Below are 57,481 nucleotides of genomic sequence, written 5' to 3' on the forward strand. Positions count from 1 at the left end.
ATTATCTGTATATACTAAATATATACAGATAATAACACAAGGTGGTGACCATGTGAATATTATTGTGACCAGCGCCTCCCCCACCCCCCTTTATGAGCAGATCGAGCAGCAGATCAAAAACATGATCCTAAGCGGGGAGCTCACACAGGGGGCGGCAATGCCCTCCATCCGGCTGCTGGCCAAGGAGCTGCGGGTCAGCATCATTACCGTCAAACGGGCCTATGACGATCTGGAGGCAGACGGCTTTCTGGAGACTGCCCCTTCCAAGGGCACCTATGTGGCCGTCCAAAATATGGATCTCATCCGCAATATCGCGGTGGCCCAGATTGAGGAAAAAATCTCTGAAGCTGTTTCCTCCTCCCTGGCCATCCATATGACGCTGGAGGAACTGACGGAAATTGTCACCCTTCTCTATCGGGAGATGGAACATGATGCGGATAAAGGGCCCCCTGGCGAAAAGGAACCAGCCCATTCTGAATCCACTTGATTTTTGCCCCATGGGGCGGAACGGAGTCTATGTTATGGAAAATCGCATTGAAATTGCAGGTCTGACCAAACGGCTGGGAAGGTTTGAGCTTTCCATCGACAAATTACAGGTTCCCACCGGTTTCATCACCGGCTTTATCGGTGAAAACGGTGCCGGGAAAACCACCACCATCAAGCTGATTCTGGATATGATCCGGCCGGATGGTGGAACGATTTCCATTTTGGGCCATGACGCCCAGAAGGCGGGCCATCTGGCCAAGGCGGATCTTGGCTACGTGGGAGACGACGCCGGCTACTGGCCCGGTATGAAACTGCGCGCCATTGCCAAGATGACCGCTCCCTTTTTCCCCCACTGGGATTGGCCCTTCTTTGACAGGCTGCTGGACCGTTTCCATCTGGATGCCGGCGCCAAATACGCTTCCCTCTCCAAGGGGATGAAAAAGCAGTTTGAGCTTGCCATGGCCCTATGCCATCATCCCAAACTGATCATCCTGGATGAGCCCACCGCCAACCTGGATCCCTTGGTGCGCCGGGATATCCTGGATCTTCTCCTGGAGATGATGGAAAAGGAGGAATGCACCGTATTTTTCTCCACCCACATCACCTCCGATCTGGATCATGCCGCCGACTATATCGCCTTTCTTCACAGGGGCCGCATGCTGCTGTTTGGGGATAAAGAAACGCTGACCGAAAACCACTGTATTGTCAAAGGGCCTGTCTCCCTCCTCGACGGCAGTGCCGAGAAAAAATTCATCAGCTTCCAGAAAAACAGCTTCGGTTTTGAGGCCCTTTGTGACGATCCGGCCTGGGCTAAAGATACCTTTGGCACAGAAGCCGTCTATGAAACGCCGGATATTGAGCAGATCTTCATCGGTTATACCAGAAAGGATGAGCAGTAATGGTACAGAATCTCTTTCATTTGATTGGCTGCGACGCTGCTAAGCTTTTCAGCGCCTCTCCCATCTATAAATTGCTCCCCATTGCGGCCGTAGCCGTGGCCTTTTTCGCCCCTCAGGTCATCTCCTTTATTCTGCTGCTGGTAGTCTATCTGCTGGGCTATGGGCTTATCACCTATGACGAAGCCTACCACACCCAGAATTACTACGCCTTTCTTCCAATCCGGCGCAGCGAATATATCATTGGCAAATACGCCTTTACCTTCGTTATGACCATGATCGGCATCCTTCTCTGTTTTGTCTCTTCCAGTCTAGGCGGGTTTATTTTGACCGATCCTGGGCGTCCCGGTTTTGGAGAGCTTAGCGACTACTACGCTCTGGCCTTTATTATCGCCATGGTTTATCTGGCCATCCAGTATCCCTTCTCCATCTTCCTAGGCGGCGTCAAGGGGCGGATTGTCGCTATGGTCTTTTACTTCATCCTCTTTTTCTGTGCCTTTAGCACCGATATCATGAGCCGCATCCTTTCCTTTATGCAAAGTTCCTCCCTGTTTCTCCTCATGGTCATCAGCCTTCTTATCTACTGCATCTCCTGTACCATTGTTTTGTCCCTCTATGATAAGAAGGATCTCATTGGCTGACGATTCGTATCTCTGGACCATTTCTCCCCGCTTCCCAAGGGAGCCAGAATTTCTTGCGGAAGCTTCCCCTCGTTTGGGCAATAAAGACAAATAAAGGTTGACTTGTGGCGCAAATTATGCTATTATAATTTGCGTCACATTGCTATGGAGAGGTGTCCGAGGGGTTTAAGGAGCTGGTCTTGAAAACCAGTGACTCGCAAGAGCCGTGGGTTCGAATCCCACCCTCTCCGCCATCGAACACCATCATCAATCAAATAGATTTATATTTGTTACCATGGAGAAGTACTCAAGTTGGTGACGAGGCGCCCCTGCTAAGGGCGTAGGCCGGGTAACTGGCGCGAGGGTTCGAGTCCCTCCTTCTCCGCCAAAAGCATGGCTCTGTAGGAATACCCTACAGAGCCTGTTTTTATGCGAAAATCCGCATGTCTCTGCGGAAAAATCAAGTTTTTTTATCTATTTTCTTAGTGCCATAGAATGACACAGAATAATACAATTTTACGCATCGTAATACACAGAAAATACACAGTAAAAAAGCCCTGCTCCCACCTCGAATGAGGGAAGGAACCGGGCTCTTTTCATTACCGTATGAAGAAAGTGACGCAGGCTACCAGGATGGCGCTGGCGATACCCCATAGGGCTTTGGTCAGCGCCGACATGGACTTGGTCAGATGGGTCACGTCAGACTCCGTCTTGGTGATCCTCTGCCCGTATTCGTCATGTTTCCTCTCCGCCTCACTTTTCCACTCTTCCAAGGCGTCCAGCCGGTGGGTGTTGCTACGGGCCCGGGCGTCTATCTCTTTCAGCTTCTCCCGCGCCCAGATAGAAGCCGATCACTGCATTGATCCCAACGCCAAATCCAATTCCGGCAGCATGGATAAAATTTTGAACCGGGTAAACCAACGATAATGCCGTCATCGCTTCCTCGCTGATCTGCGCGACGAAAAAACTGTCCACAATGTTGTAGAGGGAATTGACCAGCATGGATAACACCATAGGCAGGGACATGGATAAAATCAGCGGTAATACCGGCTTTTCTTTCATGAAAGTATCGTTCATCATTTTTCTTCCCTGGAACACGTTATGAGATATTTTTGCGGCGATGCCATGCCATTATCACAAGAGCAACGAGCAAAGTGGCAGTTTCAGCAACCGGAAATGCAAGCCAGATCCCGTTCAGATGGAACAATTTGTCCAGACACCATAGGGATGGAACAAGGAAAAACATCTGTCTGCATAATTGGATTGCCATGCTGGAGCCAACTTTTTCTGTGGCCTGAAAATAGGTGGAAATCATGGTAGAGAGGCCGCAGAACAGATAGCTTGCCGCCATAATCCGCATAGCGGAGATTCCAAAGGAGCGCATGGCTTCCGACGCCGTGAACAATCCCAAAATCTGCGCCGGAAAGAGGATGACAGCCAACGTTCCCAGTATCATCATGCCAGTGACCAAAGCGGTTCCGTACCGGAAAGCGGAATGCAGCCTTTCGCGGTTCCCCGCACCGTAGTTAAACCGCATAACTGGTAAACAACCCTGGATCAAGCCGTTTACCGTCATAACGATCAGCTGCTGCACCTTAAAATATGCACCGAAGAAAGCGATCGCCGTATCGGAATACGCCACCAGAAACAGATTGACGAAGGTCACCATAAACGAACTGAGGGCGTTCATAATAAAAGATGGCAGGCCAAAGGCAAAAATACGGCGGATCATCTGCTTTTGCAAATGAAAGCCTTTGATTTTTACCTGCACCTTCTGCTTTTTGCCCAGCAGTAAAGCAAATGCCAAAATCATGGACAGCAGATAGCCCGCAACGGTAGCTACCGCAGCGCCGCGGATTCCCATAGCCGGGAAAATGCCAATACCAAAAATCAGGATTGGGTCGAACACAAAATTAACGGCCACGCCCGCGATCTGGAACCACATGGGAGCAACCATGTTCCCGGTGGCTTGTATCATCTTCTGGATGGCGATATGCACCATATTGGGAATTTGCATGAACGAACATACGCCCATATAGGCGATGCTCAGCTGATAAATTTCTTCATTATTGGTAAACGTCCGAAAATAGGGTTTCATAATCAGCAAGGACAGAAGGTTGAGCAAAGCACCTATTCCAAAGGCCAGTAACAATCCGTGTGTGACGGTGGTATTTGCTTCATCCTGCTTTTTCTGTCCAAGATACCCCGCAATCAACACATTCACGCCGACACCAATCCAGATAGACGCCGCATTCATCAGTGTTGTAATCGGGAATGACAGAGAAACAGCCGTCAGCGCATTCTCACTCAGCCGCGCTACAAAAGCACTATCTATCAGGTTATAGGAATATTGCAGAAACATGGAGATCAGCGGCGGTATCGACATTTGCCAAATGAGCTTTCCAACGGGCGCAACTGCCATTTTATTACTGGTCTGCATACTTTCCCTCCTCTCCACAAAGTGTCCGGCGCAAAAAATTGCGCCGGACAGCAGGTTATTAAATCCGAACAATATAGTTTTGTTTGCGTGCTGCGGGCTGACCGGCTTCCTTAGCTGGATAACCCAATGCAATCGCTCCGACGCCTCGCAAGGTTTCCGGCAGTTTCCACTCCCGCAGGAGAGCCTTCCCTTTTTCGCTGTCGAAAATCTCACGTTCCCGATGCACCCATACGGTTCCAAGGCCAAGGGCATGGGCGGCCAGCATCATATTTTCAAGGACGCAGCTTCCATCCTCCACAAAGGTGCTTGCACTGCCATCTGCCAAAACCAAAACCACGGCAGGCGCACCATAGTAGGGGTCTGTGCTGCTCCCCATCACTTCTGCGTTTAGCTTTGCGATTTCCTGTCTATATTTGGGGTCTGTAATTGCAATAATGGTGGGGGATTGACGTCCGCCGCCGGTAGGCGCGTAAGTCCCCGCTTCCAGTACAGCGTCCAGAGCCTCAGCGGGTACAGGTTCTGCTTGATAGGTCCTTACGCTGCGGCGCGTTTTGATAAGAGACAAAAAATCATTTTCCATACAAGTACCATCCTCCGTTCTGCCAGATTTTCCAGGATGCAGACAACAAAAAAGCCACACGGCTATCACAAGATAGCTGTGTGGCAAAAAGATGACCGAATCCGGAAAAGTCCACTCAAATTTTACGCCCATTATTATAGCGTTCTTTCAGGAGACTGTCAAGCGTCAATCTTCTTGAGTTTTCGCTGCCTTATCCACGAAACTCTAAATCTGTTGTGTTGAATATACACAACTTTCATATCTATTTTTTATTGCAGTTTACGGAAACTCAAGTCAATCATCGCGTAAGGAAAGATAGAAAATATAGAATTACGTTATGTTGCTCTTTGATTTTGACTTTTATTGAATTCATCACTTGACATTGTGGCAAAGAACTGCTCACCCCCGACGAGGTACGAATGCTGGATAACCGGAAAGCCATTCTTTTTGTAAGGGGGGAACGTCCCATGCTGGATGATAAATACGACCTGATGCGCCACCCCAATATCCGGCTCACCGAAGATGGCGGCGCTGCGCCCTGCGACTACACACAGGCAAAGGACGCCGCAGACGATCTCGATTATTCTCCGGAGCAGTACGAGGATTTCGAACTGCTGGAGCCGAAGGATTTTCTCAAACCATAAAAATATACATGAAACTGGAGGAATGCTTCTGAAGAAATCTTTGCGTAAATTTGTTTCCCTGAAAAAGCATAAAAAAGACAGCAAACCCACAAACGCCCTGCCTCTCGGCAGGAAAGGACGGTATGGGTTTTCTATCTATGTGGCAGCAGTGCTGTGCGCCTGCTGTTTTTCTGTTCCGGCCTTTGCCGCCAGCGGCGATCCGCTGGGGGTGGTGAACAATCTTTCCGACTTTATCTTTTCCCTCATCCGTGCAGTCGGTATGATTTTGCTGGGTTGGGGCGTTGTACAGGTTGGTCTCTCGTTCCAGAGCCATGACCCCTCCCAACGTTCTCAGGGTTTTCTTACCCTGGCCGGTGGGCTCGTGATTACCTTTGCCAAAGAAATCCTCGATCTCATCACCGCCTAAGTTCCTGCTTTCCAGCAAAGGGAGCGCCTACATCGGGCGCTCCCTTACTTTTTCAGATAGGAGGTGACCAGCCGGAAACTGGATCATAGATAACTTAAATTCGGCGTTGGGTACATGGAACGACAAGCTGGCTGAAATATGGGCTTTGCTCACCCAAGATCCCGCCACCTTTAAGGGCGGCGGGATCTGGCAGGTAATGCTGGATATCAACGGGGCGCTGAAAGCCATCGGATATGGATTGCTGGTGCTCTTCTTCGCAATAGGCGTCGTCAAGACCTGTTCGAGCTTTACCGACCTGAAGCGCCCGGAAGCAGCATTTAAAATGTTCATTCGTTTTGTATTAGCCAAGGCAGCGGTGGGATACGGCCTCGACCTCATGCTGGCCATTTTCCAAATCATTCAAGGGATGGTTTCCACCATCATCACGAGGTCCGGCTTGTCGGGGAGCAGCGGTACGACACTGCCCCAAGAGATCATCGACAAGATCAACAACGTAGGCTTTTGGGATAGCATCCCCCTGTGGGCGGTGACCCTGCTGGGCGGCCTGTTTATCACGGTTTTGTCGTTCATCATGATCCTGACGGTGTATAGCCGGATGTTCAAATTATATATGTACACGGCTATCGCGCCCATTCCCATGTCCACCTTTGCTGGGGAAACCACCAGCAACGTGGGCAAAAACTTCCTGCGCTCCTATGCCGGGGTATGTCTGGAAGGAGCAATTATTGCACTGGCCTGCATTATCTTCTCGGTTATGGCAGCCTCCCCGCCTGCGGTGGATCCCAACGTCTCGGCGGTGACCGCTGTGTGGAGCTATGTAGGCGAGCTAATCTTTAACTTGCTTGTCTTGGTTGGTGCTGTGCGGATGAGCGACCGGATCGTCAAGGAATTATTGGGGCTGTAAGGCCCCTCGTAAAAAGCAAACAGGCCCTGCGGCAGCCCGCAGAACCTGTTTGGTTACTCGTGATCTAAAATCCATTGCAGAAGCCCTTTCCGGTCTGTTTCGCCGGAAGCCACAGAAAGAATGACGTCAATCAATTCCTGCTGTTCATAGCTGAGCTCTATCCCGTTGACAGCCAGAAAAACCAGCATGGCGTGAGCGCCGATTCGCTTGTTGCCATCCACAAAAGGGTGGTTGCAGACAAGCCCGAATCCCAGCTGCGCCGCTTTCGCCTGCAGAGATGGATAGACTGGTTCCCCACCGAAGGTTTGAAACGGAGCCGCCAATGCGGATTCCAAAAGCCCTTGGTCCCGGATCCCGTCGCTGCCGCCGAACTCCTTGATCAATGCAGAATGCAGGGCGAGAATCTGTTTTTGCGATAAGGTTTTCATTTCGCCAGTTCCTCGTAAGCATGACGGTTTTTGGCAATCAGCCGTTTAGATACAGCCAGAATGTCCTCATCCTCTGCCAGCTGTTCCTGCTCCGCCTGACTGAACTCCACCAGCACATAACGGGGGACGTTGTTCTTTAAAATAACGGCTGCCCCATTTTCATCTACCAGACGGGCAACACGGGAAAAGTTCTGATTGGCTTCTGTGATGGAAACCAGATTTTTTGTGTTCACAGTCATACACAACACCTCCTATTTCTATTATACTCAAAAATAGGAGAAATACAACCTATTTTTTCAAAAAAGAAAGGAGTCGCTATGGAAGTAAAAGTACCAAAGGAAATCCGGGATTACCAGGAATCTATCTTTTTCGGCCTCTCTACTCGACAGTTTATCTGTTCCCTGTTGGCCGTGGGCGTGGCAGTTGGGTTGTATTTTGGTTTGCGCCCGCTGGTTGGCAACGAGGAAGTGGGCTGGATGTGCATCCTTGGAGCCGTACCCTTTGCAGCTTGCGGATTTTTCAAATACCATGGCATGACTGCAGAACAGGTTGCATGGGCATGGTTTAAGTCGGAATTTTTGTATCCGAAAAAGCTGGTGTTCAAATCCGACAGCCTTTACTACGAAGCCATACAGGACGCTATTGCAGAGGGAGAAAAACCACCCCGAAAAAGGAAAAAGCGCAAGCCCCAGCCACCGGCTGGGAAAGAACAGGGGGAATAAGACATGGAGCTGAACATCCACCCTATCCTCCCGGAGGAAAGGATCTGCATGGGCGGGCACAGCAACCGGGAACTCAATGAAAAAACCGGCTGCATTGGCTATCTGACAGCCAACCTCAATGCCAGCGCCCCGGAATTTGAAAGTTCGTGGCGCGACCGAACCCCAAAGCTGAATACCCCGGAATTTACCGACGATTTTAATGACATGATCGATACCCTGCGTCAAGGAATGCTAAAAAATCCGCAGGAATTGCGGACATATTGTGAGACCCACCTCACTCAGATAGTAAAAGCTATTCGAAGGGCTCTTAAAATTAAGGACAAGGCATATCCACAAATCAACTTAAAAAAATAACATAGATAAATAATCTTTAACCGTCATTGAAGTTCAGATGTTATCTGCATCCTATATCTAAATCTTCACTTTTATTTACGGATATCTATTTTGTAACAGTCAGACAACAGCATGGCTCTGTAGGAATACCCTACAGAGCCTGTTTTTATGCGAAAAAACAGCTTTTAAAACTCCCACTAGCTGTGTCCCGCCTTCCCATTGTCACAAGGGTATAGAATGGATAGGTTTGCGGTAATATTTTTTCATAGTATGGGGATGTCTTGTTTACCAGCTGAAAATCAATTGATAAGTTTGAAGCTATTGTTAGTCTGGACAGATTGATTTTTTTCGCACAACATGATATGCTATTAAAAATGTATTCTATTTATTTTCATAAAATATATAAAAATACAAGGGGTAAATGATGAAAGGAATAGCTCAGAAGGAATCTGCATCAATATTACGCTACTTTGAAAAAATATGCTCTATCCCGCACGGCTCAGGCAATATGAAAGCCCTGCGTGACCACTGTGTTCAGTTCGCAAAAGAAAATGGCTTACAGGTGGTCAGCGACGAAGCAGAAAATGTCGTGATTTACAAGCCGGGCACCAAAGGGTATGAAAATGCTGAACCGATTATTCTTCAGGGACATCTTGATATGGTGTGCCAAAAAGAAGAAACCTCATCGATTGACTTTACGAAAGACGGGATCGAGGCATATATAGACGGTGATTTTATAAAGGCAAAGGGTACAACCCTGGGTGCGGATAACGGCATTGCCGTATCAATGATCATGGCCATTTTGGCGAGCCGTGATTTACCGCATCCTCCAATTGAGGCTGTTTTTACAACCGATGAGGAAATCGGGATGATTGGCGCCCAAAAATTGGACGTTTCTATTTTAAAAAGCAAAAAGATGATCAATCTGGATGCGGAGGAAGCGGACATTTTAACCGTATCCTGCGCGGGAGGAAGCGACTTCCGGCTTCTCTTTCCGATTGATAAAACTGTTGTACACGGCACAAAAATATCGTTGGAGATCCTTGGCTTAAAGGGCGGACATTCCGGCGTTGATATCGATAAGGGCCGCATAAACGCCAATATCCTGGCAGGAAGAATTCTGCATTATGCGAAGAAAACGGCGGCGTTCCATATCGTGAACATCAATGGCGGAACAAAAGGAAACGCCATCCCCTTTTGCTGCAAGGCAGAACTTGTGGCGGAAGATGCGGAAAGCTTGATACATACCATAGAAGACTATTTTTCTATTGTAAAAAAGGAAATCGGAGCGAGAGAAGACAATTGCTCCATTCGCTTAACGGTGCAAGAGACCGGCGATTTTGAGGCTTTGACTCCTGCTATGCAGGACAAACTGTTATACATGCTGCTGACCACGCCCAATGGCGTTGTGGACATGAGCGTCGAAATAGACGACCTGGTCGAAACTTCATTAAACTTGGGAATTTTAATGACAGAGGCGGACAAGATTGTTTTGCAATATGCCCTAAGGAGCAATAAAGAATCCGCCCTGGCTTTCCTGGAGGACAAGCTCTCTGCTTTTGCCTCCTATAACGGTTGCCGTTTCGAAATATCCGGTCAATATGCGCCTTGGGAATTTAAAAAGGATTCACCGCTCCAGGAATTATATGCAGACGCCTTCTGCGAAAAGTTTGGACGCAAACCTCAAATCGCGGCCATTCATGCTGGACTTGAATGTGCGGTGTTTGCCAAAAAAATCAAGAATTTGGATTGTATTGCGGTAGGTCCGGATATGTTTGACGTGCATACGGTACATGAAAAATTGAGCATCTCCTCCACTATGGAAATTTTTGAGCTGCTCTGTACTGTACTGGAAAGATGCAGATAAACTGTTCTGAAACACTGCGGCAGTATTCAATTTATAAAACGTGCAGAGAGGAAATAGGGGACTATGGAAAACAAAGATTTTAAGCCGTATATTCCAGCGGAAAAAATTACGCCTGAGCTTACGGTAACTTCTATCGTTATGGGCGCGCTGCTGGCCGTCATCTTTGGCGCGGCAAACGCTTATTTAGGATTGCGGGTGGGAATGACCGTTTCAGCGTCTATCCCTGCGGCGGTCATTGCTATGGGCGTTATCCGTGTCATTATGCGCAAAAACTCCATTCTAGAAAGCAATATCGTCCAGACTATTGGTTCAGCCGGCGAGTCTTTGGCGGCTGGTGCTATCTTTACCCTGCCAGCTCTGTTTTTGTGGGCGGCAGAGGGCAAAATGGATAAGCCCGGATTATGGGAAATCACGATAATCGCTCTGATTGGCGGACTGCTCGGCGTATTTTTTATGGTCCCGCTTCGCAATGCCCTTATCGTGAAGGAACACGGCGTGCTTCCATATCCGGAGGGAACCGCCTGTGCAGAGGTGCTTCTGGCAGGAGAAGAGGGTGGTGCAAAAGCTTCCACCGTTTTCGCCGGAATGGGCTTTGCGGCACTATTTAAGTTTATTATCGACGGATTAAAACTGGTGGCCGGAGAAATCTCGGTCAGCGTTAAGGGATTTGCGGGCCAGATCGGTACGCAGATCTATCCGGCGGTCATGAGCGTAGGCTATATTTGCGGTCCAAGAATTTCATCGTATATGTTTGCCGGCGGTCTTTTAAGTTGGCTTGTCCTTATCCCGCTTATTGTGCTTTTCGGCGCGAATATAACCCTTTATCCCGGAACGGAGCCGATTAGCGCGATCTTTGCGGAGGGCGGAGCAGGTGCCATCTGGGAAACCTATATCCGATATATTGGCGCAGGCGCGTTGGCTGCGGGCGGCATTATCAGCTTGATAAAATCTTTGCCGCTTATCATAAGAACTTTTAAAGGCGCGGTAAAAGGCATGTCGGGTTCCAAAGAGAATACGGAGCGGCGCACAGAGAAAGACATCTCTATAAAAGTTGTGCTTCTGTCCATTGCCGTCTTGACCCTGCTTGTATGGCTCATCCCCGCTATTCCAGTTAGTTTTATCGGTGCGGTTATTATCGTTGTATTTGGTTTCTTCTTCGCCACCGTATCCTCTCGGATGGTGGGATTGGTAGGCAGCAGCAACAACCCTGTTTCCGGCATGGCGATTGCTACCCTCTTGATTGCCACCCTCGTTTTAAAGCTTACAGGGGCAACCGGTATTACTGGCATGTGCAGCGCCATTGCCATCGGTTCGGTTATTTGTATTGTTGCCGCAATTGCCGGCGATACGTCACAAGACCTGAAAACCGGATTCCTTTTGGGTGCCACCCCTAAGAAACAGCAGATTGGTGAAATTATCGGCGTTATTGTGGCGGCTCTGGCGATCGGCGGAACGCTTTATCTTCTGGATAGTGCGTGGGGCTTTGGTACAAACGAACTGGGAGCTCCTCAAGCAACTCTGATGAAGCTGATTACAGAAGGCGTTATGGATGGAAATCTTCCGTGGGCGTTGGTGTTTATCGGTGCTTTTATTGCTGTGTTGGTTGAAGTTGTGGGCATACCGGTACTGCCCTTTGCCATTGGTGTTTATCTTCCTGTTCAGCTGAACGCCTGCATTATGGTTGGCGGCCTTGTTCGTCTGGCTTTGGATAAGCTGAAACGCAGCAAGGAAGAAAAAGACGCAATTGTAAATGACGGTGTTCTTTTCTGCTCGGGTATGATCGCCGGTGAAGGCCTAATGGGAATTGTGCTGGCACTTTTGGCGGTATTCGGCTTGAATTCTGTGATCGACCTGTCCGGAAAATTGGCGATACCGGCCATCGTTTCTAATCTTGGCGGATTGGCGTTATTTGCTATCATCATTCTGACACTGCTGAAATTCTCCCTGTGGAAGAAGAGAAAATAAGTATGAAAAAGAAGCAAAGCGAAAATTATCTGGACAAGAAACCGTTGCGAAATGAGAAATTTTCGTGGTCGGTCGATGATGGAAAGGTAACGCTGGAAGTTGAAAATAAAGGTGTATGGAATACGCTTTTTCAAAAGATTTTGAAAAAGCCGCGGATCAGCTATATACATCTGGATGAAATGGGAAGTTTTATCTGGCCTCTTTTAGATGGTGAAAAAAGTATTCTAGAGATAGGAAAAGCTGTGGAAAATCAGTTTGGAGATAAAGCCAATCCGCTATATGAAAGATTGGCTAAATATTTTCAGATTTTAGAAAGCTATCACTTTATATACTTTAGTGAATGAAGATAGAAACACCGTGAAGGTTTTGGCGATCAACGGCAGCGCGAGAAAAAACGGAAACACGGATCTTCTGATTGGCCGTATATTTGAAAAGCTACATGCCGCCGGAATCCAAACAGAGGCAATGCAATTTGCGGGAAATACTATCCAGCCCTGCAGGGCGTGTTTTGCCTGCGGTGGCAAAGAAAACTGTGTCCATCAACAAGACGATTTCCAAAGCGTATTTGAAAAAATGAAAGCGGCTGACGGAATCCTTCTGGGCTCTCCCGTCTATTCTGCGAACATATCGGCCAATATGTAGGCCTTCTTGGAGCGGGCGGCGGTTGTGTGTGATATGAATCCCGGGCTTTTGAAACACAAGGTAGGCGCCTGTTTTGTAACCGTGCGCAGGGGCGGTGCGCTGAACGCTGTAGATGCCATGAACCACTTCTTTCTTAACCATGAAATATTTATTTCGGGGAGTACCTATTGGAACATGGTGTATGGACAGATGCCGGGCGATGTGTTAAACGACGAGGAAGGCCTTGCCACTATGGACAGCCTTGCTGAAAATATGCTCTGGCTTTTAGAAAAAATCAAGTGAGAGAAGGGCTAAAAAATAAAAAGAAAATGGGTTCCGATTCTGATTTCAGGTCTGCTTATCATTGGCTGTCTAGCAGGGTGCAGTAATGAAGCTGTCAATTCTTCTGCTGAACCAGAAAGCGCGTCTTCTTCCTCCACAACAGCGCCTGCGGACATCTCGTCTTCGGAAGGCGAAAACTTCGGCGAAGAAACATCCGACCCTGTCTTCGATTTTGAAAGTAGGACGGTAACTCTGAACAGCGGCTATGAAATGCCGATTATGGGGCTTGGCACCTACAGCCTTTCTGACGAGGAATGCTATAACTCTGTCACTGCTTTGCTGGAGGCCGGCGGGCGGCTCATCGATACCGCCCATATCTATGGAAATGAAGCGGCGGTTGGACGAGCGGTACGGGACTCCGATGTCCCCAGAGAGGAAATCAGTATCATGATGATCACCTCACTCAGATAGTAAAAGCTATTCGAAGGGATCTTAAAATTAAAGATAAGGCATATCCACAAATCAACTTAAAAAAATAACATAGATAAATAATCTTTAACCGTCATTGGAGTTCAGATGTTATCTGTTTCCTATATCTAAGATCTTCACTTTTATTTGCGGTTCATCTATTTCGCAACTATTAGACGGACTGAGCCCAGAACACAAATTGCGTTCTGGGCTCAGCTTTTTCTTGTGCTTAGACTCTTCCTTTTTCTCCCAGGCTTTATCTGTAACGGTCATCCATCTTGCATGATAATACTTCTTTGGCTATAATGGGACATACGTGAGCCTCGTACCGGCAGATTCCTGAAAAAAGAAAGGACGATACAAACCCATGCAGCGAAGTTTAACCGAAGGCGGGATTGCCAAATCTCTCATTATCTTTAGTCTCCCCATGATTTTAGGCAATCTGTTGCAGCAGCTTTACAACGTTGCGGATACCCTGATTGTAGGACAGACCATTGGAACCACTGCCCTTTCTGCGGTGGGATCTTCCTACTCCCTGATGACCCTGCTGACCTCAGTGATTCTGGGGCTATGTATGGGCAGCGGCGTGGTCTTTGCCCAGTTTTACGGGGCTAAACGGGAAGACGACATGAAATCCAGCATCTTCAATGCCTGTATCTTCATTCTTTTGGTTTCCGCCGTCATCAATATCCTTGCTTTTTTGCTTCTGGATCAATTCATCATCTGGCTCAATATCCCGGAGCAGGCGGTGGAATATACCCGGGAATACCTCCAGGTAATCTTTGTAGGTATCACTTTTGTTTCCGCCTATAACTTTTTTGCCTGCATCCTGCGCAGCGTGGGCAATACGGTGGTACCCCTGATCTTCCTGGCGGTTTCCGCCATTACCAATATTGTCCTAGACATTGTTTTTATCGTCAGCTTTCACATGGGGGTGGCAGGGGCTGCCTGGGCTACCGTCATCGCCCAGGCTCTCTCCGCCATCTGTGTGGCCGTCTACTTCTTCGCCAAGGAAAAACAGTTATGTCCACAACGGCAGCATCTTCATCTCAGCAGGCGGCTGCTGGGCTTTGTCATCAACAACTCCACCCTGACCGCCATTCAGCAGTCCATTATGAATCTTGGTATCTTGATGGTACAGGGGTTGGTCAACAGCTTTGGCTTTTCCGCCAGCGCCGCCTTTGCCGCCGTGGTCAAAATTGACGCCTTCGCCTATATGCCGGCCCAAGACTTCGGCAACGCTTTCTCCACCTATATCGCCCAAAACTACGGCGCCGGGAAGCCGGACCGTATCCGCAAAGGCATCTGGACTGCCGCCAAACTTTCCACCGTCTTCTGTGCTGCGGCTTCCCTTTTCGTCTGCCTTCTGGCCCGTCCCTTAATGCTTCTCTTTGTCAAACCGGAGGAGGTCGAGGTCATCAGCATCGGCATTCAGTACCTGCACATTGAAGGCGCATGTTATGTGGGTATTGGTATTCTATTCCTGCTCTACGGACTTTATCGGGGGCTGGCAAGATCTTCTATGTCCATCGTGCTGACGGTGATCTCCCTGGGCACCCGGGTGGCGCTGGCCTATACCCTGTCCGCTATCCCCGCTATTGGCATGGTGGGAATCTGGTGGTCAGTTCCCATCGGCTGGGCCCTGGCCGATATTGTTGGTATGCTTTACTATCGACTGAGATTCCGGAAAGATAGCCTGTTGACGGCGATCCCCACCTCTTCCAAAGGCTGAGAAAATTCTCAAGGCAGGTAGAAACTTTGGAGATTTCATTTATGTTTTATCTTAGTCATTCGGTCCCCACATAAAAAGCCCCCTCTGTGGTACAGAGGGGGCTTTTAAATTGCTATTATCTTTTAAGCGAAGGGAGTATTGTTGACGCGGCGGATGTTGATAGAATCAATGACCGCGTTTCCACGGCTTTTGAGCAGGAAAAGGATGATATCCGCAATGTCCACCGGCTTAATCAAATAGGTGGGATCCAGGTCAGGGCGGACATTGGCCACCATCTCGGTGTACACGCCGCCCGGGGAGAGCAGATGCACCCGGATGCCGTCTTCCTGTACCTCTTTGGCCAGCACCTTGGTAAATCCAGTGATGGCATGCTTAGAGGCGCCGTAAAGGCTCTGATTGACATAGCCTTTATGTCCCACCACCGACGCGATATTGATGATGGTGCCGCAATCGGATTTGCGCATGTGGGGGATGGAATATTTGCACAGAAGGAAAGGTGCCTTCATGTTGGTATCCATGATCTGGTCAAATTCCTCGGCAGTACAGTCCACGACGGGCTTTGCCAAAGAAACGCCCGCATTGTTGATGAGCACATCAATCCGTCCAAAAGCTTCCATGGTCTCGTCAACAATCCGGATAATGTAGCTTTCATCCCTCAGATCACCGGAGACGATCAGGGCTTTTCCCCCCGCTTCCTCTACGAGCTTAGCGGTTTCCTCCAGCTTGGATACGGTGCGTCCGCACAGCACGATCTTCATTCCCTCCTGAGCCAAAGCCAGGGCGGTGGCTTTTCCGATGCCGGAGCCGCTGCCGGTGATGATGGCCACGCGGTCGCGATAGGATTGGTTTGTCATAAAAATCCTCCTCTATGAAAAAATCGGGGCTTGTCCCGTTACTATTCTGTCTTAGGTGTACCGTCTGCGTTAAAGAGGGGCAGATAGGCAAGATACTGGATGTCATCCCGGTACTTGGCGTCCCCTTCGGCCAGGATAGCCATTTTCCCTACGATTTTTCCGCCGGCCCGCTTGACCAGCTTCTCCACCGCCCGCAGGCTCTCTCCGGTGCTGATAACATCGTCGATGATGAGCACCTTCTTATCCCGCATGGCTTCCATATCGTCGCTGTCCAGATAGAGCATCTGCTTTTTGGCTGTAGTAATGGAGGTCACCTCGGTGGAGATGATATTTTTCATATACAGCTTGGGGGCTTTTCTGGCGATGATGTATTTTTTAGACTTTTCCTGCCGGGCCATCTCGTACAGAAGAGGAATCCCCTTGGATTCTGCCGTAATCATAATATCGTGTTCCGGTGCGATTTTTTCCAGCTCCCGGGCCGCCGCAATGGTGAGCTCCACGTCACCAAAGATGACAAAGGCGCCGATGTAAAGATCATCGGATAATTTGCACAGAGGCAGTTCCCTTTTTAGTCCCGCGACTTCCAGTGTATAGCTTTTTTCCATTCCATTTCCTCCTCCGCAATATAAACGCCCATCCAGAGATGGACAGACCGATTTTTCGCGGTTTTCTCCCCGCCTTATAGCTTCATTATAGCACAGCAAAGGCAAAAGTAGCAATAGTCCGGACAAGGCACAGGGTTCCCGTATCCTCCTTGAATTTTTTAAAAATATATGATTGAAATTTGAATAAATATTGAAAAAATCATGATTTTCCAATATAATGATTAAAAAAGGGGAAAGATGGGAGGAATTGACGGAGGAGAAGAGGCAAAACAACCAGCAGCAGATCACCTGGAGTAAGTGAATAGGAGGTTACTGTATCAAATGGAAAAGTTGTTTAAACTCAAGGAAAACGGAACCACGTTTTCCAAGGAGGTCATTGCGGGTCTGACAACATTCTTCGCTATGGCCTACATCATCATTGTCAACCCCAGCATCCTCAGTGAAGCCGGCATGGAATGGGGCGCTGTTTTCCTCGCCACCATTATCGCGTCCATCGTAGGCACCCTGGTTATGGGTCTTTTCGCCAACGTGCCCTATGCCCAGGCTCCCGGTATGGGACTGAACGCATTTTTCGTCTACACCGTCTGTTTCCAGCTGGGCTTTACCTGGCAGCAGGCTCTGTCCATGGTCTTTATCTGCGGTTTGATCAACATTCTGATCACCGTCACCAAGATCAGAAAATACATCATTAAGGCCATCCCTGTCAGCCTCCAGAATGCTATTGGCGGTGGTATCGGCCTGTTTGTTGCATACATCGGCATGCTGAATGTGGGCCTGATCAGCTTTGACTCCGGCGTTCCCGCTCTGGCCACCTTCAACCAGCCCGCCCTGTGGCTGTTTGTCATCGGCATTGTCCTGACCATCGTCCTGCAGGTCATGAAGGTCAAAGGCGCCATCCTCATCAGCATCATCGTCACCACCCTCATCGGTATTCCCATGGGTGTTACCACTACGGCAGAGACCGTCAGCTTCTCTGAAGCTTGCGCCGCCCTGCCCTCCACCTTTGGCGTCATCTTCACCGGTGAAGGCCTGGGTTCTCTGTTTGTTGACGCGGCCAAGATCCCTCTGGTGCTCATCACCATCTTTGCTTTCAGCCTGTCTGACACCTTTGACACCATCGGCACCTTCATCGGTACCGGCCGTCGTTCCGGCATCTTCAGCGAGGAAGATGAAAAGGCTATGGAGACCAGCGCCGGCTTCCATTCCAAGATGGACAAGGCCCTCTTCGCTGATGCTACCGCCACCTCTGTTGGCGCTATCTTCGGTACCTCCAACACCACCACCTTCGTGGAAAGCGCAGCAGGTATCGGCGCTGGTGGTCGTACCGGTTTGACCAGCGTTGTCGTAGCTATCTGCTTTGCTCTGAGTGCATTCCTCTCCACCTTTATCAGCGCCATCCCCTATGCCGCTACCGCTCCCGCTCTGGTCGCTGTCGGCGTCATGATGGCATCCTCCTTCAAGGAAATCAACTGGACCGACTTCGCGGACGCCGTTCCCGCCTTCTTCGCAGGCGTATTCATGGCCTTCTGCTACAGCATTTCCTACGGCATCGCGGCAGGCTTCATCTTCTACTGCATCGTCAAGATCTGCAAGAAAGAAGCCAAGACCGTCCATCCCATCCTGTGGGTTGCCACCGCGCTGTTTATCCTCAACTTCGTTCTGCTGGCCCTTCTTTAAAATCGAGTCATTCTCTCATCCCCGGCCCCGGGCGGACGCTTCCTGGCGTTTGCCCGGGGTTTTCGTATGCACCAATAGATATGCCTATCACCGATACAAAGGAAGAATTCTCCCTTTTTCCCTTTTAATTTGCCAGTTTCTTTGCTATAATAAATTATTAGTCATATCACCCCAAAATGACCCAATCAAAAATGCATTCAGGAGGAATCAATCATGAGTAGAAACACCTTCTACATTACCACCCCCATCTATTATCCGTCGGACAAGCTGCACATCGGGCACAGCTATTGTACCGTTGCCACCGACACCATGGCCAGATACAAACGAATGCAGGGGTATGATGTGATGTTCTTGACCGGTACCGATGAACACGGTCAAAAAATTGAGCTCAAGGCAAAGGAAGCCGGCGTCACCCCCAAACAATATGTGGACAATGTGGTGGCCGGCATTAAAGACCTTTGGAAACTGATGAACATCTCCAACGACCGGTTTATCCGCACCACCGACGATTACCATGAGGAATCTGTCAAGAAGATTTTTAAACAGCTCTATGATCAGGGCGATATCTATAAAGGAACCTATAAGGGCAAATACTGCACCCCCTGCGAGTCTTTCTGGACCGAAAGCCAGCTGGTGGACGGCAAATGTCCCGACTGCGGCCGTGAGGTTGTGGACGCTGAGGAAGAAGCTTATTTCTTCCGGCTCTCCGCCTACGCGGACAAGCTAGTCAAGTATTATGAAGAACATCCAGACTTTGTGGAGCCGCAATCCCGTCTCAACGAGATGATCAACAACTTCATCAAGCCCGGTCTCGAGGACCTGTGTGTCTCCCGGACCTCCTTTACCTGGGGCGTTCCGGTGGAGTTTGATCCCAAGCACGTGGTCTATGTCTGGATTGACGCCCTTTCCAACTATATTACGGCCTTAGGTTACGGCAATGAGAAATACCACGATTACGACAAATACTGGCCGGCGGACGTCCACTTTGTGGGCAAAGAAATCATCCGCTTCCACACCATTATCTGGCCTGCCATGCTCATGGCCCTCAACCTCCCCCTGCCCAAAAAGGTGTTCGGCCACGGCTGGCTCCTGCTGGAGGGGGGCAAGATGAGCAAGTCCAAGGGCAATGTCGTGGACCCTGTGGTGCTCTGTGAGCGCTATGGAGTAGACGCCCTGCGCTACTTCCTGCTGCGGGAATTCCCCTTTGGCTCCGACGGTGTCTTCTCCAACGAGGCCCTGATTACCCGCATCAATGCGGACCTTGCCAACGACCTGGGGAACCTGGTCTCCCGCACCGTCTCCATGGTGGAAAAATACTTCGGCGGCACCCTGCCTGAGGCACAGCAGGAGGGGCCGGAGGACGCGCCTCTTCTGGAGATGGCCAATGCCCTGCGGGATCGCTATGAAGCCCAGATGGAGCATTACGCCTTCCAAAACGGCCTGATTGAGACCTTTAAGCTCATCTCCCGGGCCAACAAATACATCGACGAAACCGCCCCCTGGATCCTGGCCAAGGACGAGGCCAACAAACCCCGCCTGGCCCGGGTTATGTATAACCTTCTGGAGAGCATCCGGATGGCGGCGGTGCTGCTCCAGCCCTTTATGCCCGATTCCTGCGAGAAAATCTTCGCCCAGATCGGCGCGCCTGAGAATCTCCGCACCTGGGATTCCGCCGCTAAGTTCGGCGCCCTGGACGCCCAGGTTACCGTTCATAAAGGGGAAACCCTCTTCCCCCGCATCGACCTGAAGAAGGAGCTGGCTCTCCTGGAAGAGGCGGAGGCGAAGGCCAGAGCCGCCACCCAGGAAAGCGCAAAGAAAGAAGCTCCCAAACACGAGGAAAAACCGGAGGGCATTGCCCAGATCGGCATTGACGACTTCTCCAAAGTTCAGCTGTTGGTGGCACAGATTAAGAAATGCGAGCCGGTTCCCAAGTCGGACAAGCTTCTCCGCCTGATGCTGGATGACGGCAGTGGTGAACTGCGCCAGGTGGTCTCCGGCATCGCCAAGTGGTACGCTCCGGCGGATCTTATCGGGAAAAAGGTCATCATTGTGGGCAATCTCAAGCCGGTGAAGCTGCGGGGCGTCCTCTCCAACGGCATGATTTTGGCCGCTGACTGCACCGCTGACGATGTGAAAGTCCTCTTTGTCGATGACGCTATCCCCTGCGGCGCGAAAATCCATTAGTATTGACGAGGTATCCTGTGGAAAATATCTTTGATTCCCACGCTCATTATGACGATCGGAAGTTTGACTCCGACCGGGCCGAAGTCATAGCAGCCCTCCCCTCCCAAGGGGTCAGGGCGGTCATGAATCCCGGCTGTGACCTTTCTTCCTCTCTAAAGGCGATCTCCTTTGCTGAAACCTACCCCTATTTCTATGCCGCGGTGGGCTTTCATCCCGAGTTCGCCGGTAAAATGACCCAGAAGGATCTGGAGTCTGTCGCCTCCCTGGCCGGTCATCCCAAGGTCATGGCCATCGGAGAAATCGGCTTAGACTATCACTATGACGACGCCTGCCCCAGGGAGATCCAGCGGGAGGTCTTTGCCCAGCAGCTTGCTCTGGCAAAGGAGCTTTCCCTCCCTGTCATTGTCCACGACCGGGAGGCCCACGGGGATACCCTGGATCTGCTGCGGAAATACCGGCCGGAGGGCATTGTCCACTGCTACAGCGGCAGCCCAGAGATGGTGGAAGAAATTGTAAAGCTGGGGATGTACATCGGTTTCACCGGTGTGGTCACCTTTAAAAACGCTTCCAAGACCCTGCGGGCCGCGGCGGCCGTTCCTCTGGAGCGGCTGCTCATCGAAACCGACGCCCCCTATATGGCGCCGGAGCCCTGCCGGGGCCGGCGGTGCGACTCTTCCCTGCTCGAATATACCATTGGCGCACTGGCAAGGGTCAAGGAGATGGATCCCCAGCAGCTGGCGGACCTTACCTTTGCAAACGCCTGCCGGGTCTACCACATTCCGGACGGTCAAAACTGAGATAAAAGCTCCTTATAGGGCAGAGGCAATTTGCCCTATGGGGAGCTTTGTGGTATAATAAGGCCGCAAAATGTGAAAATTCCCCATGACGATAGAAAAGAGGAGGCATCCGCCCTATGAAATTCAAGCTGGCGCTGCTCGTCGGCAAAATCATCTATTTTTTCGGAAAATTCATCGGCAAAAGCTCCAACCTGCCTGGAGATATCGCCCTGAAAATCTGTCCTGACCTGCTGGGCAGGTTCCAAATCCAGGGCAAAATCATCGCCGTTACCGGCTCCAACGGAAAAACCACCACCGCCAACATGGTGGCCCACGTGTTGTCCCGCTGCGGTCATACGGTGACCAACAACGCCAAAGGCTCCAACATGACCGGCGGTGTGGCCACCACCCTGCTCAATGCCGCCAACTTTTCCGGCGTTGTCCCCCAGGAATATGTGGTGCTGGAGGTGGATGAGCGCTTCTCCCGCATCATCTTTAAGTCTTTCTCCCCCCACTATATGTTGGTGACCAACCTCTTCCGGGACCAGCTGACCCGCAATGGCAACGTGGATGTCATCATCGACAAGCTCCACGAGGCCATCAAACCGGAGGTCAAGCTGATTCTCAACGCCAACGATCCCATTAGCAGCCGTCTGGCTCCCGACAACCCGCGGGTCTACTATATGCTGGAGGAAAATGAGGCGTCCTCCAAAGAATGCCTTAACATCACCCACGACGCCAAGGTGTGTCCGGTCTGCTATCACCGGCTCAGCTATGATTATTATCACTACAACCATATTGGCGGTTATCACTGCGACGCCTGTGGTTTTGCCACTCCTAAGGCCAAATATACCGCCCACATCGACGACCTGAAGGCGGGCAGCTTCTCCATCGACGGCTTCCCTGTCAAGACCCAGTACAACAGCCTGTTTAACATCCTCAACATCACCGCCTGTGTGGCTGCTTGCTGCGAAGCTGGCATTGGAGAAGAAGAGGCAGCCAAGGCTGTCTCCACCTTCCAGGTGAGCCGTGAGCGGTACGACGAATTTAAGGTGGGGGATCGCAAGGCCGTCATGATCCTCTCCAAAAACCAGAATCCTGTCTCCTTCGACCAGTCTATCTCCCGGGTGCTGGAGATGGAGGGGGAGAAAACGGTGGTCATCTATGTCAACAACATCAACCACACCGGCCACAGGGATACCACCTGGCTTTATGACATCGCCTTTGAGCGGCTGAAAGATCAAGTAGATAATATCGTCTGCACCGGCCCCCGGGCCTATGACCTGGCGGTACGGCTGAATATGGCGGATTTTGACATGTCGAAGGTGAAGGTCCAGCCCTTCCGCTCCCGGCTGAAATCGGTAATCCAGGAGACAAAAGGCACCATCTATGTTCTCACCGAGCTTTACGACGCAAAAGGGATTTTGGAGGTGATCAGCCGATGAGCACGGAAAAAAACATCAACGTCCTCTGGCTTTATGACGACCTTCTGGACCTTTATGGGGACAGCGGCAATCTGATGCTGCTGAAAAAGCGGCTGGGACAGCTGGGTTACACCATGCTGGTCACCCGGTCCAGCCTGGATGAATCCCCCAAAATCAGCGAATACGATATGATCTATATGGGCCCTGGCAAGGCAAAGAATCTGCGCCGCGCCTGCGAGCATCTGCTGACCCTCAAGGACGAATTTGTCAAAGCCATAGAAGAGGAAAAGGTCTTCCTCATCACCGGCAATGCCCGGCTCATGCTGGGCAAGGGGTACACCGATGAAGACGGCACCTTTGTGAAAGGACTGGAGATCTTCCCCTATGTGGGGGAGGAAACCGGCCAAGTGTTCATCAGCGATGTGGTGGCCAACCCCCAGTTTGAAACCAACGAGTCCTTAATGTACGGCTTTATCAATCGCACCAGCCTCATCAAGGACAATGTGGGGCCCTATCTTCTCAAGCTGGTCAAAGGGGCCGGCGATGAGAAAAAAGGGGATGTTTTCGAAGGGAATCTTTACAAGAATCTGTTTTCCACCTGGTTGTTAGGGCCGGTGCTGGTCAAAAACCCCCAGATGGCCCGGGAATTCATCGGGCGCCTGATTGGACGGGAACAGGTGGCCTATGACGACACCCTGGAGACCATGGCGCTGAAGATGACCCTCAAGGAATTTTCTTTATAAAAACGGAGCAAAAAAATTGGGCCTGTCCTATGGACAGGCCCTTCTTGTTTTTATAGGCTCAGGTTGGTAAAAGCGCTTTCCCCCGGATAGATCCCGCTTTGGCTGATCATCCCCGAGATGCGCAACAGCCGGTTATACTTGGCCACCCGGTCGCTGCGGGAGGGGGCGCCGGTTTTGATCTGCCCGGCATTTACGGCCACCGCCAGGTCGGCGATGGTGGTATCCTCCGTCTCCCCAGAGCGGTGGGAAATGATGCTGGTGTATCCCGCCCGATGGGCCATGGAGATGGCATCCATGGTTTCGGTAAGGGTGCCAATCTGGTTGACCTTGACAAGCAGGGCGTTTCCCGCTCCCAGCTGGATCCCCTTGCGCAGCCGCTTGACATTGGTGACAAACAGGTCGTCTCCCACCAGCTGGACACGGTTGCCCAGGGCCTGGGTGATTTGGACAAAGCCATCCCAATCGTCTTCAGCTAAGGGGTCTTCGATGGAGATGATGGGATAGCGTCCGCAAAGATCCTCCCAGTAGGCGCACAGCTCTCCGGTGGACATCCGGGTCTGCTTTTTGGGCAGGACATATTCCCCATCGGAAAACCACTCGCTGGATGCGGCATCAATGGCGATTTTCACATCATCCCCCGGCGCATAGCCCGCCTGCTGCACCGCTTCCAGAATCACCTTGATGGCGTCCTCGTCGTCGGGCAGGTCGGGGGCATAGCCTCCCTCATCTCCCACCGAGGTAGAAAGGCCCCGGGATGCCAGGATCTTCCCCAGGGCGTGAAAGATTTCGCATCCCCAGCGCAGCCCCTCGGGGAACGAATCGGCGCCGGTGGGCATAATCATAAATTCCTGGATATCGATGTTGTTTTTGGCGTGGGCGCCGCCGTTGAGGATATTCATCATAGGCACCGGCAGGGTGTGCGCGTGGCATCCTCCCAGATAACGGAACAGGGGCAAACCCGCCGCTCGGGCCGCCGCTTTGGCATTGGCCAAAGATACGGCCAGCATGGCATTGGCGCCGATTTTTGATTTGTTTTCATTGGGATCCGTCTTTTTCAGGATACTGTCGATCTGCATCTGGTTCATGGCGTTTTTCCCCAGAACCGCGTCGGCAATTTCCCCGTTGACATGTTCCACCGCCTTTCTGACGCCTTTGCCTCCAAAGCGGAAACTGTCGCCGTCTCTGAGCTCATAGGCCTCGAACATGCCGGTGGATGCTCCTGAGGGGACAGCGGCCCGTCCAACTGCACCGCATTCCAGGGTCACTTCCGCTTCCACCGTAGGATTGCCCCGGGAATCGATAATCTCCCGCCCATAAACTTTTGCAATTTTTGTCGAATATTTCATAGGTCTCCTCCAGGTTTTACAAATATTTCTATAGTGGTAGTGTTACTATTTTTTTGTTAATATATACCGCTTGGGACATAAATAATTTTCTTCCAAAACGGCACAATAGAAGTGCAGGCATTTTGCAAAATTCCAAAATACTGCGAAAGGCCCCGCCCCTTTCCGGGACGAACCGGCGAACCTACAAATATTACGATGAGGAAACATCGGGAGGTATTTCATATGAAGTCTGTAAAAATCACTGCCCTCGGACTGGCCCTGGCCCTTTTGATGAGCTTGACTATGGCCGGCTGTACCGACAAAGACAAGGATAGCAGTTCTTCTTCCTCTAGCCCTACAACGACCACCACGACAACCCATTCAGAAAGCGAATCCATCTCCCACTCGGGGGATACGACCTCTACCCCTACCACCAGCAACCCCGAATCGCAGGAGCCCTCGGCTCCTGCCATGGGGACGGATTTTAACAGTTTGTCCTCCCTTTCGGCCAAGGCCCAGGGATGGGGCCAGGGGGTGGAGGTCAACGATAAGAACCAGCCCACCGGCTGCACCATGTTCCAGGAGAAATACGGAAAATACAACGCCTACTATATTGCGCCGGACGCAGGAAACAAAATCTACTTAACCTTTGACGAAGGATACGAAAACGGCTATACCTCCCAAATTCTCGATGTCCTCAAGGAAAAAAACTGTAGCGCCGTCTTTTTTGTCACCTATGACTATGTCTGCAAAAATCCGGATCTGATCCAAAGGATGATCGATGAGGGGCATATTGTGGGCAATCACAGCTATTCCCATCCCCACTTCCCCCAAATCCCCTTAGAGGAGGCCCAGGAAGATGTGGTATCCCTCCATGAGTATATGGAGGAAAACTTTGACTATACCATGACCCTGTTCCGCTTCCCCTACGGCGAGTTTAGCGAACAGATGCTGGGGCTGATGGATAGCCTGGGCTATAAAACCCTGTTCTGGTCCTGGGCCTATAAGGATTGGGAAACGGATAACCAGCCTGACCCTGTTGCCGCCCTGGAAAAGATCACCAAGGCGGAGCACCCGGGGGCTATCTATCTGCTTCATGCTGTATCCCAAACCAATACTGCTGTCCTCGGCGACGCCATTGACCACATGCGGGAAAATGGCTATGAGGTGGCGAAATTTGATCTGTAGTAGAGATAATATTTGTTTTGTTGCGCGGGGAGGGAAAACTACCTCCCCGCTTTTTATATGCTATTTTTCTTCCTGTTCGACAGGTCTGAAGAAAAATTTTTCTCTTCTTTTCTATAACTTTGCTATACAGAAACATGACACAATTGATATAATAGGAACAAGAACCAACCGGGAAACAGATAGAGAATTATGGAGGTAGGTATGGATTTTTTTAGCATTGTGAACTTAGCGGGAGGACTTGCCTTGTTCCTATACGGTATGTCCGCCCTGGGCAGCGGCCTGGAGCGGCTTTCCGGCGGCAGGTTAGAAAAAACCTTAGAGAAAATGACCAGCAATACCATCAAAGGAGTATTGCTAGGTGCTTTGGTCACCGGAGCCATTCAAAGTTCCTCCGCCACCACCGTAATCGTTGTAGGCCTTGTCAACGCCGGCATCCTCAAGCTCCGGCAGGCCATCGGCGTCATTATGGGAGCTAATATCGGCACCACCGTCACCGCCCAGATCCTGCGGCTGTCCGATCTGAGCAGCGACAACTTCTTCATCCAGTTTCTCAAGCCCACCACCCTGGCCCCTTTGGCAGCCATCGCAGGTATTATCCTGGTCATGGGCAGCAAAAAGGCACGGCAGCGGGAGGCCGGTCAGATCCTGTTGGGATTTGGTATCCTTTTCACCGGCATGTTCACCATGGAGTCCGCTGTCCGGCCTCTGAGCGAAATGCCTCAGTTTGCCGAAATATTTGCCGCACTTTCCAATCCTATCTTAGGGGTACTGGTCGGCGCCGTTGTCACCGCCATCATCCAGAGCTCCTCCGCTTCCATTGGCATTTTGCAGGCGCTGAGCTCCACGGGGATTATTACCTTTTCCTCCGCCTTCCCCATCATTATGGGGCAGAATATCGGCACCTGCATTACCCCAATTCTGGCCAGCATTGGCGCCAACAAAAACGCAAAGCGCTCCGCCTGTGTTCATCTGAGCTTTAACGTCATCGGCACCGCTGTCTTCCTCATTGTCACCTATGCCATCCAATACACGATAGGATTCCCCTTCTGGGATGACGCCATCAGCAGAGGCGGCATCGCCAATTTCCACACCCTTTTTAACGTAGTCACCACCATCCTCTTCCTCCCCTTTGTAGGGCTATTGGAGAAGCTGGCCAATACCATTATCAAATCTGATGAACGGGAGTTAAAGCAGGATGCCATTACCAGCAATCTGGACGAGCGTTTCCTTCTTTCCCCTGGACTTGCCATTCAGCAATCCCGTGAAACCGTCCTTGCCATGGCCGATCTGGCCCAGTCAAATTTTGGAGAATGCAGCAAACTGCTGGGCAATTTTGACCCCAAAGTTGCAGAACGGGTCAAGGACAACGAAAATATCATTGACAAGCTGGAGGACCGTCTGGGCAACTATCTGCTGCGGCTGTCAGAAAAAGAACTGTCGGAGCCAGAAAACCGGGAGATTTCGGAGCTGCTACAGGTCATCAGCGAGTTTGAGCGGATCGGTGACTATTCGGTCAATATGATGGAACAGGCCCAGTACCTTTATGAAAACAACATCAAGCTTTCGGACAAGGCTCACAGCGAGTTGGATATCATCAGCCAGGCAGTGGCGGAGATCATCGGCTTGGCGGTTCGCTGCTTCGGCCAATCGGATCTAGAGAGCGCTACCTCCATCGAGCCGCTGGAGGAGACCATCGACGCCATGATCGATCTGCTCAAGTTCCGCCATATCGACCGGCTCAAACTGGGAAAATGCACGGTAGATGCCGGCGTTGCCTTCCTGGAAACCCTGACCAACATGGAACGGATCTCCGATCACTGTTCTAACGTAGCGGTCTATGTCATGGGCCACGAGGGCAATCATATGCAGGGTTTGGATCGACACGAGTACATCCGGCTGATGCACTCGGGACAAAATCAAGCCTACACCGAAAAGTTCCAGGAATATTCCACCAAGTATCTGGACACTGTGAAAAATCTAATCTAAGCTTTCTGCCGCCGCGCCTTTGGTTGCGGCGGCTCTTTTGCAAAAATTTCCCTTTCCCTCTGGATATCTTTGCCCATATCGTTTAGAATAGATATACCATAGGAAAAGGAGGGCCGTCATGGAGCATCAACACCAGCAAAAAAGATGGAAAAGGGCCGATCTTCTCATCATTGGCATTCTCCTGCTGGCAGCCCTCCTTTCCGCCGTTTTTCTGTGGCTGCAAAGTAGGGACGGGGATGATCGGATCGCCGTCATTGCCGTCAGCGGGGAAACTGTGCGGGAAATCAACCTAACCCAAAATAAGGCCACCGAAACTTTCTCTCTGGAGGGTGCCGGCGGTCATACCGTCACCTTTTCTTTAGAGGGCAGCCGCATCTGCTTTGTAGACGCCCAGTGTCCGGACAAGGTCTGTCAAAACACCGGCTGGGTGGAGGAACCGGGGCAGTCTGCTGTCTGCCTTCCCTTCGAAACCTCCTTGCGGGTTTACCTCGCGTCAGAGTGGACGGATCATTGAATTTAAAGGCAAAATATGTTATTCTAAAATTTATGATATCTCCCCTGTTGACCCGCTTTTTCGCCGGGTCCCCACAGGGATTTGGATGCCGGTAAAAATTTCACCGGTACGGAAATCTTATCTTGGCCGCAATCCGCGGCGGAATGGAGCTTTTGACTATGAGCGAACAAGACAATCTGGCTCTTGCCGAACTTCTCTTCCCCAATGTGACCACCACTCCGGAGGAAATGGAGGCACTCTATCCCGTCAGGGAGCTGCCGGAAGGGGCAAAAGTGACCCGAATGGCCCCCAGCCCCACCGGTTTTATGCATCTGGGCAACCTTTTCGGCGCCATCACCGACGAGCGTTTGGCTCATCAAAGCGGCGGCGTCTTTTATCTGCGCATTGAGGACACCGACCAGAAGCGGGCGGTGGAAGGCGGCGTGGAAACCATTATCCGGGTGTTCCAAGAATTCGGCCTCCCCTTTGACGAAGGAGCCACCATCGATGGGGACAACGGCAAGTATGGCCCCTACCGTCAGCGGCAGCGCGCTCATATCTATCATACCTATGCCAAGGACTTGGTCCGGCGGGGACTTGCTTATCCCTGCTTCTGCACCGAAGATGACCTGGCCGAAATGCGGAAACAGCAGGAGGCCGAAAAGGCCAATTTCGGCTATTACGGCAAATGGGCTGTCCACCGGGATATGCCGCTGGACCAGATTAAGGAAAATCTGGCCGCCGGAAAGGAATATGTCCTGCGCTTCCGGGCTTCCGGGGATGGGATCCAGCGCTTCAAACTGAAGGATCTGGTCAAAGGCGATCTGGACATGCCTGTCAACGACCAGGATGTGGTCCTTTTAAAAAGCGACGGCATCCCTACCTATCACTTTGCCCACGTCATCGACGACCATCTCATGGGCACCACCCATGTGGTCCGGGGAGAGGAGTGGCTGGCTACCCTGCCCATCCATGTGGACCTGTTCCGGGCTCTGGGCTTTAAAATTCCCAAATATGTCCATACCGCCCAGCTGATGAAGATGGACGGCAGTTCTAAACGCAAACTTTCCAAGCGGAAAGATCCGGAGCTGGCGCTGGACTTCTACCGCGCTGAGGGTTATCCGGTAGCTTCGGTAAAGGAATACCTCATGACCCTTCTCAACTCCAACTTTGAGGAGTGGCGGCTGGCCAACCCCACAGCGGAGCTGGACCAGTTTAAATTTACCACCAACAAGATGAGCACCTCCGGCGCCCTCTTTGACCTGGACAAACTGCGGGATGTGAGCAAAAATACCATTGCCATGCTTCCGGCGGAAAAGGTCTATGAGGAGGTGGCTGGATGGTCCAAAGAATTTGATCCCCAGCTTCATGAGCTGCTCACCCGGGACCAGGCTTATGCCACCGCCATCTTCCAGATCGGCCGGGGCGGCAAGAAGCCGAGAAAAGACATCGCCGTCTGGAGCGAGGTCAAATCCTACTTGGACTTTTTCTACGACGAGCTCTTTGTCCCCGGCGGGGATTATCCGGAGCACACATCAAGGGAGGATATCCTTGCCATTTTGGAAGGCTATCTCCCCTTGTATGACGAGGGAGACGACCAGAACGCTTGGTTTGACAAGATTACCAACCTGGGCGTTTCTCTGGGATTTGCCGCCAAGACCAAGGAGTACAAACAGAATCCTGACGCCTACAAAGGCCACGTGGGGGATGTGAGCATGGTGCTGCGGGTGGCCATCACCGGGCGGACCAACTCCCCGGACATGTACGATGTCATGAGGATTTTGGGCAAAGATCGGGTCGTAGAGCGGATCGAAAATGCTATAAATCGTATAAAATCTAAATAAATATACAATCTGTAAATAAGTGAAAGGGATTGACGGCAGATGGAAGAGCATATTTCCAATTTTATTCACGATATTATTGACGAGGACATTAAAAACGGTTTCTCGGAGCGGATTCACACCCGCTTCCCGCCGGAGCCCAACGGTTACCTCCACATCGGCAGCGCCAAGGCCATCTGGATCAACTGGGGCACCGCCCAAAAGTACAACGGCCTGTTTAACCTGCGCTATGACGACACCAATCCGGTGAAAGAGGACGACGAATACGTCCAGGCCATTGAGGAGGACCTGCGGTGGCTGGGCGCCGAGCCCAACGGCGGCATCTACTACGGCTCCGACTATTTTGACAAGTGCTATGAATTCGCGGTAAAACTCATCAAGGAAGGCAAGGCCTACGTCTGCGATTTAAACGCTGAGGAGATGCGGGAATACCGGGGCACCCTGACCGAGCCGGGGAAGGAAAGCCCTTATCGGAACCGTTCGGTCGAGGAAAACCTGGCCCTTTTTGAAAAGATGAAAAACGGGGAGTTCCCAGATGGGTACTGCACCCTGCGGGCCAAAATCGACATGGCTTCCCCCAACATGAACATGCGGGATCCGGCCATCTATCGGATTGTCCGGGCCCACCATCATCGTCAGGGAGACAAGTGGTGCATCTATCCCCTCTACGACTTCGCCCATCCCATCCAGGATGCCCTGGAAGGGATCACCCATTCCCTCTGCTCCATTGAGTTTGAGAACCACCGTCCCCTCTATGACTGGGTGGTGGATAACATCGGCTTTGAAAAGAAGCCCCATCAGTATGAATTTGCCCGGCTCAATGTGACCTACACCGTCATGAGCAAACGGTACCTGAAAAAGCTGGTGGATGAAGGGCTGGTAGACGGCTGGGACGATCCCAGAATGCCCACCCTCTGCGGCCTGCGCCGGAGGGGCTACACCCCCTCCTCCATCCTGGAATTTGTCAAGACCGCCGGCGTCTCCAAAAACTACAGCGTGGTGGACATCGGGGTGCTGGAGCACTGCATCCGGGATGAGCTCAACCAGACGGCCCAGCGGCGGATTGCCGTCACCGAGCCGCTGAAGGTGACCATTGTCAACTATCCCGAGGATCAGGTGGAATACTTTGAGGTGAGCAATAACCCCAACGACGAATCCGCCGGCACCAGAAAGGTCCCCTTCAGCCGCCAGCTCTACATCGAAAAAAGCGACTTCATGGAGGTGCCGGTACCCAAATACTTCCGGCTGAAGCCTGGCGGGGAAGTCCGGCTGATGGGCTCCTATGTCATCAAGTGCGAGGACTTTGTCAAGGACGAAAACGGCAATGTGGTGGAGCTTCTCTGCACCTATGACCCCTATACCAATGGCCGCAACCCCGAGGATGGCCACAAGGTCAAGGGCACCATCCACTGGGTCAGCGCCGACCATTGCGTAGAGGCTAATGTTGCCCTTTACGACAAGCTTTTCACCATTGAAAATGTATCCGACATCCCCGAGGACAAGACCTATGACGACTATCTCAACCCGGATTCCAAGCGGATTCTCACCGGCTGCAAGCTGGAGCAGTCCATGGCGGATGTAAAACCGGGAGAGCGGTTCCAGTTTGTTCGGCTGGGCTACTTCTGCAAGGACACCAAGAATGAAAACACCTACAACCAGATTGTCACCCTCAAGGACAGCTGGGCTAAGGCAAAAAAATAAGCAGACCTTTACAAGGGGGCGGAAAAATCCGCCCCCTTTCGCTTTTTACAGCGTCCCCAAAAAGATACTGGGGAGGTTTGTTCAAAGCCTTCTGGGCAAGATTTTTCAGCTTTTTCTGGCGAAATCTCAGAGGAATCCTTAGAATATTGTAGATTATATAGCTTTATGTTATAATAAATTGCTTATGAGTATGGAATGGCCGTAAAAAAGAGAATACGGCTGTCGAAAGGGCGTTTGCGCCCTGGGGTATAAGAGTTGAGGAGGTATTTTATGGAAGAAAACAAGATGGGAACCCAGCCCATGTTGGGGCTGATTGCCAAGATGTCCCTGCCCGCTATGTTTTCTATGCTGATCCAGTCGCTATACAATGTGGTGGACAGTATTTTTGTTGCCCAAATCGGAGAAAATGCGTTGACCGCTGTCTCCCTGGCCTATCCGGTACAAACGCTGATGATCGCCTTTGGCGTGGGAACCGGTGTGGGACTCAATTCCCTCATCTCCCGCCGGTTGGGAGAAAAACGCATCGATGACGCCACCGATGCGGCCAACCATGGCGCAATTTTGGGCGTTGCTACCTGGATTTTATTCGCGCTGCTGGGAATTTTCTTTACCGAAACCTTCTTCCGGTTCTATACTTCCGATCCCACCATCTTCCAGATGGGGTGTGATTACACCTATGTAGTCACCATTTTCTCCATCGGCGTCTTTGTGGAAATCAATAACGAACGGACCCTGCAGGCTACCGGCAACATGATCTATCCCATGGTCTTTCAGCTTATCGGCGCTGTGGCCAATATCATCCTGGATCCCATCTTCATCTTCGGCTGGCTGGGAATCCCCGCTATGGGAGTCAAAGGCGCTGCCATTGCCACTGTTGCAGGACAGATTCTGGCCATGATCTACAGCACCTACATTTTACAGTGCAAAGATCATGCCGTGAAGGTCAGCTTTAAAAACTTCAAATTTAAATGGGGCATTGTTGGCGAGATCTATAAGGTGGGATTCCCCTCCATTGTCATGCAGGCCATTGCCTCGGTGCTCATCGTTGGTCTCAACGCCATTCTGACCGTTTTCTCTTCCACAGCGGTGGCGGTGCTGGGCGTTTATTACAAGCTCCAGTCCTTTGTCTTTATGCCGGTCTTCGGCCTCAACAACGGCCTCATGCCTATTATGGGCTATAATTTCGGCGCCAAAAACCGCAAACGACTCATCGACGCCACCAAAATCGGCCTGGTGATCGCCGTGGCCATTATGGCCGTGGGCATGTTGGTCTTTATGATCTTTCCCCAGATTCTTCTCATGTTCTTTAATGCCACTCCCCAGATGCTGGAAATCGGCGTCCCCGCCCTGCGGATCATCAGTATCTGCTTTATCTTTGCCGCACTGGGCATTGTGTTTTCTACTTTTTTCCAAGCCATCGGCAACGGCTTTGTCAGTTTGCTCATCTCCCTGCTGCGCCAGCTTATCGTCATTCTTCCCGTGGCCTATTTCCTTTCCCACTGGCTCAACAGTGCCGTAGGTGTCTGGTGGGCCTTCCCCATTGCGGAGCTTATTTCCTTCCTGGCCAGTTTGGGAATGTTCGCCTATATCTATGGGAAAAGAATCAAACAACTTCCCCGAGGTGCAGATTAAATTATGAGAATACGAAGAAAGCCCTGGGCTCGGCCGGAACTTTTCGCCTGCCCCTTTTGCATTAACGAAGAGGAAAAAGCTGCTGTAGCCGGCCACTGGCAGGAACAGTTTGCTCATCCCCAGCCTCTGTGGCTGGAGCTGGGCTGCGGCAAAGGCCAGTTTATGGCCTCCCTAGCCTCCTCCCATCCTGAAATCAATTTCATCGCCATCGATATTAAAAGCGAGGTCCTGGTACTGGCCAAGCGGAAGATTGAGGCCGCCTATGCCAAATGCCAACTGCCCTTAGACAATATCCGCATCCTCTCCCAGGATATCGAGCGGATCTCTACCCTCCTTCTCCCCCAGGACCAGGTAGAGCGGATTTACATCAACTTCTGCAATCCCTGGAGCCAGAAGGCCAAACATCGCAAGCGGAGGCTGACCCATCCCAGACAGCTGGAGCAATACAAAACCTTTTTGGCCCCCGGCGGGGAAATCTGGTTTAAAACTGATGACGATTCCCTTTTTGCCGATTCTGTCCACTACTTTGAGGAGTGCGGGTTTTCCATCCGCTACCAGACCCTGGACCTGCATCACAGCGGCTTTGCGGGCAACATCCCCACCGAACACGAAGCCATGTTCTCTGAACAGGGGATTCCTATTAAGTTTCTCATCGCAGTAGTTTCCTAAGGCTTCGCGGTAGTGCTGACAGAGTTCCTTTTATCTAAAGCCATCGTTGGTACAAACAAAAAGAGACGGCTCAAAAAACCGTCTCTTTTATCTTTTGTCTTCTTTTTTCTTTCGCATATACCGGTTGCAGAGGAGAGAGGAAACTAAGGATATGGCAATCATAGCCAGGAAGGAGAGCAAGAACCTGAGGGAAAATGGATCGGTAATAGAACTGCCCATCATGGTGGCGGGAACCATAATCGGCGTGAGCCCTAAGATGGAGCCTATCACATAGCTGGGATAGCGGATACCGTAAGCGCCCAGGAACATGCTGACAATATCCCCCGGGAGGATACTGACCACCCGCAGCAGATAGGAGACCAGGACGCCGTTTTGCATGGAGATTTCCTCCAGCCGCTTCGCCTTCTTAAAACGGCCCAGCAGGGTACTGACGGCTTCCTGACCGCAGATCTTCCCCAGAAGATAGGGCAGCGTGGTGCAGACGGCGAGGCCCAGGAAATTGATGACAATGGCCCATGGGGTGGGAAATACCACGCCGGCCGCCAGATAGATGGCCACCAACGGAAAGATGACCGATACAGATTTCAGTGCGTAAATACCCATGAAAAAAAGAACAGCCAAAAGATAGTTATCAGGGGAAAAATGGACCAGCTGTTCAAAGGATATATTTTTAAGATTGGCTCCAAAGAGGATCAAAGCGATAAGGATGGCCACAAAGGGCAGGAATCTCACATAGCGGAAAATGCGCATACGCATCTCCTGCTTCTTTTGCGGCCCGGTCAAGGGCGCCACGCTCCATCACCCGCTTTCAACCTTTTTCTTTTTATTGTAACACAGAAAGAATTCCTACGACAACCAAAAAAGTCCCGAAATAGATACCGGCTCTCAGCGTTCGCTCCATTCCCAGGAAATCTATGGCCCAGCGGGGGCCAAATGGGAAGAGAATACCAAGTACACCGCAGACAATCAAGGCTGCGCCCCCAATAGAGAGGGAAAGGGCAGAGAAAAAAGCACAGGCCCACAGCCCAAGGGAGAGGATGATCATCAGCAGATACCAGCCTTTATATTTCCGGGATCGGGCCATATACGCCGCCGCTTCCTTCTTGCAGCTTTCACTGCAACAAAACCCGCCGCCGTTGTCCAACTGGAAGATGGGCGCTTCGCCGATCTCCTTGTGACAGTATAAACACCTAGGCATATGGTTCCTTCTCCTTTGTTTCATTGCAATATGTATTATTATAACATCTCCTGTCAAAAAAAGTCTCACAAATCACCGCCGAATTTCTGAACCTTTTCTTAACCTTTCGTGACAAAATTCCCTTTTTTCCCTTGACAGGGCCCTTTATTTGTTCTATTGTAATTTTTGTGTGTATCCGGCTCTTTGCCATATTTCTCCGTGCTTTCATACGGTTTTAGGAGGTCTATTCTTTGAACAGCAGTATCAAAAAGCTGGCTTTTGCCGGCATATTCACCGCGTTGGCAGTGGTTTGCAGCGCCTTTTATATCCCCATCGGCGTCTCTAAATGTTTCCCCATCCAACATATGGTCAACGTCCTGGCCGGCGTTTTTCTCGGCCCTTGGTATTCCTGCGGTATGGCCTTTGTCACCTCTCTCATCCGGGTGCTCATGGGCACTGGCAGCATTCTGGCCTTTCCAGGCAGCATGATCGGCGCCCTGCTCTGCGGGCTGGTCTACCGGAAGACCAAAATGCTGATTCCCACGGTCATTGGGGAGGTATTCGGTACCGGTATCCTAGGAGCGCTTGCCGCCTATCCTCTCGCCACCTTCTTTCTCTCCCAGGAAGCCGCTGTTTTTGGCTTTGTCATCCCCTTTGGCGTCAGTTCTTTTGGCGGCGCGCTGATCTCCCTGGTCATCCTGCTGGTGTTGCAGCGCACCAGGGCCTTGGATCAGCTTCAGAAAAGTCTTTCTTCCCGATGACTTGCTAATTTTTGAAAAATCGGCCCGAAGCCTGGTTTTGTTTTTCTATATTGTCCACAAACATTGCCGATTTTTCATTTTTTCTGACTTTTTATGCAAAAATGATAACCATCCAGAAATTTTATGTGGAGTTTTGTTGAAATCCCGACGTTTTTCCGGTAGAATGTAAAGTAACCTTGCTGGGGCTTCTGTCCCAGCACTCCTGTCTTTGGTAGGAGGAAGGACGGGAGCACTATCAATAAAGAAGGGGTATTGTTATGTCACAGACACCGAAAAACCGGGGACAGTTTACATCTTCCCTAGGTTTTATCTTGGCTTCCGCCGGCTCAGCCATTGGCCTGGGGAATCTGTGGAAATTTCCCTATATTGCGGCCAATAGCGGCGGTGGGATTTTCCTCGTATTTTATATCTTATTTGTATTACTGCTGGGCGTGCCCATCATGATGGCGGAAATGTCCATCGGCCGCCGCACCCAGCTCAACGCCATCGGCGCTTACCGCAAGCTCAACAAAAAGTGGACTTTCGTGGGCGTTTTGGGAGTGCTTTGCGCCTTTGTCATCCTCTCCTACTACAGCGTAGTGGGCGGATGGGTTACCAAGTATATCGTTGCTTTTGCTTCCGGAGGCAATTTCGGCTCCGACCCCGCCGCTTATTTTAACAACTTTGTGGCCAGCCCGGTGGAACCGGTGGTCTGGCACCTGGTCTTTATGGCCTTCTGCGCTATCGTGGTGGTCATGGGGGTTGTCAAAGGCATCGAGAAGATGAGCAAGATTCTCCTCCCTGCCCTCTTTGTCATTGTGGTGGTGGTTGCCGTCCGTTCCGTCACCCTGCCCGGCGCCGGGGAAGGTCTAAAATTTCTCTTTGTCCCCGATTTTTCCGCGGTTTCTTCAATTGGCGACCTAGGCAATGCCATGGTACAGGCCATGGGCCAGGTTTTCTTCAGCCTCAGCCTGGGGATGGGCATCACCATCACCTATGGCAGCTATCTGAAGAAGGAGTCCAACATCGTCAAGGACACCGGCATTGTGGTGGGGCTGGACTCCCTTGCCGCTATTTTGTCTGGCTGCGCCATCCTGCCTGCCGTCTTTGCCCTGGGCTTTGAGCCCACCGCCGGCCCGGGCTTGATCTTTTCCATCTTGCCGGCTGTTTTTGCTGACATGCCCTTCGGCGCGTTCTTCGGGTTTTTGTTCTTCATCCTGGTCTTTATTGCCGCCGCCACCTCCGCCATCTCTCTGTTGGAGGTCGTCGCCGCCTACTTTATCGACAACTTCCACTGGAGCCGCAAAAAAGCCACTATTATTATGGCTTCCCTCATGGCTCTTCTCGGCGTCTTCGCCTCCCTTTCTATGGGGCCCCTCTCCAATGTCCTCATCGGCGGCATGAACATTTTCGACGCTCTGAGCTTCTTTACCGATAAGCTGCTCATGCCCATCAGCGCCATGCTCATGTGCGTCTTTGTGGGCCATGTGTGGGGCACCGACGCTCTGATGCAGGAGCTGGTCATCGGCTCCCCCAGCGCTATCAAGCTGAAAAAGGTCCTGTCGGTGATCCTCAAATACATCGCTCCCATCCTCATCCTTGTGATCCTGATCACCGGATTGCTTCCGGCATAATGCCGTACGGTGCGCCGTAGGAGAGAAAATTTCTCTCGCCCTACCCAGAGACGCAACCGAGCCGATAGTCCTGGAATGCATTTCCCGGAAGGAGGGAAAACATCATGTTATCGGAGCTGTCTATTATTAAGGACATCAGTCATATTGCCCATACCCTGAATCAAAGCACCTTAAGCCAGCGGGAATACCTCCAAAACGGCGGGGCATATGGTCCGGACATTTTTCAAGAAGACTTTGGCAGTTTTGCAAACTTCTGTGAGCTAGCCGGTGTCAAATGTAAAAGGGACTAAAGTTATCATATAAAAAGGGAAGGCCTTGGTATTCAAGGCCTTCCCTTTTTTCATTAAGTACATCAATGGCTTCTTCCCTTTTAAAATCATTCGGTTGGATATAGTCTAAATAATGCAAAAATCAAATATTTCAAATTATTATAAAACTATACCATGTTATTAACAATATAAGAATTCTTTTTTGTGCTATTGACACAAAGAAAGACAAAATCCTATAATAAATACAATGTTTTGCAAAATAAGAGGTGACTATTTTTTTGAAACAGAATCTCGAAAAAAAGCGGCGTCCCTATCGGTGGGGCGTGATTTACGGACTGCTTCTCACCGCTTATGCCGTTTTTACCCTGCTGGATGCCTTCGTCATCCCCAGGGATATTGTCTATCTGGATGAATTATCCAGTTCCAGCTCTTCCTCATCCTCGGAGGAGGCCTCGACCTCGTCTGAGGAAAGCACCCAGAACGAGCCGGTGGTCACCGGCACCAGCTATCAAAGCGACAACATTTCCATTACCTTGACTACCCAGCGCATTCAGGATACCCAGGTCTACATTGCCGATGTCCAGCTAAAGGACGCCTCCCTTCTGCGGGCCGGGCTGGCCGACGATGCCTTCGGGCGGAATGTGGGGGAGGCCACCTCCGTTATTGCCGAGGAGGTGGGCGCCATATTAGCCATCAACGGGGATTACTACGGTTTCCGGGATGAGGGTTTTGTCATGCGCAATGGCTATCTCTACCGGGATACCCCCCGCAGCGGCTACGGCAATGATGACCTTGTCATCTATGAGGACGGCACCTTTGCCATTGTGGATGAGGCAAATTCCGACGCTCAGACCCTGGCTGACGAAGGAGCGGTGCAGATCTTCTCCTTCGGGCCCGGCCTGGTGGAAGATGGGGAAATCACCGTCAACGAGGCCACCGAGGTAGAGCAGGCCATGCGCAGCAATCCCCGCACCGCCATCGGTATGATTGAGCCGCTCCATTACCTATTGGTGGTATCCGACGGCAGGACCGACGAAAGCGAAGGCCTGACCCTCATGGAGATTGCCCAGGTGATGCAGGATCTGGGCTGTCAAACCGCCTATAACCTGGACGGCGGCGGTTCCTCGACCATGTGGTTTATGGGAGAGGTCGTCAATGTTCCCACCGATGGGCGGAGTATCCGGGAAAGGAGTGTCAGCGACATTGTCTACATCGGCAAATAAACCAATCCAAACCATGGCCAAAAGCACCCTAGTTTACAGCTGTGTTGCCGTTTTTTGCCTGGTTTTTTTCCTGATCTATGACCAGTTCTCTCACGGGGTTCATTCACCCTACATGACGTGGCTCTTTGGATGGCCTCTGCTTTTAGGGGCACTGCCCTGCGCTGTTTTCTGGCGGATTCCCCGGCTGAGGCGGCCTGGATGGCTATCCGTCCGTCTCTATCATTCTGGAGTGGCGGCCCTGACTGTCAGCAGCATGCTGCGAGGTATCTTTGAGATTGCCGGAACCGCCTCAGATTATCAGCAATGGCTGATGATAGCGGGAGGCCTTCTCATGTTGGGCGGCGTTGTTACCTATTTTTTCAAAAAGTAATTGTATAGGAGGGAGGGCATCTATGAAATTGCGTCAGAACCTGTGGGTGCTCCTGTCCAGTGTGCTGCTGCTGTTTTCCGGCTGCGATCATCCGGCCTCCTGGGGCGGTACGGCGCCCCAGGAAAGCCAGGAACCGGATTATGTCTCCTTCTTTGGGGCGGATACTGTCCACGACATATACATAGAGCTGGAGGAAGAAGATTGGCAGGAGATCCTGGAGGATCCAGAGGCAAAGGAATACAAGATTGCCAACGTGACCATCGACGGGACAACCATCGAAACTGTAGGAGTCCGCACCAAAGGGAACTCTTCCATCCGGATGGCCAACCGCAATGACTCCGACCGCTTCCCCCTGCGGATTAAGTTTGACGAGTATGTCAAACAACAGACCTTCCTGGGACTGGATGAATTGGAACTCAATAACAGCACCGACGACGCCTCCTTCCTCCGGGAGTATTTAGGTTATGAGGCCTTCCGCCAGCTGGGAATGGACGTGCCCTATGTCAACTTCTGCAACGTCTACATCAACGGGGAGCTCCTCGGCCTTTATATTGGCGTAGAATCTGTTGACAACAGCTTTCTGGACCGAGCCTTTGGCAATCATCAGGGCAATCTGTATAAAGCGGAGGTAGGCGCTACCTTGGAGCCAGACATGGATCTGGATTTGCTGGAACAGAAAAAAGGCCAGGATGTAGAAAAAAGTGACCTAACAGAGCTAATCGAGATTCTGGAGGAAACAGAGCCCGGCCAAAAGGGGAAACTGGAATCCATTCTAGATATTGACTCCGTCCTTCAATACATGGCTGTCAATGCAGTCATCCATAATTGGGACGATTACGCAGGTCAGTTCGCGCAAAATTACTATCTCTACCTGGATGAGGGCCTCTTTCATATGATCCCCTGGGATCTAAATGAAGGGTTCTTCCAAACCCAGGCCTATTATGAGGAAAGCGACGGCGCAAGGCAGGATATCTCCACCCCCATTACGGGAGATTCGACGCTGGAGGCCCGGCCGCTGGTCCATAAGGTACTGGCTGTCCCCGAATATTACCACCAATACCTGACCTATTGCGACACCCTAGCCCAGTGGCTGGAAGACGTCCTGGCCAATGAGTTGGAACCGCTGAAGGAGTTGATTGAGGAGGATGTCAAGGCAGATCCTACCAAATTTTCCACCTCTGTAGAATTTACCTGGCAGTTTATTGACAGCAACAGCTATGGCCTAGCCGGCTTTATCAAGGAACGGGTGGAATATCTCAAAGAAGCCCTGCCAGGTCTTCTGGAACAAAACCCCGCTTAAAAGTTATAGGAGAGGGAGGCAGCCTGACGGCCGCCTCCCTCTCTTTCTGTGCGTTTCTGTCCGACAAAAGGCCATTTTCCCCTTTATATTGGCAGTAAGAAAAGCCCGCCATATGACGGGCTTTTCTTATGAGCGCGTGCGGCTCTTTTTATTTCTTGCGTTTACGGGTCAGATAAACCGCTGTACCGCCGGCCCCTGCCAGAACTACCAGGGAACCAATCAAAATCATGGCGTCGCTGGTTCCCGGGTTTGGCTTATCGCTGTTGCCAGCAGGTGTGGTCACAGCTCCACCGCCGTTTCCAGCGCCATTGCCGTTGCCGTCTCCGCCAGGAATGCTGGGCTTGTCTGTGCCCGGAGTCTGGGAAGAGGTCTCGGGAGGCTCAGAGGATCCGCCCTGACCCACAATTTCCACTGTGGCGCCGGAACCGGTAGCTCCTGCGATAAGGTCACCGTCGGTGCCCGCTGTCAGCAGGTTCTTGATGTCAATACCAGTATTTCCTGCCGGAGCATCCTCTAACACCTGGAAGGTCAGGGTAAAGATACCGGGGGTTCCGGTAACAGGAGCAGATAAATCCGCCGTATCGTCATAGGCCAGCAGCCGTACATTGCCCTCACTAACTTCCAGAGATTCTGCATACCAGGTATCCGGAGTCTGGTCCTGGGCGCTGACAAAATCCAGCACCGCTGTGTCATAGCCCACATCCATCTGGAAGCCGTACAGGTCTTCCTCGGTCTCGGCAGACACGGTGATGGTCACTGTGTCCCCAGGCTTAGCTTGGGCCGCACCGGCCGTCAGCTTCACCACCGGAGCCGCCGCAAAGACCTGGCAGGCCAGCACAGCGGCCAGAAGGCAGCATATCAGCATGCTGCTGATGATTCTTTTCATTCTGAAGTTTCCTCCTTCTCAGCAATGACGGTGTTCCGTCGTTGCTTTCATCCGCTGTGCGGTTATTGTTTCACAAATTCCAGGTAGTCAATGCCGAAAACATATCCATTCGACAGGGCATTTTTTCCCTTGACTACAAATTTAATGGTATGGTCTCCACCGGTGATGGTGCCAAGGCTTGTCTCGCCCGCCGGGGCCAGATCAGCCCCATAGAGATCCACACTGCCTACAGACTGTTCGTCTACAAAGACTTCAACCTCTCCAAAGTCCGCCGCTTTGGTCATGGCTGCGGAGAAATTATAGCTGCCCTCAGGCAGGGTGACCTTGGTCTCGATATAGGAGCCTTCCTGTCCATCCACCACTACCAGATGGGCGCCCTGGCTCCAGCCAGAGTTTTCCACCCAGAAGAAATATTGGTTCCAGGGGGTAACCTCTTCAGACTGGCCTGTTACATCCAGTTCCTCGCCCTCCACACGGATGGTGGTGGGATTGGCTTCCGGCGTGTAGGGGGTCAGGCGGATGAAATCCAGCGCGTAGGTTTTGCCGCTGTTAAAGGAATCCACTACCGTGGCTGTAAACTCGTGGTCTCCCTTGGTCAGATGAATCCGGCCCAGGATGGTTTCGCCAGAGGGGACGACATTCCCCTCGTTGAGATTGACAAGGTTGCCAAAGTCGGTGCCGTCAATGGCGTGCTGGACAATGCCGAAGTCACCTGCCCGGGTCATGCCCACACTGACAATGTAATCGCCTTCCACTGCCACCGGCAGCTTAAAGGTGGTATAACCGCCAAACTCGGTTGCTTTAAAGAGATAGTGCTTGCCGCCGCTCCAGCCATTTCCAAAGCTGGTCATATCCTGGGGATCTAAGATCTCTCCAACCTTATCGGAGGCGACAACCTCCATATCCTCCCCTTCCAGATAGATCTCGGTGGGGATGGTGGTGGCGTCGCCGGTGCGGGTCAGCTGCACCTGGTCAATACCCAACAGGTAGTTGGAGGACGCGCCATTTTTGCCGGTCACAGTAATGGTCAGCTCATGGTCACCGGCGGAAAGGTCAAGGTTTCCTAAGGTAATCAGTCCAGAGTGGACCAGGTTGGGATCGTAGGTATCCACAGGGCTGCCCACATTCGTGCCGTCTACGGCAAACTGGAAGGTGCCGAAGTCCCCTGCTTTGCCCAAAGCTACCGCCAGATCATAGGCGCCGTCTTTGGGGGCATTCAGTTTCAGGGTGATGGACTGGCCTTCTGCGTTAAATTTTGTTGTCAGCTGGGAGTGCTGGCCCCATGCAGTGGAATCCTGCCAGAAGATGTACTGGGCAAAGGGGGTGATTCCCTCCGGATGGGCGGTAACCTCCATCTCCTCTCCTTCATAGGTCCACTGGGTATCGCTTTCCTCGGGGATGTATTCCTGCAAGGTTAGGGTATCCAGGGCATAGAGCCATCCTCTGGAGTCTGCTGTTTTATCCACCATTTCAATCTTCAGCTCATGGTCCCCTGCTGTCAGGTGAACCTTGCCGAGGATGGTATCCGGGGTCACCATCAGGTTGCTTTCATAGTAGTCGATGGGGTTGCCCAGCTTTTTACCGTCCATATAATGCTGCGCGAAGCCAAAGTCATTGGCCCGGGTCATGGTACCAGAGATGATGTAGTCGCCTTCCTCAGGGACATTGACCTTCAGGGTCATATAGTCTCCGGCTTTCTCGCCGAACATCAGCTTCTGGGCGCCGGCGCTGAAGTTGCCGCCCTGCTGATTTTCAATGCGGATATTTGCTGTCTGGTCAATCACCTCCAGGTTCTCGCCCTCATAGGTCACTTTTACCAAGGAATCGGGACCGGTGGGCTCTACCTTCAGGTAATCTAAGCCATAGAGGTAATTGCTGGAAGAGGCGTTCTTTCCAACGATCCGCACCTCAAAGACATGGAGCCCCGCTGTCAGATGAACGCTGCCCAGCTGGGTCTCGTCCATGTGGCTGACGCCGTTGCCATACAGGTCGATCTGTCCGCCGATGGGGGCGTCGTCCAGGTAGTGCTGGACAATGGCAAAGTCAGGCGCCTTGGTAAAGGCGGCGCTGAGCATATAGTCCCCTTCTTCTTCCACGTTGATGTAGAACTTGGTGTAATCGCCTACCGCGTTGGACTTAAACACAAACTGTGCGTCATTGCTCCAACTGCCGGTGTAGTTGCTCATATTCTGGGTTTCAGCCTGGAGCATGCCGGTGGATTCGATGATCTTCAGATCCTCGCCCTCATAGAAGTCCGACGCCGCAGGATAGGGATCTTCATAATAGGAGGTGCGCTCCTCCAGGGAGACAGGTCCGTAGGGATCATTGCCGTCCTTATCCAGATAGAAGAAACTGGTAAAGACCCAGTTGGCATATCCGTCCCGATGGTATTTCTCCAGGAAGGCATTGAAGGAGTCCTGGAAGGGAACGCTGTCAATGATATGGAAGCGGTTGTTGAGCCTGCTTCCGATACCGAACATACCGCCGTTGGTAAAGGGCTGGCTGTGATATGCTTCGGTGAAGGGCTTCCAGGTGCCCCAAGCGTAACCGAAGTAGTCTTCCGCTCCGGTGCCGAACCAGGAGGGGAATTTCTCGCCGTCGACGAAGAATTTCTCGTCGCCTTCACCCCACCACCAGTTGGGCTCGTAGGCGGGGTCGCCGGTGCCGATTTCTTTATAGATGTGCAGGGAGGTTCCCACATACCGTCCTGTGCCGGTGACAGAGAGGAAGTTAGAATCCGGCCACATCTCGTTGCCGTCCTTCTGCGGATCCTCTGCCCGGACCCACTTGGCGTGGAAGCGCATCAGCTCGGATGCCTTCTCCGCATCCAGCGGTGCGGTGGTCACAGTGTATGTAATGGAATAATCCTCATCCCCATCGTTGCCGATGGTGATCTTGCCGCCGTTTTCATAGGGCATATACCAGTTGGCGTAGAGGGTTCCGTCCTCCAAAACGCCCATGGGCAGGGACTCATATTCGTTGAGTCCGGTCTGGCTGGCAAAGAATCCGCCTAGCGTAGACCACACAGCGGGATCGGTATCCCCATCCCAGTAAGCGGATACGGTCATGTCGGAAAGCGCCTTCCAATCATGGGCCACGCCGTCAGCACCGATTTCCATATCCAGATCATTGATCTTGATCTTCATGCCTACCACAGCGCCGGAACCGGAAGCGTCCAGAATGTCTACGCTGCCGCCGGCAGGAACGTTGACGGTGTTGGTGACGGTGTCCGCGTCTTCATAGGTCTTGGGGGAAACGCTCATATCAGAGGCAAAGATAGAGTTTACCTCTTTGATGGCGTTTTGCTGCTGGGAGGTCAGGGGCATCTCAAAGGGCTCTACCTGGGTGCCTTCCGCAAAGGAGACATAGTTGACCTGGTAGAACTTACCCCATCCCTCATAAAGGACAACCTTACAAGATTCGTTGTAGGTGATAGGTACATAGCAGTTTTTGCCCCTAGAAGCGTCGTAACAAAGCTCCGACTGGTTGAAGGGGAATTCTCCGGTGCCGAAAAGTTCAATGAAGGGCATATCCACAGCGGGAACTGGATCGCCGTCGATAAAGATCTTAATATGACCCTGCTGGGGATTTGCCGACCAGATGCGGACAATGGAGCCGGATCCTTCCATCTCGGCGATGACGATGCCGCCATCCCCGTTGGAGGGAGCGTCATAGCCTTCATCCCAGTTCATGCCCCAGTTTTCATAATGGCCGGTTTCTTCATTGTATTTAGAAAGCTTGTTATAAGCGGAGCTCTCCCAAGTCTTTTCTCCTGCCTTGGCCGGTGCCGCCAGGGATTCCAGGTCGGTCATCCGCGCCACAACATCCTCATAGCTGAGGGACTGCTCCACTTCGGGAGCGTCGTGGATGAGCTTTTTCACCTTGAGGATATCGGCTACTGTAATGGCGTTATCCCCATCCAGATCGCCGTTTGCCAGCTGCCAGTCCGCGGGGACGGCACGCTCAAAGATAAAGTCCCGCATGAGAGCGATATCCTTGTCGTCGATCTGCTTGTCATCATTGACATCTCCCAGAAGGCTTCTGGACCGGCGGATCTTGATGGTCTTGTACATCTCGATTCCCTGATCCGGATTTGTCAGCTTCAGGGTAACGGTGGTGTAGCCATCCCCAATGGTGATGGCCGGAGACGCCTCCCCGTTTGCCAGGTCGGTTTCCTCCAGGACCTGACCATTGTCGTCCTGAGCGGAAATGGTCATGGTGGTGCCCTCATCCGCCGAAGCCTTCACCTGGGCCGAAGTCTGGGAGAAGGGGATGCGGACGGTATAGTCCGATGTTGCCGGATCAAAGGTCAGGGCATCCTCCGCGCCTACCAGGGTCAGGTCGGTCAGCTGGGGAATCCACTCCTCCTCCACCGGGGTGAAGATGACGTTCTGGAAGGTGACGTCGCCGGAGAAGACCAGCAGGCCTGCCTTACCGGAAGTATAGGCGTTGTCGGTGACGTTAACAATAAGCTGCCCGTCCAGATAATATTTCAGGTTGTTGCCGATGGCCTCCACCCGCATGGAAAATTCCCGTTTGGATTTGTCGGGCAGGGTGTAGGTCCCTAGGTCATGGCCGCCGGTACCAAAGGAGAAAATCCGGGCGTCCCCCCGGCCCAGGTCGATATTGGCTACATAAGAGCCGTCGTTTTTGGGATCGTCGCCCGAGCGGAATACCAGGGATGCCGCTCCGCTATCCCCAGCGATCTTGACATCGGCTTCATAGATAAAGTCGCTGCCAGAAGTGTCGCTCATGGCAAAGCAGTCGCCGTCGCCCTGACCTCTGAGCCCGTCGTCGCCTTCTGTCCAGTTTCCCTGCTGTCCCGCCAGATTTTCCAGGTTGGTCTCAAAACCTGCGCCGCTGGCAAGGGCCGACAGGGAGGCGGGGAACAGCATGACAAGGGCCAACAGAAGGCCGAGGATCCGCTTGGGCAGGCTGCCGCGTTTGTTACCTACATGCATGTTTTTTCCACCTCTTCCTCTCATTTCCTATCTTCTCATCGACCGCCCCATCAACGGCAAAACTCGCCGTCAGAATTAGGAATTTCCCATGGCGTTTTCCAAAAGAGGTTTCCCTCATTAGCTGCCTTTTCTGCAAGAAATCGCAATGTTTTTGGGACGCATATTTTGTCTCTTCCCGCAGTCGATGCTGATTTTTATTATAGAATAGGTGGCCTTTATTTCAATAAATTCATGAATTGTAAAAATTTTTTGGTTACTCCCACATAATTCTCGTTCATTTTTGCTTATCCTGCCCTTATCCCCTCTATTTGTGGGGAAAAAAGATAAAAATCTAAAGTTTTTAAAAAATCCATTTCTTTATTTTTCCCCTTTATAAATAGGGAAAGGGCAGTGCATTTCGCGCACTGCCCCTATTTGTCAGAATCTCATCCTATTTCTGGGAAGTATAGATAATTTTAACACCGGCGCCTTGGATTTTCTCCTCCAAGGACGGCTCCAAAGGCTGGGTGGTGATGAGGTAATCCACATCCTCAAAACCCGCAAAGGTGTTGATGCCAAAGGCTCCTACCTTGCTGGAATCCATCAGGACAAACACCTGCTGCGCCGCGGCAATCATACTCCGCTTGGCCTCGCTTTGGAAGGGGGAGCAGACCGAGAATCCCTGTTCCGCCCGCAGGCTGGTGGTGCCTATAAATGCCTTGGAAACCGAAATGGATTTGAAAAAGCTTTCGCATTCCGGGCCTACCAGAGCCATCATCTTGTCATCGAAAAAGCCGCCGCAAAACTGCAAGGCAATTCCTGAGCCTGCGAAGGCATAAGCCGCGGGGATAAAGTTTGTCACCACCGACAGCCGGGAAAAAGAGGTCAGGTACTCCGCCATGGCCAGCACAGTGGTGCTGCAGTCCAGGATCAAGGAATCCCCCTCCTCCACAAATTGGGCCGCCACCCGCGCAATTTCCCGCTTCTCATCCAGGGCCTGGCTTTCCCGCTGCTGAGGTGGATCCACCCGGTTGGCATCGGAGGCCAGCATCGCCCTGCCCCAGACCCGAGTCAGCACCCCTTTTTCTTCTAAATAGTCCAGATCCCGCCTGATGGTTGCAGGCGTCACGCCGAACATGTCCACCAGTTCCTGGTTTTGCACCGTCCCGTTCTTCTGCAACAGCTTGAGAATCTGATTTCTTCTTTCCAAGGCGTTTTTCATCGTCGTTCCCTCGTCTTTCTTGTTGCACCTATTATAACAGAAGGAATAGTTCCTGTACAGAGTTTCGATAAAGAAAAAATGTAATTCAAACATTTTTGTTAATTTTATGTTCGTTTTGAGGGAAATACCATCTTTTTTCGATGTTTTTTCTAAAAAATAATTGACAAATCGATAAAGCGAACATATACTGAGCCTGTAAGCAATTGTTCTTAATCTTTGGAACGCAACAGGAGGCAGCACCATGCAGGTGAAAGAGATGAAATGCACATTAGGCGCCTTGGTCGACGCCAAAAAATTATCCGTTATGGCGGATACGGGAGCAGATGGGTTGGAGAGAATCAAACAGCTGGAACTGGATTTTTCCGAAGTTTCTCAGCTTCTCCCCTTCACCCAGTATATCGGCGTCACCGATGAGTTTAAAAAGGTCATCCGTACCTTTTCTGTACCAGATGGGCAGATCCCTGCTGGTTTCCGCCCCGAATTTGTCTTTGCCGGCGACGGCAGCATGCGGGTGGATCTGAAACGGGACATTTCCTATATGGCCAACGGCCAAAAGCGGCCCACCAACGTCCTGTATTCCGCCAACTCCGCCAATCCTTTTGAGGTGGCGGCCATGAAAGACATGATCGCCAACCTGACGACCAATCCTCAGATTATCTACGATCATTTCCTCAACAATCCCAAAGCCAATATCGGCGGCAAATTTAAGGACCGGTTCGAGGTTCTGGCTGAACTGGCCCGCATCGTAGGGCCTGGGGTCGACATCAGTGTAGAGGTGAACAACCCCTTTGCCCCCGAGAGCGAACTGATGGAAGAGATTGCCCACTGCGAGGAAATCCTCACCCCCTACCGGCTGGTGGTCAAGGTTCCCCATACCGGCGCGCTGAATAAGGACAATGTGGCAGATTTCCTGGACGGCAAGCTGGATATTCCCTATGACAGCGGCAGCGTAGAGGACAACTTCTATGGCCACAATTTTGCCTACCGGCTTTCTGCGCAGGGCTACCGTGTGAACTTCACCCTGATGTTTGATCCTCATCAGACCGCCTTGGCACTGCTGGCGCGCCCCTATTTCATCAACGCCTTTGTAGAAACCCGCCATCTGGACACCCTGAAGATGCAGGACTATCTCCAGAAGCTGGAGATAACCGGGGATGAAAGCTATGCCATCGCCCTCCGCCAGTTTATGATCGACATCGACACCCTGCCAAAATCCAGCCTTCAGGCTCCGGTCAAGGAGGCGGTGGAAAAAGCCAAGGCACTGGTGGCCTACCGTCAGGCCAATACCCATGAGGGCAGCGACGGGTTGGATAGTGTCCGGCACAGCCTGCGGGTGCTTCGTCAGTCCAACCTGCCGGATACAAAGCTGATCATCTGCAACACCAACCATCCTCAGATCTACTGGGATATTGATAAGATGCTCATGGAGCCGGAGTTTGCCGATATGATCCATCGGGTTGTGGTCACCGCTACTCCCACCTACTTCGGCCAGTTCACCTGTGCCCCCGGCATCTTCAGCTACCAGCGCAAGTTTTTGAAAGCATCAAATTAAAAGGGAGAATTTTGCCATGAAAGAAATTATTTTCCGCCCGGAACTTTATGAATTCGACAGCTGCCAAGCATTTGCCCATGATTTTTCCCTGGGACAGGGGGATTTGATCCTCACCAACCGCTACATCTATGAGCCCTATTTTGCCTCTCTGCAACTGCCGGTTTCCGTCATCTACCAAGAGCAATATGGCGCCGGTGAACCCACCGACATCATGGTGGACGCTATTTTGGAGGATGCCGCCAAATCCGGATGCAAACGGATCATTGCCATTGGCGGCGGCACCATCATCGACATTGCCAAGGTGCTGGCTGTCTCTGACGGGGAAAAGGTGGACGACCTTTACGCAAAGGCGGCCGACCTGCAGAAGAAACGGCGGCTGGTCATCGTTCCCACCACCTGCGGCACCGGCAGCGAGGTGACCAATATCTCCATTATCAACCGCACCCGGATGGGCACCAAAATGGGCTTGGTTTCTGACAATATGTTTGCCGACGAGGCAGTGCTCATCCCGCAATTGTTGGAGGGGCTTCCCTTCCCCGTCTTTGCCACCAGCTCCATCGACGCCCTGGTCCATGCGGTGGAGTCCAGCCTTTCTCCCAAGGCTACCCCTTATACCAAGCTCTTCGGCTATAAAGCCATTGAGATGATCATCAAAGGATATCAAAAAATCGCTGCGGAAGGCAAAGAAACCCGTATTCCCCTGCTGAAAGATTTCCTCGTCGCCAGCAACTTCGCGGGCTTGGCCTTCGGTACCGCCGGATGTGCGGCGGTCCATGCTTTAAGCTATCCTTTGGGGGGCACCTATCATGTGCCTCATGGGGAATCCAACTACGCTATGTTTACCGGCGTACTCAAAAATTACATGGAAATCCGCAGTGACGGCGCACTGGCCGAAATGAACGCCTATCTATCCGGGCTTCTGGGCTGTGAGGAAAGGGAGGTATATGACCAGCTGGAACAGCTGCTGGACCACATCCTCCCCAAGAAGGCTCTCCATGAATACGGGGTGACCGAACAGGACCTTCAGGATTTCACCCACGCGGTGATGACCACCCAAGGCCGCCTCATGGGCAACAACTTTGTCCCCCTGGACGAGGCCCGGGTCTATAAAATCTATCAGGAACTGTATTAAACCTAGGAGGAATACCCATGAAGGTCGTGCTTTCCAACGATCGGGGCGGCTACCGCCTGAAGGAAGCAGCCGTTGCCCTTTTAAAGGAACAGGGGCATGAGGTCATTGACCTAGGAATCCATGACCCGGAGGAGTTTCTCAGCTATACCGATGCCGGCATTGCTGTGGCAAAGGCCATCCAGTCGGGAGAGGCCCAGCGGGGCCTGCTTTTCTGCGGCACTGGTATGGGGGTCAGCCAAACCGCCAACAAGTTTAAAGGCGTCTACGCGGCGGTGGTAGAAAGCGTCTTTGCCGCCCGCCAGTGCCGGCTGATTAACAACTGCAATGTCATGTGCGCCGGAGGTTACATCCTAGGCGAATATATGGCCCGCGAAATGGTGGATGCCTTTATCAACACAGAACACACCCAGGGCTTTGAGCCGGAGCGCGCCGCTTATTTAAAGGGCCAGTTTGCGAGGCTCCAGGAGATTGAAGGGGAAAACATGAAATAAAAACATATCGGTATAACAAAAAGAGCCGCTTTTTGCGGCTCTTTTTGTTCTGCATAGCAGTGTCAGCTCTTGTCGGGGAGCTGTTATTCCCTTTGTCGCGGCAGGACAGTGGGAAAGCCGTCGAAAAAATCCGGCGGCTTTCCTGCAGGCAATTTTCTATGATAGAGGACAAAAGGGGGAGCAAAACGCATCCCCTTTATGAATCGTCTTGTTCTTCCATGGCCGCCAAAGTTTTCTGGATCTTATCCAGATCCAGTTCCGCGCTCACCGCCTCGTCGATGAAGATCACATTGGGCGGTAAAAACAGCTTATACAGCGGGACCTCCAGGGCTTGGGCAATATTGATGAGGACATCCAGAGAACAGAACCGGTTGTAATTCTTCGCTTCAATCTGGCTGAGGTAGCCTTTGCTGATGTGGGCGCGCAAAGAAAGTCCCTGTTGGGTCAGGCCTCTCTTCTTCCGGTATTTTTTGATGTTGTCGATGATCAGTCCGTAGACGTCCTTATTTTCTTCATACAATCCCATCACCAAAAACAGTATAACAATAAACTACAGATGAAAGACTAGCATATTGTTAGTCTTTCGCATGTCATACAAATATATGCACACTGATGGCAATGAAAAATATTTCCTATCTTGGTTTCTGCGTTGTTTGTTTTTAAATACATAAAAAAGAGGTCTTGGAGCAATCCAAGACCTCTAGGAAAAGCAGCTATCTGCTTATTTCTTATACACAAAGACGCGGATGATACCCTCTACCCCTTCCAGCTGGGCGACGATATCCTTATCCACCTCTCCTACCACATCCAACAGGGTGTAGGCAAAGTCCTTTTTAGACTTGTTGGTCATATTCTCAATGTTAATGCCCCGCTCCGCCATAATGGCCGAGATCTGGGTCAGCATGGAGGGAACATTCCGGTGGATGACGCCCAGGCGGACATCTGTGGTTCTGGGCATAGATACCGGCGGAAGGTTGACGGAATTGGTAATATTTCCGTTTTCCAAGAAGTCGATAAGCTCCTCAGCGGCCATGCTGGCGCAGTTGTCCTCACTCTCCGGAGTAGAGGCGCCCAGATGGGGCAGGCCAATAATACCAGGATGATCCAGGTATTCGTCCTCCAAAAAGTCGGTGATATACACCTTTACCGCCTTCTCATCCAGAGCGGCCAGGATGTCTTCTTTGACCACCAGATCGCCACGGGCAAAGTTCATGATCCGTACCCCATGTTTCATGGTCTGGATGGACTCAGAATTGATCATTCCTTTGGTCTCGGGGGTGGAAGGAACATGGATGGTAATATAATCGCTGTTCTCATAAATTTCGCCCAAGGTCTTGGCATGTTTGACCGACCGGGAAAGGCCCCAAGCGGCATCTACAGAGATGTAGGGGTCATAGCCATAGACTTCCATTCCCAGATGGACGGCGGCGTTGGCCACAAGGATGCCGATGGCGCCCAGGCCGATAACGCCCAATTTCTTGCCCTTGATCTCAGGGCCAACGAACTGGGATTTTCCCTTTTCCGCCAGCTTTGCTACGTTTTCGCCCTCGCCTTTTAGGCCCTTGGCCCATTCGATGGCCGGGACAATCTTCCGGGAGGAGAGCAGCAACGCGCAGATAACCAGCTCCTTGACAGCGTTGGCGTTGGCGCCGGGAGTGTTGAAGACGACAATACCAGCCTCGCTGCATTTATCCAGGGGGATGTTGTTGACGCCGGCGCCTGCCCGGGCAATGGCCTTCAGGGACGCTGGGAATTCCATGTCATGCATGGATGCGCTGCGCACCAGCACGGCATCGGGGTTCTCAACCTCGCTGGCATAGCTGTATTTATTCTTATCAAACTTTTCCAGCCCAATTGGGCTGATTTTGTTGAGGGTCAGTATATTATACATGATCGTTCCTCCTTCTTCACAGCTGTGGCGGTTTTGCGGGCGGCAAGACGCTGCCATAGCTTTTTCAAGCCATTACCGCAGCTAAACCCACTGCACCGTAACACAGCCCACCAAAGAGACCGTTTTATTTGTTTTCGGCCTCAAATTTCTTCATGAAAGCAACCAGCTTCTCAACGCCTTCGATGGGCATGGCGTTGTAGATGGAAGCACGCATACCGCCAACAGAACGGTGGCCCTTGATGTTGATAAATCCAGCCGCCTTGGCTTCGGCGATGAACTTTTTATCCAAGTCCGCGTCGCCGGTGATAAAGGGAACGTTCATCATGGAGCGGTCTTCTTTTACCACGGTGCCCTTGAACAGATTGGAGCTATCCAGGAAATCATAGAGGATAGCAGCTTTCTTCTGGTTGTATTCCTTCATCTTTTCCAGGCCGCCCATTTCGTCCCGGATCCACTCCAGCACCATCTTGCAGATGTAGATAGCATAGGTGGGCGGGGTGTTATACATGGAGCCGTTGTCAGCATGGATCTGATAGTTAAACATGGTGGGAGTATAATCCCGCGCGTTGCCGATCAGGTCCTCACGGACGATGACCACGGTCAAACCTGCCGGTCCCATGTTTTTCTGAGCGCCGGCATAGATCAGGCCGAATTTGCTCACGTCAATGGGCTCGGACAGGATGCAGGAAGACATATCCGCCACCAGGGGCACATCGCCGGTGTCGGGGATTTCTTTGAAGCAGGTGCCATAGATGGTGTTGTTGTAGCAGATGTGGAAATAGTCCGCATCCTTGTCAAAGGTAGACGGATCCAGTTTGGGGATGTAGGAGAAAGTCTTGTCAGCGCTGGAAGCGACCACATTGCACTGCCCATAGCGGGACGCCTCGGCGTAAGCTTTCTTTGCCCACTGGCCGGTCAGAACAAAATCAGCTTTCCCGCTTTTATTCATCAGGTTCAGAGGGACCATGGCAAACTGGGAGGAAGCGCCGCCCTGCAAAAACAGAACTTTGTAATTGTCCGGGATGTTCAGGGTCTGGCGAAGCAGAGCCTCACAGCCGTTTATAATCTCTTCGTACTCTTTAGATCGATGGCTCATCTCCATAACGGACTGCCCGGATCCGTTGTAGTCCAGCATTTCGCTTGCGGCTTTTGATAATACCGGCTCCGGTAAGGTCGATGGGCCTGCCGAAAAGTTATAAACTCTTCCCATAAAGATACCTCCTGAAAAAATGTAAAATTTGTCTCCTATAGCAACTCATTGTCAAAAATATGACAATGATGGAGCGCTATAACTCATATTATATTTTTTCACAGCGAAATAGTCAATCAAAAAGGAACAAACGCCAAAAATTTTGGCGTTTGTACAAGATTTCAACCGATGAAATTGTCAATATTGTTCTTTGTAATGTGGTCACCTGTCAGCACAGCAGAGACACGTCCATCTTTGACAGCCACAACCTTGTTGGCAATCGCCGCCAGTTCCTCGTTGTCATTGGAGGTAATGATAAAGGAAACCCCCTCCTTACACTCCCTGACCATATCTTTATAAAAATGGATGGACGCCATAATATCTAGCGGTGCTGTGGGAAGGTGAAGCAGATAAATCTTTCCGTTTTGAGCGAAAGCCTGGTTGAGTCTTTCCAACATCTGCTGAAGCGGGGTTTTCCTCTCCCCCTGGGGCTTTTTAAACCACAAGATAGCGGTTAAGGAATCCCCAAATTTTTCCAGCTCATCCTGGAACTTAATCATCCGCGCCTTTCCCCCAGCATCCTTGCCAGTTTGGGAGATGTATCTGGCCACCTTCTCAAACTTCCGTTGATACCGCTCATCCTCGGGGCCGGTGACCGCCACAATGCCCCGGGCCATGGCATCCGCTGGGGAATGGATGGAAAAGGTCTCCCCTTCCACTGTGACCTTCCCCTGGCAGGGAACAAGCCCCGCCAAAGCCCGGATGATTTCATCCCGGCCGCTGCCTTCTAGGCCGGCCAAAGCGACGATTTCCCCCTCCTGCACAGTGAAGGAAATATCGGAAAAGTGTTTCCCACTGTCGGAGAGATGCTTGATCTCCATGGCGACCTCTTCCCTAGGCGCCGGCTTCTCCGGGTAAATGGCGCCAATCTCCGTACCCAACATGGCCCGGACCAGCTCCTCATAGGTGGCGTTGGGCAGCTCATGGGTCATCGCTCCATCCTTGAGGACGATGACCTTATCGCAGAGGCGGGCCAGCTCCCGCAGATCGTGGGAGATGATGAGGACTGCGCATCCTTCCTCCCGCAGCTTCCGGGCTACACCGTGGAGCATGGCGGTTTCCCGCTCGGTCATATGGGCGGTGATATCGTCAAAAATGAGCACCCGCGGGTTTTTCAGCATGGCTTTTGCCACCGAAAGGAGGGTGTGCTCCGCCGGGCTCAGGGCTTTCACCGGGGCGTCGATATTTAGGTTCAAATCCAACCGGTCAAACAGTTCCAAAGCCATCTGCCGGTATTTTTTCTTCCGCACAAACACCTTGTCCTTTTCTGTCTCTTCGAAGAACAGGTTGTCCACCACCGACATTTCAGGAAACAGATAATTTTCCCTTCCGGTCACAACAATGCCCGCCTCCCGGGCTTCCACCGGGCTGCGCAGGCTGACCCGTTTGCCGTCCACATAGACCCGCCCGGTGTAACCGGTGGTGATCCCCCCCAATAGGGAGGCCAAAGCCGTCTTTCCCGAACGATTGAGGCCGCACAGTCCCACAATCTGGGGCACATCAATGGTAAAGCTAATGTCCTTAAGGGAAAAACCGGAGCCAAACGCCCGGCTGAGGTTTTCCAGCTTCAGGAGGTATTCTTCGTTTTCCACTACGATCACCTGCGTTTCTATAATTTCACGTTATTGCATCCACCAGCCGCTTCCTGTGCTATAATAGAGGAAAATATCCGGACACAGGGGGGCTTTTGGTGCAAAACGATTGGTTCATGGAACAAATTGAAATGATGACCCGCTTTCTGGGCAAGGTGCTCTTTCATAAGGATCTGGCGCCAGAGGAGTTCCAGCTGGTGGACGCCCAATCCTTCTCTGAAGGGGATCTGACCGCCATCACCGTCAAGCGGCTCCTCTCCCAAAATCGGATCAACGAGGCGGAAAACCTGATCTTCGACGAAATCGAAAAGGAAGCCTCTCCTCGGATGCTGAAAATCGCCTGCGATTTTTACGGCGCCTTGGCCCAGATGGAGGAGTCACGGCTTGCCGCTGCGGATTTTTCCCGGGAAGAGGTGGCTCAGGGCATCCGGGATATCGAGGATCTCTATGGCATCAGCCACCTAGAAAGCATATAGCCCCCGCCTCTTCCCGAGCAAGGAGGGAAAGGGCATAGAAAGCCATCCGCCTCAGGGCAGATGGCTTTTCTCGTTAGTTTTTCTGATGCTTCTGGATCAAGGACACCAGCAGTGGAACATCCACATCGTTGTCCTTGTCATATTTGACCTTATCCAGGTGTCCCCGCAGCTCATTGACCCGCAGGAAAGGAACCGTTTCGTGGACGTAAATCTCCGTCTTTTTCTTAAAGGGGGAGAAGATGATCATTGGTTCCATCTGGATTTTGTAGACGTTGTTGGCGGCGAAGATGGTACGGTAGACGTCAATATCCTTTTCCAGCTTGGTCAGGCCGTTGGGGATCCGGGTCTTGCGCTGGTTGGGGCTGACATAGGCCCAGGTCTCGTCCTTGGGATTGCCGTAATATTCGCCTGCATAATCCTCGGTTTCAAAGAAGATGATGCCGAAGAAGCCGATCAGCATGAGATCGGTATGGGCGGTCCGCCCCTGGATGGAGACGGTGACATCTCGAAGTACCTTAAAATTGCGAACCCCAGCATAACGCCGGAGAATCCGATACGCTCTTTTCCGGACATACCGGCCCTTTTTCATCAGGTACATCCTGCGGATGGCAAAATAGGCAACAATCAATATCAAAACGGCTGCCGCCATACCAAAGATCGTTAAAGTCCATTGTGTTTGCGTCAACGGCATCTCTCATAACCTCTTTATCTCACATGATCACAGCGGCGCCGGACGCGGCGGGCTGTAACAGATATTCTATCACAAATTCGTCACAAAGAAAATAGCTCGGTACGGATAAATCCCGTTCCCTTTATGAATAAATTGTGAAATTTTCTGGATAGCTTTCTTGTTTTTTCCGGAGCCA

Annotated in this window: 54 protein-coding genes, 2 tRNA genes and 2 pseudogenes; 39 read left to right on the forward strand and 19 right to left on the reverse strand. The window is 51.6% G+C overall.

Annotated features, from left to right (window positions below; genetic code table 11):
• The first annotated feature begins 52 nt into the window (after nt 1-52).
• From WGC32_RS02890 to WGC32_RS02910, 5 genes are all read left to right on the forward strand, one after another.
• On the forward strand, nt 53-487 hold the full coding sequence (locus WGC32_RS02890) for a GntR family transcriptional regulator (protein ID WP_191482073.1): 435 nt from the start codon (nt 53-55) through the stop codon (nt 485-487).
• A gap of 34 nt (nt 488-521) precedes the next feature.
• Nucleotides 522-1,385 (forward strand): ABC transporter ATP-binding protein, encoded by an 864-nt coding sequence (locus WGC32_RS02895; protein ID WP_342680625.1) that lies wholly within the window; start codon nt 522-524, stop codon nt 1,383-1,385.
• The gene (locus WGC32_RS02900) at nt 1,385-2,023 is read left to right on the forward strand and encodes an ABC-2 transporter permease (protein ID WP_342680626.1); all 639 of its coding nucleotides are present in this window, start codon (nt 1,385-1,387) and stop codon (nt 2,021-2,023) included. The genes WGC32_RS02895 and WGC32_RS02900 overlap by 1 nt, the downstream gene beginning before the upstream one ends.
• A 146-nt stretch (nt 2,024-2,169) precedes the next feature.
• Nucleotides 2,170-2,256, forward strand: a tRNA-Ser gene (locus WGC32_RS02905).
• 43 nt (nt 2,257-2,299) lie between these two features.
• A tRNA-Ser gene (locus tag WGC32_RS02910) sits at nt 2,300-2,390 on the forward strand.
• Between the two features lie 211 nt (nt 2,391-2,601).
• Here the strand turns inward: WGC32_RS02910 and WGC32_RS02915 are convergent.
• The 4 genes and pseudogenes from WGC32_RS02915 to WGC32_RS02930 all read right to left on the reverse strand — a co-directional run bounded on the left by WGC32_RS02915 (nt 2,602) and on the right by WGC32_RS02930 (nt 5,022).
• Nucleotides 2,602-2,775 (reverse strand): hypothetical protein, encoded by a 174-nt coding sequence (locus WGC32_RS02915; protein ID WP_342680627.1) that lies wholly within the window; start codon nt 2,773-2,775, stop codon nt 2,602-2,604.
• A gap of 43 nt (nt 2,776-2,818) precedes the next feature.
• A pseudogene (locus WGC32_RS02920) lies at nt 2,819-3,079 on the reverse strand (MATE family efflux transporter); the annotation flags it as partial.
• Nucleotides 3,080-3,101: 22 nt separating this feature from the next.
• Nucleotides 3,102-4,442, reverse strand: coding sequence for an MATE family efflux transporter (locus WGC32_RS02925; protein WP_342680628.1), 1,341 nt, complete (start codon nt 4,440-4,442; stop codon nt 3,102-3,104).
• Between the two features lie 58 nt (nt 4,443-4,500).
• Complete coding sequence (locus WGC32_RS02930) at nt 4,501-5,022, reverse strand: nitroreductase family protein (protein ID WP_342680629.1); 522 nt, start codon at nt 5,020-5,022, stop codon at nt 4,501-4,503.
• 365 nt (nt 5,023-5,387) lie between these two features.
• On the opposite strand from WGC32_RS02930, the pseudogene WGC32_RS02935 reads away from it, so the two are divergent.
• The 3 genes and pseudogenes from WGC32_RS02935 to WGC32_RS02945 form a co-directional block, all read left to right on the forward strand.
• A pseudogene (locus WGC32_RS02935) lies at nt 5,388-5,645 on the forward strand (VirD4-like conjugal transfer protein, CD1115 family); the annotation flags it as partial.
• A 22-nt stretch (nt 5,646-5,667) separates the two neighbouring features.
• Nucleotides 5,668-6,051 (forward strand): glutamyl-tRNA amidotransferase, encoded by a 384-nt coding sequence (locus tag WGC32_RS02940; protein ID WP_342680630.1) that lies wholly within the window; start codon nt 5,668-5,670, stop codon nt 6,049-6,051.
• 106 nt (nt 6,052-6,157) lie between these two features.
• Nucleotides 6,158-6,955, forward strand: coding sequence for a hypothetical protein (locus tag WGC32_RS02945; protein WP_342680631.1), 798 nt, complete (start codon nt 6,158-6,160; stop codon nt 6,953-6,955).
• A gap of 53 nt (nt 6,956-7,008) precedes the next feature.
• On the opposite strand, the gene WGC32_RS02950 is transcribed toward WGC32_RS02945, so the two are convergent.
• Together WGC32_RS02950 and WGC32_RS02955 are read right to left on the reverse strand one after the other, a co-directional pair.
• Nucleotides 7,009-7,383, reverse strand: a complete 375-nt coding sequence (locus tag WGC32_RS02950) for a type II toxin-antitoxin system death-on-curing family toxin (RefSeq protein ID WP_342680632.1) — start codon at nt 7,381-7,383, stop codon at nt 7,009-7,011.
• Entirely contained in the window at nt 7,380-7,622 is a 243-nt protein-coding gene (locus WGC32_RS02955; protein WP_342680633.1) for a type II toxin-antitoxin system Phd/YefM family antitoxin, read from the reverse strand. Before WGC32_RS02955 ends, WGC32_RS02950 begins: the two co-directional genes overlap by 4 nt.
• A gap of 78 nt (nt 7,623-7,700) precedes the next feature.
• Here WGC32_RS02955 and WGC32_RS02960 point away from each other — a divergent pair, with 78 nt between their 5' ends.
• From WGC32_RS02960 to WGC32_RS03000, 9 genes are all read left to right on the forward strand, one after another.
• Nucleotides 7,701-8,105 carry a PrgI family mobile element protein gene (locus WGC32_RS02960; RefSeq protein WP_191482285.1) on the forward strand — a complete coding sequence of 135 codons (405 nt, stop codon included), beginning with the start codon at nt 7,701-7,703 and terminating at the stop codon, nt 8,103-8,105.
• A 3-nt stretch (nt 8,106-8,108) separates the two neighbouring features.
• Nucleotides 8,109-8,459, forward strand: coding sequence for a hypothetical protein (locus WGC32_RS02965; protein ID WP_224771857.1), 351 nt, complete (start codon nt 8,109-8,111; stop codon nt 8,457-8,459).
• A gap of 403 nt (nt 8,460-8,862) precedes the next feature.
• Complete coding sequence (locus WGC32_RS02970; protein ID WP_342680634.1) at nt 8,863-10,305, forward strand: aminoacyl-histidine dipeptidase; 1,443 nt, start codon at nt 8,863-8,865, stop codon at nt 10,303-10,305.
• Between the two features lie 63 nt (nt 10,306-10,368).
• The gene (locus WGC32_RS02975) at nt 10,369-12,270 is read left to right on the forward strand and encodes an OPT family oligopeptide transporter (RefSeq protein ID WP_342680635.1); all 1,902 of its coding nucleotides are present in this window, start codon (nt 10,369-10,371) and stop codon (nt 12,268-12,270) included.
• A 2-nt stretch (nt 12,271-12,272) separates the two neighbouring features.
• Nucleotides 12,273-12,614, forward strand: a complete 342-nt coding sequence (locus WGC32_RS02980) for a PqqD family peptide modification chaperone (protein WP_191509829.1) — start codon at nt 12,273-12,275, stop codon at nt 12,612-12,614.
• A 13-nt stretch (nt 12,615-12,627) separates the two neighbouring features.
• Nucleotides 12,628-12,912 (forward strand): flavodoxin family protein, encoded by a 285-nt coding sequence (locus WGC32_RS02985; RefSeq protein WP_342680636.1) that lies wholly within the window; start codon nt 12,628-12,630, stop codon nt 12,910-12,912.
• A 33-nt stretch (nt 12,913-12,945) separates the two neighbouring features.
• Complete coding sequence (locus WGC32_RS02990; protein ID WP_342680637.1) at nt 12,946-13,194, forward strand: flavodoxin family protein; 249 nt, start codon at nt 12,946-12,948, stop codon at nt 13,192-13,194.
• Nucleotides 13,195-13,443: 249 nt separating this feature from the next.
• Nucleotides 13,444-13,644: an aldo/keto reductase gene (locus WGC32_RS02995; protein WP_342680638.1), complete on the forward strand. Its 201-nt coding sequence runs from the start codon at nt 13,444-13,446 to the stop codon at nt 13,642-13,644.
• 364 nt (nt 13,645-14,008) lie between these two features.
• Nucleotides 14,009-15,373 (forward strand): MATE family efflux transporter, encoded by a 1,365-nt coding sequence (locus tag WGC32_RS03000; RefSeq protein WP_191482290.1) that lies wholly within the window; start codon nt 14,009-14,011, stop codon nt 15,371-15,373.
• 122 nt (nt 15,374-15,495) lie between these two features.
• Here the strand turns inward: WGC32_RS03000 and WGC32_RS03005 are convergent, their stop codons facing one another.
• Nucleotides 15,496-16,227, reverse strand: coding sequence for an SDR family NAD(P)-dependent oxidoreductase (locus WGC32_RS03005; protein WP_191482291.1), 732 nt, complete (start codon nt 16,225-16,227; stop codon nt 15,496-15,498).
• Nucleotides 16,228-16,268: 41 nt separating this feature from the next.
• Nucleotides 16,269-16,832, reverse strand: coding sequence for a phosphoribosyltransferase family protein (locus WGC32_RS03010; RefSeq protein WP_191482292.1), 564 nt, complete (start codon nt 16,830-16,832; stop codon nt 16,269-16,271).
• 321 nt (nt 16,833-17,153) lie between these two features.
• Here WGC32_RS03010 and WGC32_RS03015 point away from each other — a divergent pair, with 321 nt between their 5' ends.
• From WGC32_RS03015 to WGC32_RS03035, 5 genes are all read left to right on the forward strand, one after another.
• The gene (locus tag WGC32_RS03015; protein WP_342680639.1) at nt 17,154-18,509 is read left to right on the forward strand and encodes an NCS2 family permease; all 1,356 of its coding nucleotides are present in this window, start codon (nt 17,154-17,156) and stop codon (nt 18,507-18,509) included.
• 213 nt (nt 18,510-18,722) lie between these two features.
• The gene (gene metG, locus WGC32_RS03020; RefSeq protein ID WP_342680640.1) at nt 18,723-20,693 is read left to right on the forward strand and encodes a methionine--tRNA ligase; all 1,971 of its coding nucleotides are present in this window, start codon (nt 18,723-18,725) and stop codon (nt 20,691-20,693) included.
• 17 nt (nt 20,694-20,710) lie between these two features.
• Complete coding sequence (locus WGC32_RS03025; RefSeq protein ID WP_342680641.1) at nt 20,711-21,490, forward strand: TatD family hydrolase; 780 nt, start codon at nt 20,711-20,713, stop codon at nt 21,488-21,490.
• A gap of 116 nt (nt 21,491-21,606) precedes the next feature.
• The gene (locus WGC32_RS03030; protein ID WP_191482296.1) at nt 21,607-22,914 is read left to right on the forward strand and encodes a MurT ligase domain-containing protein; all 1,308 of its coding nucleotides are present in this window, start codon (nt 21,607-21,609) and stop codon (nt 22,912-22,914) included.
• Entirely contained in the window at nt 22,911-23,636 is a 726-nt protein-coding gene (locus WGC32_RS03035) for a hypothetical protein (RefSeq protein WP_342680642.1), read from the forward strand. The genes WGC32_RS03030 and WGC32_RS03035 overlap by 4 nt, the downstream gene beginning before the upstream one ends.
• Nucleotides 23,637-23,686: 50 nt before the next feature.
• Here WGC32_RS03035 and eno read toward each other — a convergent pair whose 3' ends face one another.
• Nucleotides 23,687-24,982 carry a phosphopyruvate hydratase gene (gene eno, locus WGC32_RS03040; protein ID WP_342680643.1) on the reverse strand — a complete coding sequence of 432 codons (1,296 nt, stop codon included), beginning with the start codon at nt 24,980-24,982 and terminating at the stop codon, nt 23,687-23,689.
• A gap of 222 nt (nt 24,983-25,204) precedes the next feature.
• Between eno and WGC32_RS03045 the strand changes: the two genes are divergently transcribed.
• The 7 genes from WGC32_RS03045 (at nt 25,205) to trmB (ending at nt 34,471) form a co-directional block, all read left to right on the forward strand.
• Entirely contained in the window at nt 25,205-26,149 is a 945-nt protein-coding gene (locus tag WGC32_RS03045; RefSeq protein WP_342680644.1) for a delta-lactam-biosynthetic de-N-acetylase, read from the forward strand.
• A gap of 201 nt (nt 26,150-26,350) precedes the next feature.
• Nucleotides 26,351-28,135, forward strand: a complete 1,785-nt coding sequence (locus tag WGC32_RS03050; protein ID WP_342680645.1) for a Na/Pi cotransporter family protein — start codon at nt 26,351-26,353, stop codon at nt 28,133-28,135.
• Between the two features lie 118 nt (nt 28,136-28,253).
• The gene (locus tag WGC32_RS03055) at nt 28,254-28,649 is read left to right on the forward strand and encodes a NusG domain II-containing protein (protein ID WP_342680646.1); all 396 of its coding nucleotides are present in this window, start codon (nt 28,254-28,256) and stop codon (nt 28,647-28,649) included.
• Nucleotides 28,650-28,807: 158 nt separating this feature from the next.
• Nucleotides 28,808-30,472 (forward strand): glutamate--tRNA ligase, encoded by a 1,665-nt coding sequence (locus WGC32_RS03060; protein ID WP_342680647.1) that lies wholly within the window; start codon nt 28,808-28,810, stop codon nt 30,470-30,472.
• A 39-nt stretch (nt 30,473-30,511) separates the two neighbouring features.
• Nucleotides 30,512-32,170, forward strand: coding sequence for a glutamine--tRNA ligase/YqeY domain fusion protein (locus tag WGC32_RS03065; RefSeq protein ID WP_342680648.1), 1,659 nt, complete (start codon nt 30,512-30,514; stop codon nt 32,168-32,170).
• Between the two features lie 270 nt (nt 32,171-32,440).
• On the forward strand, nt 32,441-33,802 hold the full coding sequence (locus WGC32_RS03070; RefSeq protein WP_342680649.1) for an MATE family efflux transporter: 1,362 nt from the start codon (nt 32,441-32,443) through the stop codon (nt 33,800-33,802).
• Nucleotides 33,803-33,805: 3 nt separating this feature from the next.
• Nucleotides 33,806-34,471: a tRNA (guanosine(46)-N7)-methyltransferase TrmB gene (trmB, locus tag WGC32_RS03075; protein ID WP_342680650.1), complete on the forward strand. Its 666-nt coding sequence runs from the start codon at nt 33,806-33,808 to the stop codon at nt 34,469-34,471.
• 87 nt (nt 34,472-34,558) lie between these two features.
• Here the strand turns inward: trmB and WGC32_RS03080 are convergent, their stop codons facing one another.
• Together WGC32_RS03080 and WGC32_RS03085 are read right to left on the reverse strand one after the other, a co-directional pair.
• A complete protein-coding gene (locus WGC32_RS03080; protein WP_342680651.1) occupies nt 34,559-35,221 on the reverse strand; it encodes a TVP38/TMEM64 family protein in 663 nt (220 codons plus the stop codon).
• A gap of 73 nt (nt 35,222-35,294) precedes the next feature.
• Nucleotides 35,295-35,669 carry a hypothetical protein gene (locus tag WGC32_RS03085; protein WP_342680652.1) on the reverse strand — a complete coding sequence of 125 codons (375 nt, stop codon included), beginning with the start codon at nt 35,667-35,669 and terminating at the stop codon, nt 35,295-35,297.
• Between the two features lie 230 nt (nt 35,670-35,899).
• On the opposite strand from WGC32_RS03085, the gene thiW reads away from it, so the two are divergent.
• From thiW to WGC32_RS03115, 6 genes are all read left to right on the forward strand, one after another.
• Nucleotides 35,900-36,409 carry an energy coupling factor transporter S component ThiW gene (gene thiW, locus WGC32_RS03090; RefSeq protein WP_342680653.1) on the forward strand — a complete coding sequence of 170 codons (510 nt, stop codon included), beginning with the start codon at nt 35,900-35,902 and terminating at the stop codon, nt 36,407-36,409.
• A gap of 257 nt (nt 36,410-36,666) precedes the next feature.
• Nucleotides 36,667-38,022: a sodium-dependent transporter gene (locus tag WGC32_RS03095; RefSeq protein WP_342680654.1), complete on the forward strand. Its 1,356-nt coding sequence runs from the start codon at nt 36,667-36,669 to the stop codon at nt 38,020-38,022.
• A gap of 104 nt (nt 38,023-38,126) precedes the next feature.
• Nucleotides 38,127-38,312 (forward strand): hypothetical protein, encoded by a 186-nt coding sequence (locus tag WGC32_RS03100; protein WP_191482310.1) that lies wholly within the window; start codon nt 38,127-38,129, stop codon nt 38,310-38,312.
• A 257-nt stretch (nt 38,313-38,569) separates the two neighbouring features.
• The gene (locus WGC32_RS03105; protein ID WP_342680655.1) at nt 38,570-39,514 is read left to right on the forward strand and encodes a phosphodiester glycosidase family protein; all 945 of its coding nucleotides are present in this window, start codon (nt 38,570-38,572) and stop codon (nt 39,512-39,514) included.
• Nucleotides 39,495-39,884, forward strand: a complete 390-nt coding sequence (locus tag WGC32_RS03110) for a hypothetical protein (protein WP_342680656.1) — start codon at nt 39,495-39,497, stop codon at nt 39,882-39,884. Before WGC32_RS03105 ends, WGC32_RS03110 begins: the two co-directional genes overlap by 20 nt.
• A gap of 22 nt (nt 39,885-39,906) precedes the next feature.
• Complete coding sequence (locus WGC32_RS03115; RefSeq protein ID WP_342680657.1) at nt 39,907-41,184, forward strand: CotH kinase family protein; 1,278 nt, start codon at nt 39,907-39,909, stop codon at nt 41,182-41,184.
• Nucleotides 41,185-41,332: 148 nt separating this feature from the next.
• On the opposite strand, the gene WGC32_RS03120 is transcribed toward WGC32_RS03115, so the two are convergent.
• The 3 genes from WGC32_RS03120 to WGC32_RS03130 all read right to left on the reverse strand — a co-directional run bounded on the left by WGC32_RS03120 (nt 41,333) and on the right by WGC32_RS03130 (nt 48,232).
• Nucleotides 41,333-42,070, reverse strand: coding sequence for a cohesin domain-containing protein (locus WGC32_RS03120; RefSeq protein WP_342680658.1), 738 nt, complete (start codon nt 42,068-42,070; stop codon nt 41,333-41,335).
• A gap of 62 nt (nt 42,071-42,132) precedes the next feature.
• The gene (locus WGC32_RS03125; RefSeq protein ID WP_342680659.1) at nt 42,133-47,031 is read right to left on the reverse strand and encodes a DUF2961 domain-containing protein; all 4,899 of its coding nucleotides are present in this window, start codon (nt 47,029-47,031) and stop codon (nt 42,133-42,135) included.
• Between the two features lie 430 nt (nt 47,032-47,461).
• On the reverse strand, nt 47,462-48,232 hold the full coding sequence (locus WGC32_RS03130; protein WP_191510112.1) for a DeoR family transcriptional regulator: 771 nt from the start codon (nt 48,230-48,232) through the stop codon (nt 47,462-47,464).
• Between the two features lie 241 nt (nt 48,233-48,473).
• On the opposite strand from WGC32_RS03130, the gene WGC32_RS03135 reads away from it, so the two are divergent.
• Genes WGC32_RS03135 through WGC32_RS03145 form a run of 3 tightly spaced genes read left to right on the forward strand, consistent with a single transcriptional unit; the run spans nt 48,474 to nt 51,407 of the window.
• Complete coding sequence (locus tag WGC32_RS03135) at nt 48,474-49,784, forward strand: transaldolase family protein (protein WP_342680660.1); 1,311 nt, start codon at nt 48,474-48,476, stop codon at nt 49,782-49,784.
• Nucleotides 49,785-49,800: 16 nt separating this feature from the next.
• Nucleotides 49,801-50,916, forward strand: a complete 1,116-nt coding sequence (locus tag WGC32_RS03140) for a 4-hydroxybutyrate dehydrogenase (protein WP_342680661.1) — start codon at nt 49,801-49,803, stop codon at nt 50,914-50,916.
• A gap of 17 nt (nt 50,917-50,933) precedes the next feature.
• Nucleotides 50,934-51,407, forward strand: a complete 474-nt coding sequence (locus tag WGC32_RS03145; RefSeq protein WP_342680662.1) for an RpiB/LacA/LacB family sugar-phosphate isomerase — start codon at nt 50,934-50,936, stop codon at nt 51,405-51,407.
• Between the two features lie 196 nt (nt 51,408-51,603).
• Here WGC32_RS03145 and WGC32_RS03150 read toward each other — a convergent pair whose 3' ends face one another.
• The 4 genes from WGC32_RS03150 to WGC32_RS03165 all read right to left on the reverse strand — a co-directional run bounded on the left by WGC32_RS03150 (nt 51,604) and on the right by WGC32_RS03165 (nt 56,139).
• The gene (locus WGC32_RS03150; protein WP_224771593.1) at nt 51,604-51,927 is read right to left on the reverse strand and encodes a helix-turn-helix domain-containing protein; all 324 of its coding nucleotides are present in this window, start codon (nt 51,925-51,927) and stop codon (nt 51,604-51,606) included.
• Nucleotides 51,928-52,128: 201 nt separating this feature from the next.
• Complete coding sequence (locus WGC32_RS03155) at nt 52,129-53,298, reverse strand: phosphoglycerate dehydrogenase (RefSeq protein WP_342680663.1); 1,170 nt, start codon at nt 53,296-53,298, stop codon at nt 52,129-52,131.
• Nucleotides 53,299-53,422: 124 nt separating this feature from the next.
• A complete protein-coding gene (gene serC / locus WGC32_RS03160) occupies nt 53,423-54,508 on the reverse strand; it encodes a 3-phosphoserine/phosphohydroxythreonine transaminase (protein WP_342680664.1) in 1,086 nt (361 codons plus the stop codon).
• Nucleotides 54,509-54,669: 161 nt separating this feature from the next.
• Nucleotides 54,670-56,139, reverse strand: coding sequence for an ATP-binding cassette domain-containing protein (locus WGC32_RS03165; protein ID WP_342680665.1), 1,470 nt, complete (start codon nt 56,137-56,139; stop codon nt 54,670-54,672).
• 98 nt (nt 56,140-56,237) lie between these two features.
• On the opposite strand from WGC32_RS03165, the gene WGC32_RS03170 reads away from it, so the two are divergent.
• Nucleotides 56,238-56,615, forward strand: coding sequence for a DUF6483 family protein (locus WGC32_RS03170; protein WP_342680666.1), 378 nt, complete (start codon nt 56,238-56,240; stop codon nt 56,613-56,615).
• 73 nt (nt 56,616-56,688) lie between these two features.
• Here the strand turns inward: WGC32_RS03170 and WGC32_RS03175 are convergent, their stop codons facing one another.
• Nucleotides 56,689-57,306: a nuclease-related domain-containing protein gene (locus WGC32_RS03175; protein WP_342680667.1), complete on the reverse strand. Its 618-nt coding sequence runs from the start codon at nt 57,304-57,306 to the stop codon at nt 56,689-56,691.
• Nucleotides 57,307-57,481 lie beyond the last annotated feature (175 nt).

This window comes from Zongyangia acetica, assembly GCF_038739695.1.
GTDB classification, from domain to species: domain Bacteria; phylum Bacillota; class Clostridia; order Oscillospirales; family Ruminococcaceae; genus Zongyangia; species Zongyangia gallinarum.

Bases quoted from the DNA above. Each gene is read 5' to 3' on its own strand.
- WGC32_RS03030 (WP_191482296.1), top strand. From the start codon at position 21,607: ATGAAATTCAAGCTGGCGCTGCTCGTCGGCAAAATCATCTATTTTTTC.
- WGC32_RS03155 (WP_342680663.1), bottom strand. From the start codon at position 53,298: ATGTATAATATACTGACCCTCAACAAAATCAGCCCAATTGGGCTGGAA.
- WGC32_RS03065 (WP_342680648.1), top strand. From the start codon at position 30,512: ATGGAAGAGCATATTTCCAATTTTATTCACGATATTATTGACGAGGAC.
- WGC32_RS03100 (WP_191482310.1), top strand. From the start codon at position 38,127: ATGTTATCGGAGCTGTCTATTATTAAGGACATCAGTCATATTGCCCAT.
- WGC32_RS02925 (WP_342680628.1), bottom strand. From the start codon at position 4,442: ATGCAGACCAGTAATAAAATGGCAGTTGCGCCCGTTGGAAAGCTCATT.
- WGC32_RS03175 (WP_342680667.1), bottom strand. From the start codon at position 57,306: ATGCCGTTGACGCAAACACAATGGACTTTAACGATCTTTGGTATGGCG.
- WGC32_RS03070 (WP_342680649.1), top strand. From the start codon at position 32,441: ATGGAAGAAAACAAGATGGGAACCCAGCCCATGTTGGGGCTGATTGCC.
- WGC32_RS02965 (WP_224771857.1), top strand. From the start codon at position 8,109: ATGGAGCTGAACATCCACCCTATCCTCCCGGAGGAAAGGATCTGCATG.
- WGC32_RS02960 (WP_191482285.1), top strand. From the start codon at position 7,701: ATGGAAGTAAAAGTACCAAAGGAAATCCGGGATTACCAGGAATCTATC.
- WGC32_RS03055 (WP_342680646.1), top strand. From the start codon at position 28,254: ATGGAGCATCAACACCAGCAAAAAAGATGGAAAAGGGCCGATCTTCTC.
- WGC32_RS03000 (WP_191482290.1), top strand. From the start codon at position 14,009: ATGCAGCGAAGTTTAACCGAAGGCGGGATTGCCAAATCTCTCATTATC.
- serC (WP_342680664.1), bottom strand. From the start codon at position 54,508: ATGGGAAGAGTTTATAACTTTTCGGCAGGCCCATCGACCTTACCGGAG.
- WGC32_RS03045 (WP_342680644.1), top strand. From the start codon at position 25,205: ATGAAGTCTGTAAAAATCACTGCCCTCGGACTGGCCCTGGCCCTTTTG.
- WGC32_RS02995 (WP_342680638.1), top strand. From the start codon at position 13,444: ATGCCGATTATGGGGCTTGGCACCTACAGCCTTTCTGACGAGGAATGC.
- WGC32_RS03085 (WP_342680652.1), bottom strand. From the start codon at position 35,669: ATGCCTAGGTGTTTATACTGTCACAAGGAGATCGGCGAAGCGCCCATC.
- WGC32_RS02975 (WP_342680635.1), top strand. From the start codon at position 10,369: ATGGAAAACAAAGATTTTAAGCCGTATATTCCAGCGGAAAAAATTACG.
- WGC32_RS03120 (WP_342680658.1), bottom strand. From the start codon at position 42,070: ATGAAAAGAATCATCAGCAGCATGCTGATATGCTGCCTTCTGGCCGCT.
- WGC32_RS02980 (WP_191509829.1), top strand. From the start codon at position 12,273: ATGAAAAAGAAGCAAAGCGAAAATTATCTGGACAAGAAACCGTTGCGA.
- WGC32_RS03130 (WP_191510112.1), bottom strand. From the start codon at position 48,232: ATGAAAAACGCCTTGGAAAGAAGAAATCAGATTCTCAAGCTGTTGCAG.
- metG (WP_342680640.1), top strand. From the start codon at position 18,723: ATGAGTAGAAACACCTTCTACATTACCACCCCCATCTATTATCCGTCG.
- WGC32_RS03125 (WP_342680659.1), bottom strand. From the start codon at position 47,031: ATGCATGTAGGTAACAAACGCGGCAGCCTGCCCAAGCGGATCCTCGGC.
- WGC32_RS03060 (WP_342680647.1), top strand. From the start codon at position 28,808: ATGAGCGAACAAGACAATCTGGCTCTTGCCGAACTTCTCTTCCCCAAT.
- WGC32_RS02970 (WP_342680634.1), top strand. From the start codon at position 8,863: ATGAAAGGAATAGCTCAGAAGGAATCTGCATCAATATTACGCTACTTT.
- WGC32_RS03145 (WP_342680662.1), top strand. From the start codon at position 50,934: ATGAAGGTCGTGCTTTCCAACGATCGGGGCGGCTACCGCCTGAAGGAA.
- WGC32_RS02955 (WP_342680633.1), bottom strand. From the start codon at position 7,622: ATGACTGTGAACACAAAAAATCTGGTTTCCATCACAGAAGCCAATCAG.
- trmB (WP_342680650.1), top strand. From the start codon at position 33,806: ATGAGAATACGAAGAAAGCCCTGGGCTCGGCCGGAACTTTTCGCCTGC.
- WGC32_RS02990 (WP_342680637.1), top strand. From the start codon at position 12,946: ATGAATCCCGGGCTTTTGAAACACAAGGTAGGCGCCTGTTTTGTAACC.
- WGC32_RS02900 (WP_342680626.1), top strand. From the start codon at position 1,385: ATGGTACAGAATCTCTTTCATTTGATTGGCTGCGACGCTGCTAAGCTT.
- WGC32_RS02895 (WP_342680625.1), top strand. From the start codon at position 522: ATGGAAAATCGCATTGAAATTGCAGGTCTGACCAAACGGCTGGGAAGG.
- WGC32_RS03080 (WP_342680651.1), bottom strand. From the start codon at position 35,221: ATGCGCATTTTCCGCTATGTGAGATTCCTGCCCTTTGTGGCCATCCTT.
- WGC32_RS03140 (WP_342680661.1), top strand. From the start codon at position 49,801: ATGAAAGAAATTATTTTCCGCCCGGAACTTTATGAATTCGACAGCTGC.
- WGC32_RS03015 (WP_342680639.1), top strand. From the start codon at position 17,154: ATGGAAAAGTTGTTTAAACTCAAGGAAAACGGAACCACGTTTTCCAAG.
- WGC32_RS03010 (WP_191482292.1), bottom strand. From the start codon at position 16,832: ATGGAAAAAAGCTATACACTGGAAGTCGCGGGACTAAAAAGGGAACTG.
- WGC32_RS03005 (WP_191482291.1), bottom strand. From the start codon at position 16,227: ATGACAAACCAATCCTATCGCGACCGCGTGGCCATCATCACCGGCAGC.
- WGC32_RS03115 (WP_342680657.1), top strand. From the start codon at position 39,907: ATGAAATTGCGTCAGAACCTGTGGGTGCTCCTGTCCAGTGTGCTGCTG.
- WGC32_RS03050 (WP_342680645.1), top strand. From the start codon at position 26,351: ATGGATTTTTTTAGCATTGTGAACTTAGCGGGAGGACTTGCCTTGTTC.
- WGC32_RS03095 (WP_342680654.1), top strand. From the start codon at position 36,667: ATGTCACAGACACCGAAAAACCGGGGACAGTTTACATCTTCCCTAGGT.
- WGC32_RS02950 (WP_342680632.1), bottom strand. From the start codon at position 7,383: ATGAAAACCTTATCGCAAAAACAGATTCTCGCCCTGCATTCTGCATTG.
- WGC32_RS02940 (WP_342680630.1), top strand. From the start codon at position 5,668: ATGCTTCTGAAGAAATCTTTGCGTAAATTTGTTTCCCTGAAAAAGCAT.
- WGC32_RS02930 (WP_342680629.1), bottom strand. From the start codon at position 5,022: ATGGAAAATGATTTTTTGTCTCTTATCAAAACGCGCCGCAGCGTAAGG.
- WGC32_RS03035 (WP_342680642.1), top strand. From the start codon at position 22,911: ATGAGCACGGAAAAAAACATCAACGTCCTCTGGCTTTATGACGACCTT.
- eno (WP_342680643.1), bottom strand. From the start codon at position 24,982: ATGAAATATTCGACAAAAATTGCAAAAGTTTATGGGCGGGAGATTATC.
- WGC32_RS03135 (WP_342680660.1), top strand. From the start codon at position 48,474: ATGCAGGTGAAAGAGATGAAATGCACATTAGGCGCCTTGGTCGACGCC.